Raw genomic sequence first — 49,893 nt, 5'->3', positions numbered from 1 at the left:
CTCGGCGCCAGGTCGGCAGAGCCGCCCAGGAACTCCGGCAGCACCTTGCCGAACGCTTCCAGCGCGTTCTGCGACGCCTTGCGGCTGGCGATGTTGGCCGGGTTGGCCTGCAGTTTTTCAATGAACGCCTTGGCGTCGGCTTTCCAGTCGGCCGGCAGCTCGCCGTTCATGCGGCGCTTGAACTCGGCAGCCAGCTCCGGGAAGGCCCTGGCGTAGGCGGCGAACTTGTCGTTCCAGGCCGCTTCTTTGGCCTGACCGGCTTCCTTGGCGTCCCACTGGGCGTAGATGTCCTGCGGGATTTCAAAGGCGGCGTATTTCCAGCCAAGCCGCTCGCGGGTGGCGGCCACTTCGGCGGCGCCCAGCGCGGCGCCGTGCACGTCATGGGTGCCGGCCTTGTTCGGCGAACCGAAGCCGATAACGGTCTTGCACATCAGCAGCGACGGCTTGTCGGTCACCTTGCGGGCTTCTTCAATCGCGGCCTTGATGGCGTCCGGGTTGTGGCCGTCAACGTTGCGCACCACGTGCCAGCCGTAGGCTTCGAAGCGCAGGGCGGTGTCGTCGGTGAACCAGCCGTCGACGTGGCCGTCGATGGAGATGCCGTTGTCATCGTAGAAAGCGGTCAGCTTGCCGAGCTTGAGGGTACCGGCCAGAGAGCAGACTTCGTGCGAGATGCCTTCCATCATGCAGCCATCGCCCATGAAGGCGTAGGTGTGGTGGTCAACGATGTCGTGGCCCGGGCGGTTGAACTGCGCCGCCAGGGTGCGTTCGGCGATGGCGAAGCCGACGGCGTTGGCGATGCCCTGGCCCAGCGGGCCGGTGGTGGTCTCAACGCCCGGGGTGTAGCCGTACTCCGGGTGCCCTGGGGTTTTGGAATGCAGCTGACGGAAGTTTTCCAGCTCGCGCATCGGCAGGTCGTAGCCGGTGAGGTGCAGGAGGCTGTAAATCAACATGGAGCCGTGGCCGTTGGAGAGCACGAAACGGTCGCGGTCAGCCCAGTGCGGGTTAGTCGGGTTGTGGTTGAGGTAGTCACGCCACAGGACTTCGGCGATGTCCGCCATGCCCATAGGGGCACCGGGGTGGCCGGAATTGGCTTTTTGTACGGCGTCCATGCTGAGTGCGCGGATGGCGTTGGCAAGCTCTTTACGAGAGGACATAACGAAACTCCAGTACGGTTACAGTTGAGCGGCCAACATGTCTTCCAGCTTCTGCTGGTCGACGGCGAACAGGCGAATGCCTTCGGCGAGTTTCTCCACCGCCATGGCGTCCTGATTGTGCAGCCAGCGGAACTCCGCTTCGGCCAGCGGGGCCGGTTGGTGGAAGCCCTCGGTGGACGGGGTCAGCTTGCGCTCGACCGGCCGGTCACTGTTTTTCAGCTGTTCCAAAAGGTTCGGCGCGATGGTCAGGCGATCGCAGCCGGCCAGCGCCAGGATCTGCTCAACCTTGCGGAAGCTGGCGCCCATGATCACCGTCTGGTAACGATGACGCTTGTAGTATTCATAGATGGTGCGCACCGATTTCACGCCCGGATCCTGCTCGGCATCGTAGTCGGCGGCAGGCTGTTTGGCCTGATACCAGTCATAGATGCGGCCGACGAACGGCGAGATCAGATACACGCCGGCTTCGGCGCAGGCGCGGGCCTGGGCGAAGGAGAACAGCAGCGTCAGGTTGGTGTTGATGCCTTCTTTTTCCAGCTCCTCGGCGGCTTTGATGCCTTCCCAGGTGGAAGCCAGTTTGATCAGGATGCGCGATTTGTCGATGCCCTGTTCTTGATACATGGCGATCAGCTTGCGCGCTTTGGCGACGCACATGCCGCGATCGAACGACAGGCGGGCGTCCACTTCGGTGGAGATGCGGCCCGGCACGCTTTTGAGGATCTCGACGCCGATATTGACCGCCAGCTTATCGCTGGCGTTGATCAGCTGGGTTTCCTTGCTGCCGCCCTGGCGGCGGGCATAGTCCAGCGCTTCGACGATCAGCGCCTTGTACTGCGGCAGCGCGGCGGCTTTCAGGATCAGCGAAGGGTTGGTGGTAGCGTCCTGGGGTTCGAACTGGCGGATGGATTCGATATCGCCGCTGTCGGCGACCACCGTGGTCAGCTGCTTGAGTGCGTCTAATTGATTCATTGATAAGCTCCTTGACCAAGCTCAACGTAGGGAAATGAGAACCTTTTTCATCATAGGGGGAACACACTGCATCATCGGGTCGGGAATGAAAATGCGCTTTTTCTGATTGTTGCGATGGATAATAACAATGAATGCCGAGTAAACCCAGGCGGGGCGCGGTTTACGGCGGGGGAGGCGAGGGGAGCGGTGGCGCGAGAGCCAAAAAAAGAAGGGTTCAGCGCCAGGCTGAACCCTCAAAGATGGCCTCATTTGGCCGATTATTTGCTCAGGTTGACGTCGATCGCCTGATAGAAGGCGTTGGCGGTGTCGGCTACATCCCACACGGCAAGGATCACGTGCGAACCGCTGCGATCTGCCGGTATATTGCACTGGTGGGTAACCTGTGCGGCAGGGATGGCGCCGCCGTCGTTGAACTGGCAGAACGGCGTCAGATCAAAGGAGGCGCGGGTCAGCGGCTGCGAAGCGTCCCAGTTCGGCTTGGTGATGAAATAGCGCCAGCTGGTGGTGCTGTGACGCGCGGTCAGCTTCCAGGTAAAGGAGTTCGGGCCGGTTTTCAGGTTGAGCTTGTTCCAGCGCGTTGGCGTTTGCTGATCCAGTTCGAAGAAGGTGGACTTGTCGGCGCTGGCGATGTGGCCGTCAGCCGGGCCGGCCTGCGGGAAACCTTTCAGGCCTTCGACGCTCTGCGGTTCATACTGCACGCTGCCGCACTGGGTGTTGAGCTGCAGTTTGCACTGATAGGCGCGGCTGGCCGGCGATTCGACATAACCGTGAGCATTCGCCTGTTGCGAAACGCCGAACATGGCTGCGCTCAGCAGGCCCAGAGAGAATAGGGTACGGGAAGTTTTGTTCATAAGTCACTCCTGACTGAAATTATGTTGTAAGTTGAGCGTATTTCACCGACAAAATGAGAGGCTAATAACGTAATTGGAAATAACCCTTCTTGTCGGCTTGTTTTATTTTTATCATTCTGGTCGTGCGGCAGAGCGGAATGTTTTAACGGCTATTAACGAAAATTATTATGATGACGATCTTTGATCGTTAGGCTGAATTTATTTAACTGTCACAATGCAAAAATAGAACGCTATGATGAATTTTATATCAGGTCGTGATGAATAGTATTTAAGATAGCGCTCTCATTTATGAAGTATATTGCTTGTTGCCTTGAGTATCCTTGTTCGATTTGATCGATTTTTGTGCGCCACCACCTTGGGAATTTAGTGTCATTTTTCTTGTTTTATTTTAAAGAGGAATTTGTATGACTAGATTATCCCTGGACGCGATTAAAATAATCAGCACCATTAAGAGCACCGGCTCTTTCTCTATGGCGGCGGAGGCGCTGCATAAAACGCCTTCGGCAATCTCTTATCGGGTTTCCAATATTGAAAGCAAACTCTGCGTGAAACTTTTTCATCGCAATGGCCCCATGATTACCCTGACGGATGAAGGGGAATTTCTCCTGCAGGAGGGCAGCTGGATATTAAATGCGGTGCAGGATCTGGAAAGCCGGGTAAGAAACATCCCCAAGCTGGACAATAATATCCGCCTGGCGGTGGATACCTTCTTCCCGTTGGAGACCCTGACGCAGGATATCCGCGACTATATTCAGCATTGCCCGAACGCCAATATCTCGGTGCAGCGGGAAGCGCTGAACGGCACCTGGGATGCGCTGAAGAACAACCGGGCGGATCTGATCATCGCCATCGGCCAAATCCCCGACAGCGTACAGGCCAAAACCCTGATGCTTGGCAAGCTCAACTTTGTGCTGTGCGTGTCGCCCTCGCATCCGTTCGCGGCGCAGAAAAAGCCGGTGTGCAAGAAGCAGCGCTTGAACGACATCGTGGTTGCGATCGCCGACAGCAGCCATGAACTGCCCAAACGCAATCACGGCACGTTGCCATTGCAGCGCCAACTGGTGGTGTGCGACGTGGAAAGCAACCTGGCGTTGCTCAAACGCGGCATCGGCCACGCTTTTCTGCCGCCGTCGCTGATCGAAAAGGAACTGGCCAGCGGCGAACTGGTGACGGTGCCGGTGGAGATGCAAAAGGGCGACGAAATGATTTGGCTGGCCTGGCATCCGGCCAGCAAGGGCGCCGGGTTTAACTGGTGGCATGAGCGGCTGACGCGCAAAAGCGATGTTTACAGCCTGATGGGCCGCGAAGTGGTGCGGGATGGCGGCTATCCTTGGTGCCACAACTGAAGGAATAGAGACGAAGGGACGCGAAAATCAAACGGTTAACTCAATGAAAACCCCGCAGCGCTCGGCTACGGGGTTTTTTTATGGTTTACGCTACGCGGCCCACCTTCAGCCAGGCGCTGTCGGAGCCGGGCGCCGAGGTGATGTAACCCCATTTGGTCTGCCAGACGTAACCCTGATAGGACACCAGCGCGCCCTGCGCGTAAGTGGTGCCCGGCACGTAGGCCGGCGCGGTCATGATCGGCAGGTTGCCGGGGCCGACGCCGGTGTAACGCAGGCCGGTGCCCATATCCAGCTGGCTGTCGTCGTAGTCCGCGGCGTTGAAATAGCGATCCAGCGCGGCAAGCAGATCGCCGTTGCGGTTGTCTTGCCCCAGATGCCAGAACATCACGCCGCCCAGCTGCTGCTGCTTGATGTACTTCGCTTTGTATTTGAAGCTTTCGGCATCGTCATAGGTGACGAACAGCCCGTTCTGCGCATGATACAGGTAAGGGGTTTTGGTCTTGTCGTTCCACAACCGCTGATAGCCGTAGTTGCCCTGCAGCATCTGCTCCAGCTGGCGATAGGAGGCGATGCGCGGATCCTTGTCGCGCACGCACTCTTCGCAGCCCACCAGCCAGTAATCGGTGCTCGGATACGGATCTTCGCCCGGCGTGCTGTGGCTGCTGTACTGGCCGCCGTTGCTGCCGCTGACGCCCCTGAAGGCGCGGCCGTAGAAGGGGACGCCCATCACGATCTTGGCGCTCGGCACGCCTTCCATCATCAGGTGCTGCTGCACCGCGGCGTCGACCGTCAGGCTGAACGGGCTGGGGAAGGCGCGGGTCAGCTCTTCCCAGCTCCAGCCCAGATTGGCTTCGCGCAGCGCGTTGTAGAAGGTCGGCCCGGCCGCGTCGCCGAACAGCGCCGCCTGGTGGTTGGTGATCTTCTCCCAGGGGCCGGCCAGATCGTAGGTCATCAGGTTGATGTAATCGAGCGGCGCGACGATCTGCGCCAGCTTGCTGTAATAGCGCGACAGGAAGAAGGCGCCGCCGGCGCCGGCGATAGTCAACTGATACGGCAGCGCCTGGCGGCCGTCGGCGACGGTTTGTTGATTCAGCAGGGTGCGGATCTCTTGCAGCGCGGCGATGAAACCGTCCACTTCTGATGCTTGCGGGTACTCCCAGTCGATGTCCACGCCGTCGAAGCCGTAATCCTTCATGATGCGCACGCAGGATTGGGCAAACTTGGTGCGCGAGGCCGGGGTTTTCACCGCGTTGACGTAGTTGGCGTGCGACACGCCCAGATCGTTGGAGTAGTACCAACCGCCGATGGAGAACATGATGCGCAGGCTGGGATTGTGCGCCTTGAGCGCGGTCAGGCGGTTGACCACATCGCGCGCCTTGGCATCGTTGGTGGCCGGATCCCAGGCGCATTCCAGGTTGCTGTTGATATCCAGGAACGAGAAGTTGATGTGCGTCAGCTGTTTGGCTTTGGCCGGCGTGATGTTGGAAACCGGGAACGGTACGACGGACGTATCGGACTCGGTGTAATTATTGATTTGGTTGGTCGGAATAAAATAATACCCAATAACGGCTTTGCGTGTGGACATGGTATTTCTCCAGAGTGGATGTTTTTAAGATGGGACATATTTCCCGCAGCCATTAATGTTTATTTTTCGTGAAAACGAAAGTCGAAATAAATCACGATAACAATGAAATTTTATTCATTGCCGTCAACATTGGCGCTTATGCGTTGTGCCAGCGCTCAGCATAAATGAATTCGACCATAGGGCCTGTATTTATTCATTTGCTTTGTAATAGCATCCTTAACTAGATTCTGATTATCCGATGTCCCACCGGCCGTGATTGGCATTTAATTAAAAATAAAAAAGGAGATGAGCTATGTCCAGCATAGAGCCTGACGCTGTTGGCTTAATAGTCCAGCGAGTATGTGAATATCTTCAGCCGGTATTAAACGCCATTTTGGCCGGCGTAATGGCGCTATTACACGGCGCCTATCGCAACGTGGGCATTCGGCGCCGTTTATTGAATGCGGCGATGTGCGCGTTATTGGCCTGGACGGTGCGCGATGCGCTGGCGCTGATGGGCCTGGAATTAAAGTGGGCGAATTTGGCCAGCGTACTGATTGGCTTTATGGGGGCAGATTACATCAACGCCTTAATTAAAAAGTTCATCGGCAAAAAGACGGGGTTTAAAAATGTTAAATGACATCGAAGAGATTCGTTTTACCGCCCGCAGCGAAGAGAACCTGCGCGGCGTGCACCCGGATCTGGTGCGCGTTATTCGTCTGGCGCTGCGTTATTCGCTGGTGCCGTTTTCCGTCAGCGAGGGGCTGCGCAGCATGGCGCGCCAACGGGAAATGGTGCGCGCCGGCAGCAGCCAAACGCTGCGCAGCCGCCATCTGACCGGTCACGCGGTGGACGTGGTGGCGATGCCGGCGGGTGTGGTCTCCTGGGAGTGGGATTACTACGCGCAGATTGCGGTGGCGGTGCGGCGCGCGGCGCGTGAATGCGGGGTCAACGTCGAATGGGGCGGCGAGTGGAAAACCCTCAAGGATGGCCCGCACTTCCAGCTGGCGTTCCGGGACTATCCGGCATGAGCGGCTGGCTGCAAAAACTGATGCAGGGCGGGTTGCTGCTGCTGTTGCTGGCGGCCATCTGCCTCGGCGGCTACAGCTCGCTGCTGTCGCACCAGTTGGCGTCCGCGCGCCAACAGGCGGCGGAGCTGCAGAAAAGCCTGGCGCAGCAGGCCGGGCTGATCGCCACCCTGCAGACCCAGGATGCGCAAAACCGTGCGCTGATGGCGGCGCAGCAGCGGCAGGAACGGCAGCTGCGCCAACAACACGAGGCTTATCAGAGGAAATACCGTGAAGCGATTAAAAACGATCCCTGCGCCGCTCAGCCTCTGCCTGGCGCTGTGCTTGAGCTCCTGCGCCCGGCCGCCGGCGCCGCAGGCCGTGCCGCTGTTGCCCCCTGAATCGGTGTTCGCGCCCTGTGAGCAACCGCGGCTGCAAGGGGAGACCTGGGGCGATGCGGTAAGCTATACCCTGGCGTTACAAACCTCGTTACACATTTGCGCCGGCCAGGTGGAGACGCTCAACGCCTGGCGCGCCACGCTGCCGCCACGCTGACGGCGGCGCTTCTTCGACTCGTCTCGCGATCCTTTTTTTACTTTTAAAACGGTCTTTCGGCCAAGGTTATGGCGCGCTTCAAAGTTTGTGATGTTTCTCTCACTATACTTCAAGGCTGCGCCCTGTCATTGTACTTGGGCGCCACGGCCCACGGCAGGGCGCAGCCTCAAAGCCTTACCTCAACATAAAAGCAAAAAACAAAGGAATCCATAATGGACGAACAGCTCAAACAGAGTGCCCTTGATTTCCATCAGTTTCCTGTCCCAGGGAAGATCCAGGTTTCCCCCACCAAACCGTTGGCGACCCAGCGCGATCTGGCGTTGGCCTATTCGCCGGGCGTCGCCGCGCCTTGCCTCGAGATCGCCGAAGATCCGCTGGCGGCCTACAAATACACCGCGCGCGGCAACCTGGTGGCGGTGATTTCCAACGGCACGGCGGTACTGGGTCTGGGCAATATCGGCGCGTTGGCCGGTAAGCCGGTGATGGAAGGCAAGGGCGTTTTGTTCAAGAAGTTTTCCGGTATCGATGTGTTTGATATCGAAGTGGATGAGCATAACCCTGACAAATTGATCGACATTATCGCCGCGCTGGAACCGACCTTCGGCGGCATCAACCTGGAAGACATCAAGGCGCCGGAGTGTTTCTACATCGAACAGAAACTGCGCGAGCGCATGAAGATCCCGGTGTTCCACGACGACCAGCACGGCACGGCGATCATCACCACTGCGGCGGTGCTCAACGGCCTGCGCGTGGTGAAGAAGAATATCTCCGACGTACGCCTGGTGGTGTCCGGCGCCGGCGCGGCCTCCATCGCCTGCCTGAACCTGCTGGTGGCGCTGGGGCTGCGGCAACAGAACATCACCGTTTGCGACTCCAAGGGCGTCATCTATAAAGGCCGCGACGCCAATATGGAGCAGACCAAAGCCGCCTACGCCATCGAGGATAACGGCCAGCGCACGCTGGGCGACGCCATCCCGAACGCCGACATCTTCCTCGGCTGCTCCGGCCCGGGCGTCTTGACGCAGGATATGGTGAAAACCATGGCGCGCGATCCGCTGATCATGGCGCTGGCCAACCCGGAACCGGAAATTCTGCCGCCGCTGGCCAAAGCGGTGCGCCCGGACGCCATCATCTGTACCGGCCGTTCCGATTACCCGAACCAGGTGAACAACGTCCTGTGCTTCCCGTTCATCTTCCGCGGCGCGCTGGACGTAGGCGCGACCACCATCAACGAAGAGATGAAGCTGGCCTGCGTGCACGCCATCGCCGATCTGGCGCTGGCGGAGCAGAGCGACGTGGTGGCTTCCGCCTATGACGACCAGGATCTCTCCTTCGGGCCGGAATACATCATCCCGAAACCGTTCGATCCGCGCCTGATCGTCAAGATCGCGCCGGCGGTAGCCAAGGCGGCGATGGACTCCGGCGTGGCGACGCGCCCGATCGAAGACTTCGACGCTTACGTCGAGAAGCTGGCGGAGTTCGTCTACAAAACCAACCTGTTCATGAAGCCGATCTTCTCGCAGGCGCGCAAAGAGGTGAAGCGGGTGGTGCTGGCGGAAGGCGAGGAAGAGCGCGTGCTGCACGCCACGCAGGAACTGGTGTCACAGGGGCTGGCCTTCCCGATCCTGGTCGGCCGCCCGAGCGTGATCGAGATGCGCCTGAAAAAGCTGGGTCTGCAGCTGACGCCGGGCAAGGATTTCGAAGTGGTGAACAACGAGTCGGATCCGCGCTTTAACGAATACTGGGGCGAGTACTACCAGATCATGAAGCGTCGCGGCGTCTCGCAAGAGCAGGCGCGCCGTGCGGTGATCGGCAACCCGACGCTGATCGCCGCCATCATGCTGCACCGCGGCGAAGCGGACGCGATGATCTGCGGCACCATCGGCAGCTACCACGAGCATTACGACGTGGTGAAGAACGTGTTCGGCTTCCGTGAAGGCGCGCACGTCGCCGGCGCGATGAACGCGCTGCTGCTGCCGAGCGGCAACACCTTTATCGCCGACACCTACGTCAACGACGATCCGACCCCGGAACAGCTGGCGGAGATCACCCTGATGGCGGCGGAAACCGTGCGCCGCTTCGGCATCGAGCCGAAGGTGGCGCTGCTGTCTCACTCCAGCTTCGGCTCTTCCGACTGCCCGGCGGCGCGCAAGATGCGCAAAACGCTGGAGCTGGTGAACGAGCTGGCGCCCGAGCTGGAGATCGACGGCGAAATGCACGGCGACGCCGCATTGGTGGAAAGCATCCGTCACGATCTGATGCCGGACAGCCCGCTGAAAGGCTCGGCCAACCTGCTGATCATGCCGAACATGGAAGCGGCGCGCATCAGCTACAACCTGCTGCGCGTCTCCTGCTCGGAAGGGGTGACCGTCGGGCCGGTGCTGATGGGGGTCGCCAAGCCGGTGCACATCCTGACGCCGATCGCCTCGGTGCGCCGCATCGTCAACATGGTGGCGCTGGCGGTGGTGGAAGCCCAGACCCAGCCGCTGTAAGCCCGGGTTGAGTGACTGGCCCCCTGCGCCGCTGGCGCCGGGGGCTTTTTTTATGCCTTGCAGCGTGCAGCGATGGCGCGGATATCCTGCGGGGTGGTGCGGCAACAGCCGCCGATCAATTGTGCGCCGAGCGCGCGCCACTCCACCGCCTGATCGGCCAGGCTGCCGTGCTCGCCGCCGCAGGCGTGCCAGGTTTTGCTCACCGCATCGTAGTGCTCGCCGGAGTTGGGGTAGACCAGCAGCGGTTTGTCGGCCAGCGCGCCCAGTTGGCGCAGCGCCGGGGCGACCTTGTCCAGCGCGATGCAGTTGATGCCGATGGCCAACACCTGCGGGTTGCCGCGCAGCGCGGACAGGACCTCCGTCAGCGGCGTGCCGTCGCTGAGGTGTTGGCTGTCGCGCAGGGTGAAGGCGAACCAGGCGCCGAGCGTCGGAAATTCCTGCAGCAGCGTCAGCAGCGCCTGCAGTTCGGCGAACGACGGTAGCGTTTCGCAGGCCAGCAGATCGACGCCGGCGGCCGCCAGTGCGGCGAGGCGCGGGCGGTGGAAAGCAATCATCTCATCCTGCGCCAGCCGGTAGTCGCCGCGGTATTCCGAGCCGTCGGCCAGATAGGCGCCGTACGGGCCTACCGAGCCGGCGATCAGCAGCGGCGCGGCCTGCGGGTGCGCGGCCAGATAATCGCGGCGCGCGCGTTGCGCCAGCTGCACGCTTTTGGCGATCAACGCCAGCGATTGCTCCTGATCCAGGCCGCGGCGCAAGAAGCCCTGCGGCGTGGCCTGATAGCTGGCGGTGATGGCGCAGTGGGCGCCGGCGTTGAAATAATCGAGATGCACCTGATAGATAAGCTCGGGATTTTCAATCAGCACCTTGGCCGACCACAGCGGATCGGTCAGATCGCAGCCGCGCGCTTCCAGCTCGGTGGCCAGCGCGCCGTCCAGGATCAGCGTGGGGTGTTCGGCCAGCAGGCGGGCGACGGGGTTGTTAACCGACATGTTGTTCTCCCAAAGCGGTTTTTTGCCCGGCGCGCCGGGTCAGGAAATAGGTGAGATAGCACAGGGCGACGAACGGCAGCCCGCAGTAGAGCGCAATGCGCTGCTCCGGATCGAACGCCAGCCCGATGCAGGCCAGCAGGCACAGCGCAAAGCCGAAGATCGGCGTCAGCGGGTAGCCGGGCGCGCGGTATTTCAGGCCGCTTATCGGCTGGCCGCTGCGCAAGTAGGCGCGGCGGAAAGCAAAGTGGGCTGCGCAGATGCTCAGCCACACCGCCACCACCGCAAAACCGGAGATTGCCGACAGGGCGACGAACACCGTGTCCGGCGCGATCACGCTGGTCAGCAGCGCCAGCACGCCGCCGAGCATGCTGAAGGTCAGGGCGTTGATTGGAATGCCGCGCGCATTGACGCGCGCAAAGTAGGCCGGCAGGGTGCGCTGATGGGCCAGCGACCACAGCATGCGCCCCGAGGCGTACAGGCCGGAGTTGGCCGCCGACAGGATGGCGGTCAGGATCACGAAGTTGAAGATATCGGCGGCGTAAGGCACGCCGATGCGTTCAAACACCAGCACAAACGGGCTTTTGACGATCCCCGCCTGATCCATCGGGATCAACGCTGCCAGCACGAAGACCGTGCCGATAAAGAACAGCATCAGGCGGATCACCGTAGTGCGGATCGCCAGCGGCACGACTTTTTCCGGGTTCTCGGTTTCGCCGGCGGCGATGCCGATCAGTTCCGTGCCGGAGAAGGCGAAGTTCACCGCCACCATGGTCATCAGGATCGGCAGCGTGCCGTGCGGCAGCCAGCCGGAAGCGGTCAGGTTATGCAGGAACGGCGCCGGGGTACCGTCTTTCATCGGCAGCAGGCCGAACATGGCGGCGCCGCCCAGAATGATAAACGCCAGAATGGTCACCACTTTGATCAGCGAAAACCAGAATTCGCTTTCGGCGAAAAAGCGGGTGGTCACCACGTTGAGCAGGAAAATGGCCACGCAGAAGATCAAACACCACAGCCACACCGGCGACTGCGGGAACCAGTACTGCATGCAGAATCCGGCGGCGGTCAGGCTGGAGCCGAGCGCCACCGTCCAGGTGAGCCAATACAGCCAGGCGACGGTATAGCCGGTGGCCGGCCCCAGATAGCGCGAAGCATAGACGTGAAAAGCGCCGGTTTCCGGCATCGCCACCGACAGCTCGCCCAGGCACAGCATCACCAGATACACCACCAGCGCGCCGATCAGGTAGGCCAGCAGCGTGCCGAGCGCCCCGGTGGTGGAGATGATGTAGCCAGTGTTGAAAAACAGCCCGGTGCCGATCACGCCGCCCAGCGACAGCATCACCAGGTGCCGAGCCTTCATGCTGCGTTTGAACTGTCCTGCGGCGGGTGCCGATGGTTGCATAATAATCTATCCGTATAGACGTCTAAGTATCTGAATGGCTATTGGTTATACCCGCAATGCTTTTTCAACGCAATGCACAGCCGGCGATCGCCGCGTAAAAAAATCGTTAAGCCGGATCTATATGCAAATGATAATTATTATCTATAATGTCGCCATTTTCGATAAGGGGGCAACATGATGAGATACCTGATTTTATTGGCGGCGTTGGCGCTCGGCGCCTGCAGCCAGGCGCCGGTGAAGGCGCCGGCCAACGACGTCGCGAGTTTGGGGAGCATCACCGATCTGCACAGCGGCGCGACCCTGACGCCGGAGCAGCTGTTGACGCGACTGGCGCAGCAGCCGCGGGTGATCCTGGGTGAGAAACATGACAATCCTTACCACCATCAGATTGAGCAATGGCTGGTGCAGCAGCTGCCGCAGCGGCGGCCGCAGGGCAGCGTGCTGATGGAGATGATCAACCCGAACCAACAGGCGCAGGTCGACAAGGTCAAGCAGTGGTTGCAGAGCGATCCGACGGTGCGCGACGGCCGCGTAGCGGAGCTGATCGCCTGGCAGCCGGGCTGGAAGTGGGAGCTGTATGGTGGGGTGACGATGGCGGCGATGCGCGCGCCTTACCCGCTGTGGTCGGCCAACCTGGATCGCAGCGAGATTACGGCGTTCTATCAGCAGCCGCAATTCCCGGCGGGGCAGCTATCGGCGCAGCCGGCGGTGCGCAAGGCGCTGGAAGAGACCATTCGCACTTCGCACGGCGGCAAGATTGAGGCCGACCAGTTGCGTGCGATGCTGGCGATCCAGCAGCAGCGCGACCGGCGCATGGCTGAGCGCCTGCTGGCGGCGCCCACGCCCGCGCTGTTGATCGCCGGTGGCTATCACGCCGCCAAATCGGTGGGGGTGCCGCTGCACGTGCGGGATCTGCAACCGGCGGCGGCGCTGACGGTGCTGATGCTGGCGGAGCCGGGCGTACAGGTCGATGCGAACACCGCAGACTACCTGTGGATCACACCATCAGTGAAATGAATACGTTAAGAGAGTGAAAAGGGGTGTTAATTATAGTTGCAAATGATTATCATTAGTAAATGTGATCTGCAATCATTCGCAATTAAGCAAGCTAATGCCCCTATGTTAAGTCAGTCTTACTCCCTCCCGGCCTTTGAACTGCCGCAGCCGCGCTGGGCGCGCGGCCTGCTGCTCGCTCTGGCGGCGCACGCGGCGTTGGTGCTGTTGTTTTACTGGCCGCAGACGGCGCTGGAGCCGGTGGTGTTGCCACCGCCGGCGGTGATGATGAGCTGGGCGGCGCAGATTGAAGCGCCGGAAAGCAAGCCGCTGCCGCTGGGCGTGCAGCAGGCGGAATCCGCTGCGGCGCAGCCGGCGGAGCAGCAGCAACAGCCGGATCTGCCCAAGCTGGCGCGCGCCGAGAAAGCGAAAATCGTGACGGCGCAGAAGAAGCGCGCCGAACGCCGCCCCCCGCAAAAAACGCAGCCGCAGCCTAAGCCGCAGGAACAGGCCAAAGAGACGCGCAACGCCGCCGCGTCCAGCGCCGCCGCGCCGCAGGCGCAGACGCTCTCTCACCAGACCGCCGCACCGATCAACAGCGACGCCAACAGCAACGCGCAGGCCAAACTGTCGTGGGAGAGCCTGGTGAAAGGCAAACTGAACCGCATCAAGGATTACCCTTTGGATGCCCGCAGCCGCCGGCGCAGCGGCATGCCGCAGGTCAGTTTCAGCGTCGACGCGCAGGGGCGGGTCTCGAACGTTACGCTGCTGGTGCGCTCCGGCACTGCGTCGCTGGATCGGGAAGCGGTAGCGGTGGTGTCGCGCGCTCAGCCGTTGCCGCCTCCGCCGCCGGAGATGCTGCAGCAGGGGGCCGTCAGGGTGACGATGCCGATCGATTTCAATCTGGCGGAGCTGAATGCCCGCCGTTAATGCCCGCAGGCGCCGTATCGCCGTCGTGCGCCTTTTCAAACTTCGTGAGGGATTATGAATCCGCTGTTATCCACCCCGCGCCGTCGCATCGCGGCCGCGCTCTGGCTTTCTTTAGGCGTCGCCGGCGCCGCGCTGGCGCAACCGCAGCCGCCGTTGGCGGAACGCGCGCCGAAAGCGCTGACCGCCCACGGCGAGACGCGCACCGACGATTACTACTGGCTGCGCGACGACAGCCGAAAAGAGCAGAAGGTGCTGGACTATCTGAAGGCGGAGAACCGCTACACCGAGCAGATGATGGCGCCGTACCAGAAGCTGCGCGCCACGCTGTATCAGGAGATGCTGGGCCGCATGAACCCTGACGATCGTTCGGTGCCGTATCAGCTCAACGGCTATCGCTATCAGGAAAGCTACGCCGCCGGTAAAGATTTCGCGCGGTATCAGCGCCAGGCGCTGACCGCCGACGCGCCGTGGCAAACCTTGCTGGACGCCAATCAGCGCGCGGCCGGCCACGCCTACTATCGCCTGGGGGCGATGGACGTCAGCCAGGACAACCGCCGCCTGGCGGTGGCCGAAGATCTGCAGGGCCGCCGCCAATACCGCATCTCCCTGCGCGAGATAGGCAGCGAACGCTGGTCGCCGGAAACGCTGGAAAACACCTCCGGCAACATGGTGTGGGCCAACGACAACCAAACCCTGTTCTACGTGCGCAACCACCCGCAAACGCTGTTGCCATACCAGGTCTATCGCCATCAGTACGGTACGCCGACGGCGGAAGATAAGCTGGTGTACCAGGAAAACGATCCGGCGTTCTACCTCAGCCTCGGCCGCTCGTCCTCGCGCGATTACCTGATTCTGACCATCAGCGGTAACACCACCTCCGAGGTGCGCCTGATCGACGCCAACCAGCCGCAGCGCGAGCCGCAGCTGTTCGCCGCCCGGCAGAACGGCCGCGAGTATTATCTCGATCACTACCGCGGCGAGTTCTATCTGCGTTCCAACCATCAGGATCCGAACTTTGGCCTGTACCGCACGGCGGCGGCGGGCAAACCCTGGCAGACGCTGATCGCGCCGCAGGCGCAGCACGAGGTGGAGAGCTTCAGCCTGTTCCGCGACTGGCTGGTGGTGCAGGAGCGCGCCAACGGGCTGGTGCAGCTGCGGCAAATCAGCTGGGACGGCAAAACCGAGCGCGCCATCCCGTTCGACGACGCCAGCTACATGGCCTGGCTGGGCTATAACCCCGAGCCGGACAGCGATCGGTTGCGCTACGGCTATTCGGCGATGACCACGCCAACCCGCACCTATGAGTGGGATCTGAACAAGGGCGAGCGCACCCTGCTGAAGCAGCAGGAGGTGAAAGGCGTCGATCCGAGCCTGTATCACAGCGAGCGCATCTGGGTAACGGCGCGCGACGGCGTGAAGGTGCCGGTCTCGCTGGTGTACCGCACATCGCTGTTCAAAAACGGGCATAACCCGCTGCTGGTGTACGGCTACGGTGCTTACGGCATGAGCATGGATCCGGCGTTCAGCGCCAACCGCATCAGCCTGCTGGATCGCGGCTTCGTCTATGCGCTGATCCACGTGCGCGGCGGCGGGGAGCTGGGGCAGAGCTGGTACAAGCAGGGCAAGCTGACGCACAAACCGAACAGCTTCAACGACTTCATCGATGCTACCCAGGCGCTGATCAAAGACGGCTACGGCCAACCGGGGCGCATCTACGCCATGGGCGGCAGCGCCGGCGGCTTGCTGATGGGGGCGGTGATCAATCAGGCGCCGCAGCTGTACAACGCGGTGGTGGCGCAGGTGCCGTTCGTCGACGTGGTGACCACCATGCTGGACGACAGCATTCCGCTCACCACCGGGGAATACGAGGAGTGGGGCAACCCGCACCAGCCGGCCGCTTATGCGCTGATGAAGTCCTACAGCCCGTACGACAACGTGCGCAAGCAGCGTTACCCGAACCTGCTGGTTACCAGCGGCTTGTACGACTCCCAGGTGCAGTATTGGGAGCCGGCCAAATGGGTGGCGAAGCTGCGGCGCTTCAAGCAGGGCGATTCGCTGCTGCTGCTCTCCACCGACATGACCGCCGGCCACGGCGGCAAGTCGGGCCGCCTGGCGCGGCTGGAAAACGGCGCGCTGGAGTACGCCTTTATTTTGGCGGCGGACCGGCAGGCGCAGAAATAACCTTTAGCGCCGCAGCACGCTGCGGCGCAATAAAACAATAAAAACCTTTAGCCGCGCTTTCGGCGGGCTTTTTGCTGGGCATTGTCGGCCATCAAACCTTATTGGCTATTTCTGGGGATATATGAAAATCAAAATGATAGCGAGCCTGATCGGCGCGGGACTGGCGCTGTACGGGCAGGCTGCGGCCGCGCAGGAACAGGCGGAAAATAATAAAGGCAGCGTGGCGTTCAGCCCGCTGAACGTCTCGGCCGCCGACAGCGGCAAAAGCAGCGAAAAAGACGCGCTGGCCCGGCCGGGCGCGTTCAGCTCGCGCGACGAAAACAAGAATCTGGAGTCGGTGGACAGCATTCTGCGCAGCATGCCGGGCACCTATACCCAGATCGATCCCAGTCAGGGGGCCGTCAGCGTCAATATCCGCGGTCTGAGCGGTTTTGGCCGGGTCAATACCATGGTCGATGGCATTACCCAGAACTATTACGGTACTTCCACGTCTGGTGTGATGTCACACGGTTCGACCAATAACCAGGCGGGGGTCTTGATAGATCCCAATTTTATCGTCGGAGTGGACGTGGCGCGCGGTGAGAACAGTGGCGGCAGCGGCGTAAATGCGTTGGCAGGCAGTGCTAACTTCCGCACAATCGGTGTCGATGATGTGATCTTTTCTGGCAATCCTTTCGGGGTGAGAACCAAATTCTCTGTCGGCAGCAACGGCATTGGCCGCAGTGGCATGATCGCCGTCGCCGGTAAGGGGCAGGCGTTTACCGATACCGGCAGCATTGGCGCGATGGCCGCGATCAGTGGGAGCTCCATTTACTCGAACTTCAACAATGGCGACGGTATCAGCAGCGAAGATTTTGGGTACGATGAATTTATGAAGCAAAATCCCAAGTCACAGCTGTTCAAACTGGATATCAAACCGAACGAGTTCAATAGCATTGAGTTTTCCGCCAGGAACTACCAAAACCGCTTTTCTCGGCGCGATATCGATAGCCATGACCTCTACCTCAAATATCACTATGCGCCGTTTTCGGAGTTGGTGGATTTAAACCTCACCGTCAGCACCAGTAAAGGCAATCAGAAATACGACGGCGGTTCGCTGTTCACCTTCTTTAACACCAACGCGGAAAACCGCTCCGATGCGCTGGATATCAATAACACCAGCCGATTCAGCCTGCTGGATACCGATGTAGCCTTCAGCTATGGCGGCAAACTGATGCGCAACCAATACCGTAAGCATGTAGAATCGGCTATAGAGAATTCGCAGACGGCGCAGGAAGCAATAGAAAATAATACCTTCGCGCCATCCGGCGAGCAGCGAATCGGCAGTTTATATACCGGCCTGCAGCTTAACCGGGATATCTATCAGCTCGATCTCAACCTGAACTACACCAGCAACAAGCTGACCGGTTACAAGCCTGAATGCGATTATCGCGTGGAGTGCTTCCCGCAAGGGGCCGCTAGCATCAATTTGAAAGAGCAAGGGTTCAATCCTTCGGTAATGCTATCGGCACAGGTGACGCCGTGGTTGCAGCCATTCGTCAGCTACAGCAAGTCGATGCGTGCGCCGAACATTCAAGAAGTGTTCTATTCCAACTCGGGTGGCGCATCGATGAACCCGTTCCTCAAAGGTGAACGAGCGGAAACCTGGCAGGCCGGCTTCAACGCCAACGGGCACGATTTGCTGGTGAAGGAAGACTCTTTACGCCTCAAGGTCGTGGGCTATACCAGTAAAGTGCGCAATTACATCTTCAGTGAATCTTACATGGTGTGCCGCAATGGACGGAAATGCAGCTATCGCGAAAATCTGGAAAACGATTGGGCCGATGCGAGCGAAGATTACTCGGACAATATGTATATCTACGTCAACTCTCTGACGCCGGTGCGTATGCATGGTGTTGAGGTTGAAGCCAACTATGATGCCGGACGAGCCTTCGCGCGCGTCTCTTTCAGCAAGCAGCACACCGAGCAGCCGACCTCCATCGCCAGCACTTATTTCGGCGCCGGGGATATCAATGAACTGCCGGACATGTACTTTACGTTGGATACCGGGGTGCGTTTTCTTGATGAATCGCTAACCGTCGGCAGCATCGTGAAATATACGGGCAAGACGCGTCGCCTGTCGCCGGATTACGAGCAGAGTGAATCGACCGGTGAAATCCTCAAGCAGGAAATGCCGAATATTCCTACCGTTATCGACCTGTACAGCACTTATCAGATCAACCGCAACGTCATGCTGAAATTCAGCGTGCAAAACGTGATGAACAAGAGCTATTCCGAGGCGTTGAACAAACTGAATATGTTGCCGATCCAGGGGGATGACGCGACGGCCGCCAACACCGCCCGTGGGCGCACCTATATCTTCGGCGGGGAGGTGCGCTTCTAAACCGCAGCAGAGCAGGGTGCAGTCACTGCGCCCGCTTTGCCTGCAGCAGCCATTTGTCCAGCTCGTTGGCGAACTGCTGGCGGTCGCGCTGGTTCAGGGCGTTCGGGCCGCCGGTCTGGATGCCGCTGGCGCGCAGGGTATCCATAAAATCGCGCATGTTGAGGCGCTCGCGGATAGTGTCTGGCGTGTAGCGTTCGCCGCGCGGGTTCAGCGCTACCGCGCCTTTCTCTATCACCTCCGCCGCCAGCGGAATGTCGGCGGTGATCACCAGATCGCCCGCTGCGCAGCGGCGCACGATCTCGTTGTCGGCCACGTCGAAGCCGGCCGCCACCTGCAGCGAACGGATGTACTTCGACGGCGGCGTGCGCAGCGGCTGGTTCGCCACCAGCGTCACTGTGATGGCGGTACGATCGGCGGCGCGGAACAGCACCTCTTTGATCACGTTCGGACAGGCGTCTGCATCGACCCAAATCTGCATCATTTCGGCTCCTGCAGCCAGTCGCGCACCGGCAGAAAATCGCGCGCCAGCGCCGCTTCCGGGCTATCGGCGTCCGGCTGGTAGTTATATTCCCAACGCACCAACGGCGGCATCGACATCAGAATGGACTCGGTGCGCCCGCCGGTTTGCAGCCCGAACAGCGTGCCGCGATCCCACACCAGGTTGAACTCCACATAGCGGCCGCGGCGATACAGCTGGAACTGACGCTCGCGCTCGCCCCAGGTCAAGGCCTTGCGTTTTTCGACGATCGGCAGATAGGCGTCGAGGAAGCCCTGGCCCACCGCGTGGGTGAAGGCGAAGCAGTGGTCGAAGTCCGGGGTGTTCAGATCGTCATAGAACAGGCCGCCGATGCCGCGTGCTTCGTTGCGGTGCTTGATGAAGAAGTAATCGTCGCACCACTGTTTGTATTTGGGGTAGACCTCGTCGCCGAACGGCGCGCACAGCTCGGCCGCGGTGCGGTGCCAATGCACGGCATCCTCTGCGAAACCGTAGAACGGCGTCAGATCAAAGCCGCCGCCGAACCACCACACCGGCGCCTCGCCCGGCTTTTCGGCGATGAAGAAGCGCACGTTGGCGTGGCTGGTGGGCACGTAGGGGCTGAGCGGATGGATAACCAATGAGACGCCCATCGCCTGGAAGCTGCGCCCGGCCAGCTCAGGACGGTGCGCGGTCGCCGAGGCCGGCAGGGTGGCGCCGGAGACGTGCGAGAAGTTGACCCCTGCCTGTTCGAACACCGCGCCGTTGGTCAACACGCGGCTGCGGCCACCGCCGCCTTCTTCACGCGTCCATTGGTCTTCGGTGAACGCGGCGCCGCCGTCGGCCTGGGCGAGCTGCGCGCAGATGTGATCCTGCAGCGCCAGCAGGAAGGATTTTACTTCAGCGATGTTAGGTAAACTCATGCGGGGTCTTTATAGCGTCTGGCTGAACAAGGCGCTGAGTATACTCTTATTCGCCGCCCGCGGCATCAGCGGGGTTTGCGTTGGTGGGCGTCGAAATAGTCGAAGAAGTTAACGATGCCGTCCGCGATGGCGCGGGCAATCTTCTCGCGAAACGCGGTGGTGCCCAGCAGCCGCTCTTCGTTCGGGTTGGTGATGAACGAGGTTTCCACCAGCACCGAGGGAATGGACGGCGATTTCAACACCGCAAACGCCGCCTGTTCAGTGCTGTCGCTGTGCAGATGGTGTACTGGGCGAATTTGGCCGAGCACGTGGCGGCCGAGCGTCAGGCTGTTGTTGATGGTGTCGGTTTGCACCAGATCGAACAGCACCTGCTGCAGGTAGTTGTCCTGATCCTTGTATTTACCGCCCGCCACGTCGTCGGCGGCGTTTTCACGGTTGGACAGGTAGCGCGCCATGGCGCTGCTGGCGCCGCGGTTGGACAGGGCGAACACCGAAGCGCCGGAGGCCGACGGGCTGGTGAAGCCGTCGGCGTGAATCGAAATGAACAGGTCGGCCTGGTGCTGGTGGGCGATCTCCACCCGCTGGAACAGCGGAATGAACTCGTCTTCTTCGCGCGTCAGGCGCGCCTCGACGTGATCGTGCTCATGCAGGAAACGGCGCACGTGGTTGGCGATTTCCAGCACGATGTGTTTTTCCTGCGAGCCTTCGTGGCCGACCGCGCCGGAGTCGATGCCGCCGTGGCCGGGATCGATCATCACCAGCTTCTTGGCTCCGGCCGGTTTCGCCGCCGGCTTGCTGTGCTGATTGCGCAGCAGGCCTTCCGCCCTGGCGCGTTGGCTTTTCACGCCGAGCAGCGCCACCGCCAGGCCGGAAAGCAAAAGTTGGCGTCGCGTCGGGGAAACGGCAAGCGGTTTAAAATTGAGGAAGGGTTTACCCTGCTTTTTCATTACGCAACGCTCCGTCGACGTTTCTATTTTGCGACGTTATATCGTATTGATAATCATTAATCGACCCGATAACTATTTCCATTTATTACGCCTGTTACCGGCGATTTCTGGGCAAATAGCGCGGTAAATCGCAGTTTGATATTGCGTAAGTGAATAATCACGCGATAATCAGATAAACACCTTAATTAACAGCGGCCAACATCGATGGAAATTCGCGTATTTCGACAAGACGACTTTGAAGAAGTCATTACCCTGTGGGAGCGCTGCGATCTGCTGCGGCCCTGGAACGATCCGGAAATGGACATCGAGCGCAAGCTGAACCACGATCCGGAGCTGTTCCTGGTGGCGGAAGTCGGCGGCGAAGTGGTCGGTTCGGTGATGGGCGGCTATGACGGCCACCGCGGCTCGGCGTATTACCTCGGGGTGCATCCCGACTATCGCGGGCGCGGCATCGCCAATGCGTTGATCAACCGTCTGGAGAAGAAGTTGATCGCCCGTGGCTGCCCGAAAATCCAGATTATGGTGCGCGAAGACAACGACACGGTGGTCGAGATGTACGAGAAGCTCGGCTACGAGATCCAGGGCATCACCAGCCTGGGCAAGCGGCTGATCGAAGATCAGGAATATTGAGCGGGCGGCGGGCGGCGGCGTTGCACCGCCCGCCGCAGTGCATTACGGCAGCTTTTTGACGGTTTTCACGTCCACTTCGACGCTGCTCCAGTCTTTATCCACTTTGCCTTCCAACTGCACCTTGTCTTTCGGCGTAACGGTTTGGCCGTTCCAGCGCTTGCGATCGATTTCGACCGTCAGCGTGCCGGTGGCATCGCGGAAGGTATAGGTGTCGTCGCCGATGCGCTGCTCGATATTGCCCTGCAGCATCACCCAGGTGTCGTCGCTCAGCGATTTCACCTTGTCCACGGTGGTCAGCGCTGCGCTGGGGCCGGAGAAACCGCCTTGTGCGGTGGTTTGCGTTTGAGCCTGCGGCGCGGCCGGATCGAGGAACCCGCCTTGCTGCGCCAGTACCGGTGCGCTGCACAGCGCGATCAGAGCGGCCAGAGTCAGTTTTTTCATGTTGCGCTTCCTTATCATCGTTATCGAAAATCACATCCCGCTGATATCGGGCTGCTTGTTAAGTGCTAACGATTAAAACACACCGATCTTAAGAGCTTCTTAAGCCGACGCATTGAAATTCCCGCCGCCGGCGCCCATCTGTAGCCATAGTCTTTATTCTGTTGGCAAGGAACGATCGTTGAAGCCATTCTCACCCCGGTTTTCCCCGGACGATTACGACCAGCACGGCGCGCTGCGGCTGCCGCTGGGATTTTGGGCCGTGTTGATTTTGCAGGCGCGCACCTGGCTGCTGTTCGTGATGGCCGGCGCTTCGCGCGAGCAGGGCGAAAGCTTGCTGGCGCTATTTTATCCGGATACCCAACGTTTTTGGTACGGCATGCTGCTCGGCCTGCCGGCGGCGCTGGCGTTTTTGCTGAGCGGCCGCCGCCACCAATGGCCGCGGCTGTGGCGCGGCTGGCGCTGGGGGCTGGCTGTCTCCCTGCTGGCGTCGCTCGGCGGCTCGCTGTTCAGCCTGTGGCGCCAGGACGGCGATGCGCCGGGGCTGGAACTGGCGTTGGCGCTGCTCGACGCGCTGGCGCTAAGCTATCTGTTGCTGAATGCGCGCCTGAAAGCCTGCTTTGCGCCGGCGGAGCACGCCGACTAATTGCCGAGAAGTGCGGCACTTTTCGCATTTTCCGCACTCCAAGCTGGCAACCGTTGGCGTAGTGCGGGCCGTTGTGAGAGGCTGGCACGCAGCAAAATGCCGAGTGCGGCGGGGGCGGGTTACCGCCCCGTGCCATTGATGTTTAAGGAGCTAGAGATGAATATTCGCCCCCTGCTGTTAGGGCTTCCGCTGTTACTGACCGGCTGTTCGAGCATGTCCAATTTCTCCTGGTCCAGCCTGTCGCCGTTCAACTGGTTCGGCAGCAGCCTGGAGGTCGGCGCCAAGGGCGTCGGCAAGCTCAACGCCGGCACGCCGATGTCGGAAAGCGCCATCAACGACGGGCTGGACGGCAACTACCGCCTGCGCGGCGGCATGGCGACCAGCAACGGCCAGATCGTCTCTTATTACCAGGCGCTGTCCGGCGACGAGGTGAAGCTGGTGATCACCGGCGAACCGAAAGGGCGCCTGCAGCGGGTAGACGTGCTGGATCCGCAAGTGGCGACGGAGTGGGGCAACAAGCTCGGCACGCCGTTCGGCGACATGTACAGCAAGGCGTTCGGTTCCTGTAAACCGGGCAGCGGCGAAGACGCCGGTAAAGTGGAGTGCGTGGCGGAGCAGAGCAAGTACGTCACCTACATCTTCAGCGGCAAGTGGGCCGGGGCGCAGGATATCATCCCGCCGGACGACACCCTGAAAAGCTGGACGGTCAGCAAAATCATCTGGCACGCCAAGCCGCAGCAGTAACGCGTTCAACGGGCGTCGGTTCGCGGCGCCTGTCTTTTCAAGCCATTACCCCTATTTTCTTTGCGCTGCTGCAAGGCAATCGCCCGTGCTTGCGGTATGATAGCGCGCGTTTGTAACAGGGAACCCGCGCGTCAACCGCCATACCTTACCTGTTGCCGGATTCTGGTATTGAGGATAACAACATGACACAGGTTCAGAGCGGCATTCTGCTGGAGCACTGCCGTTTCGCCATTTTTATGGAAGCCAGCGTACAGGGCGAGTTCGCCGACTTGCGCCAGGGCTGCAAGCAGTTTTGTCAGACGCTGAGCGAGCTGCAGCAGCAGTTCCCCGATGCGCGCCTCGGCGCGGTGATCGCTTTCGGCTACGACGTTTGGCACGATCTCTCCAGCGGCCAGGGCGCGCAAGAGCTGAAGCCGTTCACGCCGCTCGGCAAAGGGCTGGCGCCGGCCACCCAGCGCGATATGCTGATCCACATCCAGTCGCTGCGCCATGACGTCAACTTCACGCTGGCGCAGGCCGCGCTGGCGGCGTTCGGCAACGCCATCAAGATTGAAGAAGAAACTCACGGCTTCCGCTGGGTGGAAGAGCGCGATCTGAGCGGTTTCATCGACGGTACCGAAAACCCGCAGGGCGAGCAGCGCCCGGCAGTGGCGACGATTGCCGAAGGCGAAGAGGACGCAGGCGGCAGCTACGTGCTGGTGCAACGTTACGAGCACAACCTGCGCCAGTGGCAGCGCTTTACCACCGAACAGCAGGAGCAGATTATCGGCCGCACCAAGCACGACAGCGAAGAGCTGCCGGCCGACCAGCGCCCGGATACCTCGCACGTCAGCCGCGTCGATCTGAAAGAGGATGGCAAAGGCCTGAAAATTTTGCGCCAGAGCCTGCCTTACGGCACCGCCAGCGGCAAGCACGGCCTGTTCTTCATCGCGTATTGCGCGCGCCTGCACAATATCGAGCAGCAGCTGCTGAGCATGTTCGGCGATCTGGACGGCAAACGCGACGCGATGCTGCGTTTCAGCCGTGCGGTGACCGGCAGCTACTACTTCGCGCCATCGCTGACTCGCCTGCTGTCACTTTGACGCCGTAGCCGAAGCCGGCTCGCCCGGCTTCGGTCCGTTTCCCCGCCCCAAAACGCCTCGCATTCCCTGCCTTATAGCGTTTGATGCTTGTAAATCACTAAACGGTATATAAAAGCGTTACAGCTCCGCACCGAGTTATAAATACACTGGTCGTCAATAAGGCGAAAGCCTGAAGGAATGACTCAGTGATAAGGTGCAGAATGAAACAAAACCGGGTTAAAAATCTCGTGCTGAAAGGTTGGCTGGCGGCTGCGCTGTTGGCGAGCGGCGCCGCGTCGGCGGCGGAATTGCTGAACAGCTCTTATGACGTTTCCCGTGAATTGTTCGTCGCGCTGAATCCCGGCTTTGAACAGCAGTGGAATCAACAGCATCCGAACGATAAGCTGACCATCAAACAATCGCATGCCGGTTCCTCCAAGCAGGCGCTGGCGATCCTGCAGGGCCTGCGCGCCGACGTGGTGACGTACAACCAGGTCACCGACGTGCAAATCCTGCACGATCGCGGGCAGCTGATCCCGGCGGACTGGCAGGCGCGTCTGCCGAACAACAGTTCGCCGTTCTATTCCACCATGGCGTTTCTGGTGCGCAAGGACAACCCGAAGGGCATCCATACCTGGAACGATCTGGTGCGCGACGACGTGAAGCTGGTGTTCCCGAACCCGAAAACCTCCGGCAACGGCCGTTACACCTATCTGGCCGCCTGGGGCGCCGCCAGCCAGGCCGACGGCAACGACGCGGCCAAGACCCGCGCCTTCATGGCCCGCTTCCTGAAAAACGTGCTGGTGTTCGATACCGGCGGCCGCGGCGCGACCACCACCTTCGTTGAGCGCGGCTTGGGCGACGTGCTGATCAGCTTCGAGTCCGAAGTGAACAACATCCGCAAGCAATACGGTGAAGACAAGTACGAAGTGATCGTGCCGCCGGTCGATATTCTGGCGGAGTTCCCGGTGGCCTGGATCGACAAAAACGTCGAGCGCAACGGCACCGAACAGGCGGCCAAAGCCTATCTGAACTATCTCTACAGCCCGGCGGCGCAGCAGGTGATCACCAGCTTCTACTACCGCGTGTACGACCAGAAAGCGATGGCGGCGGCGAAGGGGCAATTCCCGGATACCCAACTGTTCCGCGTGGAAGATCAATTCGGCGGCTGGCCGCAGGTGATGAAAACCCACTTCGCCACCGGCGGCGAGCTGGATCAGCTGTTAGCGGCAGGGCGCAAGTAGATGTTGGCGTTGTCGTCCAGTAAGCGGGTGCTGCCCGGATTTGGCCTCAGCCTCGGCAGCAGCCTGTTTTATACCTGTTTGATCCTGCTGCTGCCGCTCACCGCGCTGGTGATGCAGCTGGCGCAGATGAGTCTGGCGCAATACTGGGAAGTGATTTCCAACCCGCAGGTGGTGGCGGCGTATAAAGTGACGCTGCTGGCGGCCGGCGTCGCCAGCCTGTTCAACGCGGTGTTCGGCATGCTGATGGCCTGGATCCTGACGCGCTACCGTTTTCCCGGCCGCTCGCTGCTGGATGGCCTGATCGATCTGCCGTTCGCGCTGCCGACCGCGGTGGCCGGCCTGACGCTGGCGGGGCTGTTTTCCACCACCGGCTGGTACGGTCAGTGGCTGGCGCACTTCGACATCAAGGTCACCTTTACCTGGCTTGGGATCGCGGTAGCGATGGCGTTCACCAGCCTGCCGTTTGTGGTGCGCACCGTGCAACCGGTTCTGGAAGAGCTGGGGCCGGAATACGAAGAGGCGGCCGAGACGCTGGGCGCCACGCGCTGGCAGAGCTTCCGCCGCGTGGTGCTGCCCGAGGTGGCGCCGGCATTGTTGGCCGGCACCGCCATCTCCTTTACCCGCAGCCTGGGCGAGTTCGGCGCGGTGATTTTCATCGCCGGCAACATCGCCTGGAAGACGGAAGTGACCTCGCTGATGATTTTTGTGCGTTTGCAGGAGTTCGATTACCCGGCGGCCAGCGCCATCGCCTCGGTGATCCTGGCGGCGTCGCTGCTGCTGCTGTTCAGCATTAACGTCTTGCAAAGCCGCTTCGGCAGACGTTTGGGAGGAGGGCACTGATGGCTGATGTTTCCGCCTTCAACGGCGCTGAGCGCCCGCGCGTCAACTGGGGCAAGTGGACGTTGATCGCCATCGGCGCGCTGTTCTCGGTGCTGCTGCTGGTGGTGCCGATGATATCGATTTTCGCCGAGGCCTTTTCCAAAGGATTCGGCGCGATGTGGAGCAACTTGCTCGATCCGGACATGCTGCACGCCATTTGGCTGACGGTGTTGATCGCGCTGATCACCGTGCCGTTCAACCTGGTGTTCGGCACGTTGCTGGCGTGGCTGGTGACGCGCTTCACTTTCCCCGGCCGCCAGCTGCTGCTGACGCTGATCGATATCCCGTTCGCCGTTTCACCGGTGGTGGCGGGGCTAATTTACCTGCTGTTTTACGGCAGCAACGGCCTGCTGGGCGGCTGGCTGGATGCGCATAACATCCAGATCATGTTCTCCTGGCCGGGCATGGTGCTGGTGACCATTTTCGTCACCTGCCCTTTCGTGGTGCGCGAGCTGGTGCCGATGATGCTCAGCCAGGGCAGCCAGGAAGACGAGGCCGCCATTCTGCTGGGGGCGTCCGGCTGGCAAATGTTCCGCCGCGTGACGCTGCCAAACATTCGCTGGGCGCTGCTGTATGGCGTGGTGCTGACCAACGCGCGCGCCATCGGCGAGTTCGGCGCGGTGTCGGTGGTGTCCGGTTCGATTCGCGGCGAAACCTACAGCCTGCCGCTGCAGGTCGAGCTGTTGCAGCAGGATTACAACACCGTCGGCTCCTTTACCGCCGCCGCGCTGTTGACCCTGATGGCGATCGTTACCCTATTTTTGAAGAGCGCGCTGCAGTGGCGTCTGGAACGTCAAAACGCGCGTCTCGAGCGGGAGGAAAATCATGAGCATTGAGATTAACGGCATCAACAAGTACTTCGGTCGCACCAAGGTATTGAACGATATCTCGCTCGATATTGCTTCCGGTGAGATGGTGGCTCTGCTCGGGCCGTCCGGTTCAGGCAAGACCACGCTGCTGCGCATTATCGCCGGGCTGGAAAGCCAGAGCGGCGGCAAGCTGGGCTTCCACGGCACTGACGTCAGCCACATGCACGCGCGCGACAGGCGCGTGGGCTTCGTATTTCAGCACTATGCGCTGTTCCGCCATATGACGGTGTTCGACAACATCGCCTTCGGCCTGACCGTGCTGCCGCGTCGCGAGCGGCCGAACGCCGCGGCGATCAAACAGAAAGTCACCCAGCTGCTGGAAATGGTGCAGCTGGCCCACCTGGCCAACCGCTATCCGTCGCAGCTGTCCGGCGGCCAGAAACAGCGCGTGGCGTTGGCGCGCGCCCTGGCGGTGGAACCGCAAATTCTGCTGCTGGACGAACCGTTCGGCGCGTTGGATGCGCAGGTGCGCAAAGAGCTGCGCCGCTGGCTGCGTCAGCTGCACGAAGAGCTGAAGTTCACCAGCGTGTTCGTCACCCACGATCAGGAAGAGGCGATGGAAGTGGCCGACCGCATCGTGGTGATGAGCCAGGGCAATATCGAACAGGTAGGCTCGCCGGAAGAGATCATGCGCGAACCGGCCAGCCGCTTCGTGCTGGAGTTCATGGGGGAAGTGAACCGCCTGAACGGCGAGATCCGCGGCTCCCAGCTGTTCGTCGGCGCGCACCAGTGGCCGCTGTCGTTCCAGCCGATGCACCAGGGCAGCGTCGATCTGTTCCTGCGCCCGTGGGAAATGGAAGTGGCGACCGAAAGCAGCGAGCGCTGCCCGCTGCCGGTGCAGGTGCTGGAAGTCAGCCCGCGTGGCCACTTCTGGCAGTTGACGGTGCAGCCAATCGGCTGGCATCAGGAGCCGATCGGCGTGGTGTTGCCGGAAGGCAACCCAACCCCGGTGCGCGGCGGCCGTTATTACGTCGGCAGCCTCAATGCGCGGCTGTATGCCGGCGATCAACTGCTGCAACCTGTTGCGTTAGCCAAAAGCGCCTGATAGGTTTTAGCTGCCCTTTTATTCAAGGCAACCCCCGGGTTGCCTTTTTACTTTACGCACACCAACACACAGGCAAAGATCGTGACAACGCTCGAACAATGCATCGGGAATACCCCGCTGGTACAACTGCAACGGCTGGCCGCCCAGGCGGGCAGCGAGGTATGGGTCAAACTGGAAGGCAATAACCCGGCGGGCTCGGTGAAGGATCGCGCTGCGTTGGCGATGATCCAGCAGGCGGAGCTGCGCGGCGAGATCAAGCCCGGTGACGTGCTGATCGAGGCCACCAGCGGCAACACCGGCATTGCGCTGGCGATGATCGCCGCGCTCAAAGGCTATACGCTGAAGCTGCTGATGCCGGAGAACATGAGCCTGGAGCGGCAGGCGGCGATGCGTGCCTACGGCGCCGAGCTGATCCTGGTCAGCCGTGAGCAGGGAATGGAAGGGGCGCGCGATCTGGCGCTGGAGATGCAGCGCCAGGGGCAGGGCAAGGTGCTGGACCAGTTCAACAACCTCGACAACCCCTACGCCCACTTCACCACCACTGGCCCGGAGATCTGGCGCCAGACCGAAGGGCGCATCACCCACTTTGTTTCCAGCATGGGCACCACCGGCACCATTACCGGCGTAGGCGGTTACCTGAAGAGCCAGAATCCGCAGGTGCAGATCATCGGCCTGCAGCCGGCGGAAGGCAGCAGCATCCCCGGCATTCGCCGTTGGGCGCCCGCTTACCTGCCGGGCATTTTCCGTCCGGAGCTGGTGGATCAGGTGCTGGATATCGAGCAGCGCGATGCCGAGCAGACCATGCGCCAGCTGGCACAGCGTGAAGGCATCTTCTGCGGCGTCAGCTCCGGCGGCGCGGTGGCCGGCGCCCTGCGCGTCGCGGCGGCCCACCCCGGCAGCGTCGTGGTGGCGATCGTCTGCGATCGCGGTGACCGTTACCTCTCCACCGGCGTGTTCGACTGAATGTGCCCTCCCGGCGGCGCGTTCCGCCGGGAAACCCCTTCGCACTTCCCTTTTGACCGACGGCATATCCGCCCCGCCAGCATGGCGGCTGGCGCCTGCCTGCATGCCAATGCCCTGACAGAAGTAGAGAAATCGCGCGACAGCAGCCACACTAACGGTGGCGAGACGCGAACGGCGATGTGTAAGGATTGAGTAAAACCGGCTGCGGGCCGGCGGAATTGGCGGGAAAATAACGAAAATCGGTGAAGGAGCAAGGCATGAAAATTTTACTGGTCGACGATGACCTGGAGCTTGGCACCATGCTGAGCGAATACCTGACGGGCGAAGGCTTCGACGCCACGCTGGTGCTGACCGGCAAGGCGGGAGTAGAGGGCGCGCTGTCGGGCGACTATACCGCGATGATCCTCGATATCATGCTGCCGGACATGAGCGGCATCGACGTGCTGCGCGACGTGCGTAAAAAGAGCCGGTTGCCGATCATCATGCTGACCGCCAAAGGCGACAACATCGATCGGGTGATTGGCCTGGAGATGGGCGCCGACGATTACATGCCCAAGCCGTGCTACCCGCGCGAACTGGTGGCGCGTCTGCGCGCGGTGCTGCGCCGTTTCGAAGAGCGGCCGCAAGAGGCGGACGACGAGGCCGCCATCAGCTTCGGCGAGCTGACGCTGAACCCTTCAACCCGCAGCAGCGAATGGCGCGGCAAGGCGTTTGATTTGACCGCTTCGGAATTCAATCTGCTGGAGCTGTTGCTGCGCGCGCCGGATCGCGTGGTGTCGAAGGACGAACTGTCCGAGAAGGGGCTGGGGCGCCCGCGCGAGGCCTATGACCGCAGCGTGGACGTGCACATCAGCAATATCCGCCAGAAGCTGAGCGCGTTGGCTGGCAGTAAGCTCATTATCGAGACGGTGCGCAGCATCGGCTATCGCATTCGGTAATCTGACATGCGCGGAAGACTGTTCTGGAAAATTTTACTCGGCTTTTGGCTGACCTTCATCATCATGACACAGGCGCTGTGGGTGGCGTTTTCTCTCTATGGCGATCGCTATGTGCCGCCGGAGAACGCCATGGCGCGGCGGGTGATCGGCCTGCAGCTGGCCTCGGCCGCCACCCAGTTGCGCAGCGGTGGCATGCCGGCGCTGGAAGCCCTGATGCGCGACTGGCCCGAGGACGACAGGCGTTTGCTGTCCGTGACGCCGATGACCCAACCGCCGCCGCCCGCGCCGGAAGAGCCGGCGTTTGAAGGGCGGCGGATGCCGAAAGAGATCTCTGCCTGGGTGCAGACCGGGGAAGGGCAGGGATACTGGCTGAGTTATAACGTGCGCGCGTTGCGGGAAGAGTATCGGCCGGAGCGGCGTTCCCACTTCTTCAACATTCCTGCGCCGATGCTGTGGGTCGGCGGGCTGGGCGGTTTGCTGTTCAGCGCCGTGCTGGCCTGGAACCTGACCCGGCCGATGCGTCAGCTGCGCGGCGGCCTGGATCGGGTGGCGCAGGGCGATCTCTCGGTGCGGCTGTTCCCGAAGATGCGGCGCCGCCATGACGAGCTGTCCGACGTGGCGCGCGATTTCGACACCATGGCCGAGCGGCTGGAGCTGCTGGTTAGCGCCCGCGAGCAGCTGTTGCACGACGTTTCGCATGAGCTGCGTTCGCCGTTGGCGCGCCTGCAGCTGGCGATCGGTCTGGCGCGGCAGAATGCCGGCAATGTCGAAACCTCGCTCAAGCGCATCGAACACGAGTCGGGGCGGCTGGACAAAATGATCGGCGAGCTGCTGGCGTTGTCGCGTACCGAACACAGCAGCCTGCCGGACGAAGAGTATTTCGATCTCTATGGGTTAGTGGACGCGGTGGTGAGCGATGCGCGCTACGAGGCGCAGGTGCCCGGCGTGGATATCGTGCTGCAGGCCGAATCGGACGTGGAGTACACCGTCAAGGGCAATGCGGAGCTGATGCGGCGTGCGGTGGACAACATCGTGCGCAATGCGCTGCGCTTTTCCAGCCACGGCCAGCGGGTGACGGTAGCGCTGACGCGCGTCGATAACCAGTTCCAGATCGCCGTCAGCGATCAGGGGCCGGGGGTCGAGGAGGCGAAGCTGTCGAGCATCTTCGATCCGTTCGTGCGCGTGAAGTCGGCGCTGTCGGGCAAGGGCTACGGCCTGGGGCTGGCGATTACCCGCAAGGTGGTGCTGGCGCACGGCGGCCAGGTTGAGGCGCGCAACGGCGATAAAGAAGGCCTGGTCATTACCCTGCGCATCCCGCGCTGGCCGTCATAACGTAGCGAAATCGGGATACGACGAAGGGGATAAAAAAACGGCGCCGAGGGCGCCGTTTTTCTTGCTCATTCGCGATTACTTCTTGATGCGGATGATCGGGGTTTCGCCAACGGTCACGCTGCCGGACAGTTTGATCAGCTCTTTGATCTCGTCCATGTTGGAGATAACGACCGGCGTCAGGGTAGACTTGGCTTTCTCTTCCAGCAGAGGCAGGTTGAACTCGATAACCACGTCACCTTTCTTGACGCGCTGGCCTTCTTCGGCGATGCGTTTGAAGCCTTCGCCTTTCAGTTCTACGGTATCGATGCCGAAGTGGACGAACAGCTCAATGCCGCTGTCGGATTCGATAGAGAATGCATGGTTGGTTTCGAAAATCTTGCCGATGGTGCCGTCAACCGGAGCAACCATTTTGTTGCCGGCCGGTTTGATGGCGATACCGTCGCCAACGATTTTTTCAGCGAACACTACGTCCGGCACATCTTCGATATTGACGATTTCGCCAGAAAGGGGAGCGACGATCTCGATAGTGCCCGTGTCTTTCTTGTCATCAGAAACCAGAGATTTCAGTTTATCGAACAAACCCATGATCTTCTCCTAAGCATTAAATTGGGCGGCGTTCCAGTGTCGTGGAAGTTTAGCAGAGCGTTTTTTCTTCGATGAATTTATTGACGCAATTCATCAGGTCTTGTGCCGTTGGCTGTGCCAAGGCCTGCGCTGCCAACGCCTTCACATCTTCGAAATTCGTGTTACGAATAATTTTCTTGATGCGCGGGATTGAAATCGCACTCATGCTGAACTCATCCAGCCCCATGCCCAATAACAACAGTGTAGCACGCTCATCGCCAGCCAGTTCGCCGCACATGCCGGTCCACTTGCCTTCCGCGTGAGATGCATCAATAACCTGTTTGATCAGGCCTAGCACTGATGGGGACATCGGGTTATAGAGATGAGAAATCAGCTCGTTGCCGCGATCTACCGCCAGAGTATACTGGGTTAGATCGTTTGTCCCAATACTAAAGAAGTCGACTTCTTTCGCCAGGTGGTGAGCGATGACCGCCGCAGCCGGTGTTTCCACCATCACGCCCACTTCGATGCTTTCGTCAAACGCCTTGCCTTCTTCGCGCAGCTGCGCCTTCAGCGTCTCGATTTCGCCTTTCAGATCGCGCACTTCCTCCACGGAGATGATCATCGGGAACATGATGCGCAGTTTGCCGAACGCCGAGGCGCGCAGGATGGCGCGCAGCTGGGCGTACAGGATTTCACGGCGGTCCATCGCGATGCGGATGGCGCGCCAGCCGAGGAACGGGTTCTCTTCCTTCGGCAGGTTCATGTACGGCAGGTCTTTGTCGCCGCCGATGTCCATGGTGCGGACGATCACGGCCTGCGAGCCCATGGCTTCCGCCACGGCTTTATAAGCCTGGAACTGCTCGTCTTCGGTCGGCAGCGAGTCGCGGTCCATGAACAGGAATTCGGTACGATACAGGCCGACGCCTTCCGCGCCGTTGCGCTCTGCACCCGCGACGTCGCGCACGGTGCCGATGTTGGCGCAGACTTCAACCTGATGGCCGTCCAGCGTAATCGCCGGCAGGTCCTTCAGCTTGGCCAGATCGTTTTTCTCGGTGATGTATTGGTTCTGGGCGGCTTTCAGCTGATCGATAACGTCAGCGGTCGGGTTAACGTAAATCTGGTTGTTAACCGCATCCAGAATCAGGTAGTCGTCGTTCTTCACCTGCTTGGTCACGTCGCTGGTGCCGACGATCGCCGGCAGCTCCAGGGAGCGCGCCATGATAGAGGTGTGGGAAGTCCGGCCGCCGAGATCGGTAATGAAGCCCAGCACTTTGTCCAGGTTCAACTGCGCGGTCTCGGACGGGGTCAGATCGGTGGCCACCAGGATCACTTCGTCCTGAATGGAGCCCAGATCGACGATCGGCATGCCCAGAATGTTCTGCAGCAGGCGCTTGCCGATGTCGCGCACGTCGGCGGCGCGTTCTTTCAGGTACTCGTCGTCCAGCTCTTCCAGCGCTTTCGCCTGACCTTCGATCACGGTGTAGGCGGCGGCGTCTGCGGAGGCCAGATCGTCTTTGATTAGGGCTATGATTTCCTGCTCAAGCTCTTCGTCTTCCAGCAACATGATGTGGCCTTCGAAGATAGCTTCCTTCTCTTCGCCGAAGGTTTCGCCAGCTTTGGTCTTGATCGCTTCCAGCTGTTCGGACGCTTTCGCGCGGCCGGCCAGAAAACGCGAGACTTCCTGCTCTACTTGATCAGCAGAGATTTTCTTCCGGTTGATGACGATGTCGTCTTCTTTCAGCAAGAGAGCCTTACCAAAAGCGATGCCCGGTGATACTAAAATGCCTGAAATCATAACCCTACCTTACTCTTGACTGGTGTTAACTAAAAAGACGGGCCGATTACTCAAGCTCTGCCATCAGTTTTACCAAGTGCTCAACGGCTTTCTGCTCGTCTTCACCTTCAGCGGAGATTGTCACTACGGTCCCTTGAGTCAGCCCCAGAGTTTGCAGTTTGAACAGGCTTTTAGCGCTGGCGCTTTTGCCGTTGGAGGTCACGGTGATGTCAGACGCGAAGCCTTTGGCTTCTTTAACGAACTGAGCGGCAGGGCGAGTATGCAGACCATTCGGAGCGGTAATAGTAACTTCTTGCTGGAACATTGATGTTTCCCCAACTTATTGGATTAATGTTGTGGAGCTAAAGTTTAGCCCAGGGGCCTGACTTTAGCTTGTCTGGTTATAGCGCCTGACTATGGACAGGGGCGAACGTTGATGCAACAGAAAACGACGCGTTAGGCACTTCAGATCAAAAAACTCGGCTTTAGACGTCGTTCCAATCCGCTCCCCATTATGCCCGATTCGCCGCGTCGGCGACAGATGAGTAAATCGATTCAGCCTTGACCGGGCTCAGGGGGGATTAATTTTGCGCATCGAAATAATGCACCGTTAAATACTAAAGCCGGCGGGCAAAAGCAATCTTGGACTGCTATAAAGTTTGATCCAGTCCACAAAAAAGCACCCCGCAGGGTGCTTTTTTAGCGATTTGTGCAGTGGCGGAATTACTGCTGCAATTCCTGCTCGGTGAACAGATCGGCGAACAGCGCGGTGCTCAGGTAACGTTCGCCGGAAGAGGGCAGGATCACCACGATGGTCTTGTCGGCGAACGCCGGTTCTTCGGCCAGTTTCACCGCCGCCGCGACCGCTGCGCCGGAGGAAATGCCCGCCAGGATGCCTTCTTCGTCCATCAGGCGGCGCGCCATGCTGATGGCCTCGTCGTTGGAGACTTTCTCGACGCGATCCACCAGGTCCAGATCGAGGTTGCCCGGAATGAAGCCGGCGCCGATGCCCTGGATCTTGTGCGGGCCCGGTTTCAGCTCTTCACCGGCCAGCGCCTGGCTGATGACCGGCGAGTCGGTCGGCTCGACCGCCACGGTGGTGATGGCCTTGCCTTTGGTGTTCTTGATGTAGCGGCTGACGCCGGTCAGCGTGCCGCCGGTGCCGACGCCGGAGATGAATACGTCGACGTCGCCGTCGGTGTCTTCCCAGATTTCCGGGCCGGTGGTTTTTTCATGGATCGCCGGGTTGGCCGGGTTGCTGAACTGTTGCAGGATCAGGTAACGATTCGGATCGGTGGCGACGATCTCTTCCGCTTTGGCGATGGCGCCTTTCATGCCTTTCGCCCCTTCGGTCAGCACCAGATTGGCGCCCAGCGCCTTGAGCAGCTTGCGGCGCTCGATGCTCATGGTTTCCGGCATGGTCAGCGTCAGCTTGTAACCGCGTGCGGCGGCAACGAAGGCCAGCGCGATGCCGGTGTTGCCGCTGGTCGGCTCCACCAGCTCTTTGCCGGCGGTCAACACGCCGCGTTGTTCCGCATCCCAAATCATATTGGCACCGATGCGGCATTTGACGCTGAAGCTCGGGTTGCGTGATTCAACCTTGGCCAGAATGCGTCCGTTGCCGATACGGTTCAGACGAACCAGCGGCGTATGGCCGATTGTTAATGAGTTGTCTTCATATATCTTGCTCATAGCCCGTCCTTTAACTCTATGAAAATGTGGGGAACATCGAAAGCATACGCTAACAGTACCGGCAGGGAAGTAAAGAATTGGTATATCTATATGTTATTAGGAAATAAGTTTTAAGCACAATGATAAGGGCGCGAAATGCGCGCCCTGTCGAAAATTCCCGCGCTATCGGCGGTAAAAAGCGGCGGTTATCGGACGAACTGTGAGCGGTAGCGATCGACCCACATGGCGGTGGCGCCACAGACGGCGACCGGCAGGATCACCAGGTTGAGGATCGGGATCATGGTGAACAGGCTGACCAGCGCGCCGAACTGCAGGTTAGCGGGTTTGTGCTGGCGCAAGGCGCGGCGCATGTCGGCAAAGCTCACCTTGTGGTTGTCGAACGGGTAGTCGCAATACTGGATCGCCAGCATCCAGGCGCTGAACAGGAACCACAGCACCGGCGCCACCGTCTGGCCGATGCCGGGCACGAAGTACAGCGCCAGCAGCAGCAGCGCGCGCGGCAGGTAATACATCAACTTGCGCCATTCGCGCGCCATGATGCGCGGCAAATCTTTGGCGATGCCGAGCAGGCCGGTGTCCGGCAGCGGTTTGCCGGTCAGGCTGCCTTCGAGCTGCTCGGCCAGCAGGCCGCAGAACGGTGCGGCGATCAGGTTGGTGATGGTGCTGAACAGATAGCTGAACACCAACAGTACCGAAATGACCGCCAGCGGCCACAGCAGGTAGCTCAACCATTGCAGCCAGTCGGGAACGTGGCTCATCATCGCCGGGATCCAGTCGCCGAGTTGGCTGAACAGCCACCAGAAAGCGGAACCCATCAGCAGCACGTTGACCAGCAACGGCAGGACCACATAGCGTTTAATCCCCGGGCGCGAAATCAGGCGCCAACCCTCGGCGAAATAGTGAATGCCGCTGGTCGAACGGGAAGGGGGCTGCGTATAGGACATATCTTAAGTTATCTCGTTGTCTGAACAGGCATCATTATCATATAGGGATGATTTTCCACTGGCTAGGGTAGGGTTGGCTGAAAAACCAGCAGAAAAAGGCAGTATAATCATCTTTATTGGCATAAAGTTCAGCACGGACTTGCACTTGTGTGCGCGGGCAAATAGAGTTAAAGAGTGAATGTTTGCCGCGGTGGCAATGTATTGGAACAACAGAGATAGCAATGATGCAGGATTTGCGTCTGATATTAATCGTTGTTGGCGCGATCGCCATAATAGCGCTGTTATTGCACGGTCTGTGGACCAGTCGCAAAGAACGGTCAGCGCTCTTCCGCGATCGCCCAGCCAAACGTTCCCAAAAGGAACGTGAACAAACTCCGATCGACGATCTCGAAGAAGGCGTCGGTGAGGTGCGCGTACGCGCCGCTCACCCGCAAGACGAGCCGTCATTCGGCCATTTCGATGCCGCACGCGAAGAACCCGTGGCCGCGCCGAAGCCCGCTCCGGCGGCTGCGCCAGCGCCCCGCGCCGTTCAGCCGGCTGCCCATCAGACGCCGCCTCCGCTGTCTCAGCGGCCGGAGTATGATGACATCCTGCTGAACAACTACGCGCCGGACGAAGAACCGGCCGAACCGCAGCAACCGCAACCGGCCGCGCGCCGTGAGCCGCGCGTCGACGATCTGCCGCATGAACATGAGGTGCCGCAGGTGGCGGAACCGGCATTCCACGCCGAGCCGGCCTCTGTGCAGCCAGCGCCGGAAGTGAAGCCTGCGCCGGAACCTGCACCGCAGCCGGCGGCTGCGCCAATTCAGGCTAAACTGAAAGAGACCGTGCTGGTGCTGCACGTCGCGGCCCACCAGGGCGGCGTGATCGGCGGCGAAGTGCTGCTGCAGAGCGTGTTGCAGGCCGGCTTCCAGTTTGGCGAGATGGGCATCTTCCACCGCCATATCAGCCCGGCCGGCAGCGGCCCGGTGCTGTTCAGCCTGGCGAACATGGTCAAGCCGGGATCGTTCGATCCTGACATGATGTCCGACTTCTCCACGCCGGGCGTGTCGATGTTCATGATGGTGCCGTCTTACGGCGACGCCAATCAGAACTTCAAGCTGATGCTGCAGTCGGCACAGCGCATCGCCGACGACGTGGGCGGCGTGGTGCTGGACGACGAGCGCCGCATGATGACGCCGCAGAAGCTGGAAACCTACAAAGCGCGCATCCGTGAAGTGTTGGAAAACAACGCCTGACCCGGTTGCCGCGCGCACTGAACATCCGTAACAACAAAGCCCCCGCTAGCCGGGGGTTTTTTATCTTTGATGGTGAGCCATGGAATCGATAATCCAACAAATCAATCAACTACGAGCCACACTGCGCCATCATGAATACCAGTATCATGTGCTGGATGCGCCGGAAGTGCCGGATGCGGAATATGACCGCCTGATGCGCGAACTGCGGGAACTGGAGAGCGCGCATCCTGAGTTGGTCACCGCCGATTCACCGACCCAGCGCGTGGGCGCTGCACCGCTGGCGGCGTTTGACCAGGTGCGCCACGAAGTGCCGATGCTGTCGCTGGACAACGTGTTCGACGAAGAAAGCTTCCTGGCGTTTTACAAGCGCGTGCAGGACAGGCTCAAAAGCAGCGATCCGCTGACCTTCTGCTGCGAGCTGAAGCTGGACGGCCTGGCGGTCAGCCTGCTGTACGAAGACGGTGAGCTGGTGCGCGCGGCGACGCGCGGCGACGGCACCACCGGCGAGAACATCACCACTAACGTGCGCACCATCCGTGCCATCCCGCTGCGCCTGACCGGCGACAACATCCCGCGCCGGCTGGAAGTGCGCGGCGAAGTGTTCATGCCGCAGGCCGGTTTTGAACAGATGAACGAAGAAGCCCGGCGCAAAGACGGCAAGGTGTTCGCCAACCCGCGCAACGCCGCCGCCGGCTCGCTGCGCCAGCTCGATCCGCGCATTACCGCCAAACGCCCGCTGACCTTCTTCTGCTACGGCGTCGGCCTGCTGGAAGGCGGCGAACTGCCGCGCAGCCACTTTGAGCGCCTGATGCAGTTCAAGGCCTGGGGCCTGCCGGTCAGCGATCGCGCCCAGCGCCGCACCGGCAGCGAGGAAGTGCTGGCGTTTTATCGCCAGGTCGAGCAGGACCGCGCGCAGCTCGGTTTCGACATCGACGGCGTGGTGATCAAGATTGACGACATCGATCTACAGGAAACGCTGGGCTTCGTGGCGCGTGCGCCGCGCTGGGCGACGGCGTTCAAATTCCCGGCGCAGGAGCAGATCACCGTAGTGCGCGAAGTGGAGTTTCAGGTTGGCCGCACCGGCGCGATTACGCCGGTGGCGCGCCTTGAGCCGGTGCTGGTGGCCGGGGTGACCGTCAGCAATGCCACCTTGCACAACGCCGATGAAATTGAGCGTCTGGGGCTGCGCATCGGCGATACGGTGATCGTGCGCCGCGCCGGCGACGTGATCCCGCAGGTGGTGGGGGTGCTGGAAGACCGCCGGCCACAGGATGCGCGCGAAGTGGTGTTCCCGCTGCACTGCCCGGTGTGCGGCTCAGACGTTGAGCGCGTGGAAGGCGAGGCGGTAGCGCGCTGCACCGGCGGTCTTATCTGCGGCGCGCAGCGCAAAGAGGCGTTGAAGCACTTCGTTTCCCGCCGCGCGCTGGACGTTGAAGGCATGGGCGACAAGATCATCGAGCAGCTGGTGGACAAAGAGTACGTGAAGAATCCGGCCGATCTGTTCCGCTTGTCCGCCGGCATTCTGACCGGCCTGGATCGCATGGGGCCGAAATCGGCGCAGAATCTGGTCAATGCGCTGGAGAAATCCAAGCAGACCACCTTCGCCCGTTTCCTGTATGCGCTGGGCATTCGCGAGGTTGGCGAGGCGACCGCCGCCAACCTGGCGGCGCATTTCGGATCGCTCGAGAAGCTGTTCGCCGCCGATATCGAGGCGCTGAAAGAGGTGCCGGACGTCGGCGAAGTGGTGGCCAAACACACCCGCAATTTCCTTGATGAAGCGCTCAATCAGCAGGTGATCAACGAGCTGGTGGGCGCCGAGATCGGCATTCACTGGCCGGCACCGGTGGTGGTGGTCGCCGAAGAGATAGACAGCCCGTTCGCCGGCAAAACCGTGGTGCTGACCGGCTCGCTGAGCCAGCTGTCGCGCGACGAGGCCAAAGATCGCCTGACGGCGCTGGGCGCCAAGGTCAGCGGCAGCGTGTCGAAGAAAACCGATTTGGTGATCGCCGGCGAAGCGGCCGGCTCCAAGCTGGCGAAGGCGCAGGAGCTGGGTATCGCCGTGATCGACGAAGCGGAGATGATCCGCCTGCTGGGTGACTGATGGAAAAGGAAAACCTGCTGGAGATCGCCAATACAGTGATGCCGTTCGGCAAGTACCAGGGACGGGTGCTGATCGATCTGCCTGAAGAGTACCTGCTGTGGTTCGCCCGCAAGGGTGAATTTCCCAAAGGCAAGCTCGGCATGCTGATGGAGATGACGCTGGCGATTAAAATCGAAGGGCTTGACCACCTGGTCAAGCCGCTGAAGAAAAGTTGAACTGACGGGCCCCGGCCCGTCTTTTTTTACCCGCGCGACACCTGCGCGTTGGCGTTGGGCACCGCCTGTTGCGCCTGCTGCTTGCGCTGATACCTTTTCGCCAGCACCGCACAGGTCATCAGCTGCACCTGATGGAACACCATCAGCGGCAGCACCATGAGCCCCACCGTCGCCGCCGGGAACAGGATATTGGCCATCGGAATGCCGTTCGCCAGGCTCTTCTTCGAGCCGCAGAACACGATGGTGATCTCGTCCGCCTTGCTGAACCCCAGCCAGCGCGCCATGTAGGTGTTCACCACCAGCACGATCGTCAGCAGCACGATGCTGCCGCCGACGATAAACGCCAGCGAACCGATCCCCACCTGATGCCAGATGCCGTGCGTCACCGCCTCGCTGAAGGCGGCGTACACCACCAGCAGGATCGAGGTCTGGTCGGTTTTGCCGATCAGCGGGCGATGGCGCTCGATCCAGCCGCCGATCAGCGGTCGCAGCAGGTGGCCGGCGACGAACGGCACCAGCAGTTGCAGCACGATCGAGCCCACCTGCCGCAGGCTGCCGGTATCGCCGTGCACGTTCATCAGCAGGCCGACCAACAGCGGCGACACGAAGATCCCCAGCAGGCTGGAGGCGGAGGCGCTGCACACCGCCGCCGCCACGTTGCCGCCCGCCAGCGAAGTGAAGGCGATGGCCGACTGCACGGTGGCGGGCAGGATGCACAGGTAGATGAAACCGGCGTACAGCTCGGGGCTGACGTCGATCGGCGCCCACCAGGCGAACAGCATCCCCAGCGCCGGAAAAATGATGAAGGTGCTGAACATCACCCACAGATGCAGCCGCCAGTTATTGCTGCCGGCCAGGATGGCCTCGCGCGACAGCTTGGCGCCGTGCATGAAGAACAGCAGGGCGATGGCGGCGATGGTCAGGACGTTGAGCCAGCCGACGAACTCGCCGCGCGCCGGCAGGAAAGAAGCCAGCAGCACGGTGGCGATCAGCGTCAGGGTAAAACGATCGGGCAGGAATCTCATGGCGATGCGCTCGGGTAGAAAATCGATGGGGCTATTCTCCCGCGTGGGCATATAATAATTAAATTGATTTATTTAATTTATATATGAATAAAACACATGAATTACTCACTCAAACAGCTGCGGGTGTTCGTCGCTGTCGCCCGCCACGGCAGCTTCAGCCGCGCCGGCGAGGCGATCGGCCTGACGCAATCGGCGGTCAGCCACAGCGTGAAAGAGCTGGAGGTGGAGGTCGGCGTTCGCCTGCTGGATCGCACCACGCGTGAAGTGGTGTTGACCGACGCCGGCCTGCGGCTGGCCAACCGGGTCGAACGGCTGCTGGACGAACTGCAGGCCGCGTTGCTGGATGCGCGCAGCTTTGGCGTACAGCGCAGCGGCACGGTGCGGGTGGCGACCAGCCAGACCATTTCCGCCCATCTGATGCCGCAGTGCATCGCCGCCGGCGAACGCGAATACCCGGAGATCCGCATCATGCTGCGCGATCAGGCGCAGCAGCAGGTGCTGCACAGCGTGCGCAACGCCGAGGTGGATTTCGGCATCGTGGTCGATCCGGTGCAGGCGGTGGATCTGGAGTGCGAAGCGGTGCTGCATGAACCGTTCCTGCTGCTGTGCCGCGACGACCACCCGTTTGCTGCGCAGCAAGAGGTGCGTTGGTCGGCGTTAAACGGCTGCCGCCTGGTGTTGCAGGATTACGCGTCGGGCAGCCGGCCGTTGATCGACAGCGCGCTGAGGCAGCAGGGCGTCGAGGCGCAGGTGGTGCAGGAAATCGGCCATCCGGCCACGCTGTTCCCGATGGTGGCGGAGGGGATCGGCATCAGCATCTTCCCGGCGTTGGCGCTGCCGCTGCCGGAAGGGGGGCGGCTCCGGGTGCGGCGGCTGGTGCCGGAGATCAACCGCGCGCTGATGCTGGTGCGGCGTAAAAATCGCTCGCTGACGCCGGCGGCGGAGGCCATCTGGCAGGTCGCGCGTCAGCAGGCGGCGCTGCTGCACCAGCGCCGGCAGGAAAACGCGGAATATTGACTCAGATATAGACGTCCACTGCGTTGAGCGGCGTCGGGCGGTTTACGCCGTCGCCGGCTTGCGCCGCGGCTTTTTCCATTTGCTCCTGCTGCTGCTTTTCCATTTCTTCTTTCTGGATGCGCGCGATCTCGGCCTGCAGCATCTTGATCTGCGCTTCGATCAGCTGTTTCTGCTTCTCGATCTCTTTGGGATCGGCGCTGGAGTCCTTCAGCTCCACCAGCTTTTGCTGCAGAGCCTGAATCTGCCGGTTCAGCGCCTTGATGCGCGCCGAAGCGCGGCTTTCGTTGAGATTTGCCGGTTCGTCATTGCCGTTGGCGCCTTCGCTTTTCTTCGCCTTGCCGCCTTCCGGCTGGTTGTTGACCGGTTTGGCCATCAGCAATTCGCCCTGATGGCCCGGCGCGCTGAAGACGTTGCTGACGCCGGGAACGGTATTTTTGATCGGTACGATCATGGTGATGCTGGTCGACATGGATGCTCTCCCTGAGTCGGTATATCGCTGTTCAAGGTATCGGCAGCGGCGGCTAAATCTTTACCTGCCGCAGGCGCGGCCAATGCTGCAGCCAGCCTTTGTCGAGCACCCGCTGGGCATAGGCAGCGCGATCGCCGTTTTTCACGTTGAAGGTGATGGTGTCGCCGAACAGCGCCGCGAGCCCGAAGGGAGCCACCAGCGTGAGGCTGTCGTCGGCGTTCAGGCGCGCGCCGATCGCCGTTTCCACTTCGGTCCAGAAGCTGATGGCCTCTTCGCTGTTGCGGTAAGGCGCCCGGCCGCCGCGCAGATGCATGCGCGCCTGATTCTTGACCGACCACGGCTGCGGCAGCCATTGCTGCAGCCGCGCCTCCAGCATGCGATCGCGCTCGGCGTCCGCACGCTCTGCATCGAAGTGGATCACGTCGATATCGTTGAGCGGCGTGGGCTCCACATAGCCGTGGCGCCGATCCCACACCAGATTGCGTACGAAGCCGGCGCCGAGGCACCAGTCATTCAGGCCGAGCCGGCGCACGGTGCGCAGGGCGGCCATGCGCGCGTCATCTTGTTGCAGCCAGTCGATAATTTGCCGTTGCGGATCCATCACCCCTCCTGTTTTCGCGGCTACTGTAACCCGAAGCGGCGGCGGGTGAAATGGCAGGAAGCACGATGATGGCGATCGCAGGCAAATTAATTTTCTTCTCTCACTGACTACACTTGGTGCAGGGCTTTTATCTCGTCACTCGGGGCAAGGGAGGGGGCTATGTATCAGGCAACGGTGGGCCAACGCGGCTATCGCTTCGGCGATCTGCGTCAGCTGATGGCGAAGGCTTCGCCGGCGCGTTCCGGCGATTATCTGGCGGAGGTGGCGGCGCACAGCGCCGAAGAGCGCATGGCGGCGCGCATCGCGCTGGCGGACTTGCCGCTCAAGGCATTCCTGCAGCAGGCGCTGGTGCCCTACGAACAGGACGAGGTGACGCGCCTGATTATCGACGGCCACGATGCCGCCGCCTTCGAGCCCATCTCGCACCTCACGGTCGGCGATTTTCGCGACTGGCTGTTGAGCGAGCAGGCGGACAGCGCCATGCTGGCGCAGGTGGCGGCCGGCATCACGCCGGAGATGGCGGCGGCGGTGAGCAAGATCATGCGCAATCAGGATCTGATTTTGGTGGCCAAGAAGTGCCGGGTGGTGACGCGCTTTCGCAATACGATTGGCCTGCCGGGCCACCTCAGCGTGCGGCTGCAGCCCAATCACCCGACCGACAGCCTGCAGGGCATCGCCGCCAGCATGCTGGACGGCCTGTTGTACGGCAGCGGCGACGCGGTGGTCGGCATCAATCCGGCCAGCGACAGCCTGCCGCTGCTGGAAAAGCTCAACTACATGCTGGACGACGTGATCCAGCGCTTTGCCATTCCCACCCAATCCTGCGTGTTGACCCACGTGACCAACACGCTGCGGCTGATAGAGCGCGGCGCGCCGGTGGATCTGGTGTTTCAGTCGATCGCCGGTACCGAAGCGGCCAATCGCGGCTTCGGCATTAATCTGGCGCTGCTGGCGGAAGCGCAGCAGGCGGCGCTGAGCCTCAGGCGCGGCACGCTGGGCGACAACGTGATGTATTTCGAAACCGGGCAGGGCAGTTGCCTGTCGGCCAATGCCCATCACGGCGTCGATCAGCAAACCTGCGAGGCGCGCGCCTATGCGGTGGCGCGCCATTTCTCGCCGCTGCTGATCAACACCGTGGTAGGGTTTATCGGCCCCGAATACCTGTATGACGGCAAGCAAATTATCCGCGCCGGGCTGGAGGACCACTTCTGCGGCAAGCTGCTCGGGCTGCCGCTGGGCTGCGACGTCTGCTACACCAACCATGCCGAAGCCGATCAGGACGACATGGACACGCTGCTGACGCTGTTGGCTGCCGCCGGGTTGACGTTCCTGATCGGCGTGCCGGGCGCGGACGACATCATGCTCAACTACCAAAGCACGTCGTTCCATGACGCGCTCTATATCCGCGAGCTGCTGGGGCTGAAGCACGCACCGGAGTTCGCCGCCTGGCTGGCGGCGATGAACATCACCGACGAACGCGGGCGGCTGCGCGATGCCGCCGCCAATCATCCGCTGTTGCTGGCGCTGCAGGGAGAACGCACATGAGCAAACCGGTTCACGTCAACAGCTGGGACGCGCTGCGCGCCTTTACCGATGCGCGCATCGCGCTGGGGCGCACCGGCGCCAGCCTGCCGACCGACGAACTGCTGCGCTTCGGCCTCGCTCATGCCCAGGCGCGCGACGCGGTGCATCAGCCTTTCGACAGCGAGCGGCTGGCGGCGGATCTGCACGATGCCGGTTGGCCCACGCTGGCGGTGCACAGCCAGGCCGCCGACCGCGCCGCCTATCTGCGCCGGCCGGATCTGGGGCGGCGGTTGGCGTCGGATAGCCGCAGCCTGCTGCTCGGTTCGCCATCGCGCCGCGTCGATCTGCTGCTGATAGTGGCGGACGGCCTCTCCTCCAAGGCGGTGCACCGCCAGGCGCTGCCGCTGCTGCAGGCGCTGCGGCCCTATCTCGATACGCTGGGGCTGACCGTTGCGCCGGTGGTGCTGGCGCATCAGGCGCGGGTGGCGCTGGGGGATGAGATCGGCGAATGCCTGCAAGCCCGGGCGGTGGCGGTGCTGATCGGCGAACGGCCGGGGCTGTCGTCGCCGGACAGCCTGGGTGTCTATATGACCTGGGGGCCGAACGCGCGCAGAACGGACGCCGAGCGCAATTGCATCTCCAACGTGCGCCCCGAGGGGCTGGATTACCCGCAGGCGGCGTTCAAATTGGCCTGGCTGCTGGAGCAGGCGTTCCAGCGCCGGCTGACCGGCGTCGAACTGAAAGACGAGAGTGACAACCCGGCGCTGCGCGGCCGGGTAACGCCGCTTTACCCCCAGTTGGGCGGCTGACCGAGGGTTTGCTGCAGCAGGGCGGTGAAGGCCGCCAGCCGGGCGGACACCTTCGCCATCGGGCGCAGCAGATAGATGCCTTGCTGCTCATGGCGCGGATCTTCGAGCATCTGCACCAGTTGCCCGTGCTGCACGTCCGGCCCCACCACCCAGTTGGGCAGAAAGGCGATGCCGAGCCCGAGCAGCGCCGCCTGACGCTGCGCGGTGAAGTCGTCGCAGCGCAGCGCCATGGTGCAGCGGCTCATCAGCGCCGCGTCGAGGATCTGCGCCCAGCAGGCCGGCTGCTGCTTGTGGTAGCGGGCGATCAGCCGATGCTGCGGCAGCGCTTCCAGATCGGCCGGCAGGCCATAGCGAGCGACATAGGCGGGGCTGGCGCACATCACCCAGCGTTGGGTGGCGATGCGGCTGGCATATAGCGCGCTGTCCTTCTGTTCGCCGATGCGGAGGGCGGCGTCGAGCCGCTCCTGCGTCGGATCGGTCTGGCGTTCGGTCAGATCGAGGTCGACCGACAGCTGCGGGTAGCGTTCCGCCAGCGTCGGCAGCAGCGGCAGCACATAGGTTTTGCCGAAAGTTGGCAGGCAGCTGATGCGCAGCGTGCCCTGCGGCGTTTCGTTCAGCGCGCTCAGCTCGGCGCGAAGGCCGGTGATGTCCGTCATCAGCGCGGCGGCGCGCGTCAGCAGCAGTTCGCCGGCGTCGGTCAGCAGCAGGCCACGGGTGGAGCGCACGAACAGCGCGGCGCCGAGCGCGCTTTCCAGAGCGTCGATGTGGCGCACCAGCGAGGAGGGCACCATGCCCAGCCGGCGCGCGGCGGCGGAAAAGCTGCCCAGGCGGGCGACGTCGAGAAAAATTGGCAGATGTTCTACATAGCGGGCGTCATTCATTTTTGCATTATATGCAAAAGCGTTTCTTATGAATACCCGCTTCTCTGCCGGCGGCGCGGCGGCTACTCTGGCTGCGGGTTGACGACGGGCTTCGGCGCCGTCCCATCCCGGCCGCATAGAGAGAAAACGCATAAACCTCGCGGCGCTTAGTACCAAATAGCAGATGTTTTTCCCAGGCCGCGTGAGCCGCCTGCGGAGTTGATTGCCGCTCCAACACCAGATTAACCGTTCAATTTGATAACCGGTTCAGTCTCAATGATTAGTAAGCCTTTACTTTATCTCATTCTGATCTGATGCCTGGTTATCGGCCGGCCAGCCGTGCCGGTTTTTTTTGTCGCCTCAGGCTGAATCGTTCCAACTGATGAACGCGCCTTGGGGGCATCTTGGCTCACCGTCGGTGGGTCTTTTGAACGCGCGGAACCGCGGTTTCGCGCTGGTGGAGGAGTCAGTCATGAACGAAAAACACGGGTGTGCCTGTGCGCGCCATTTGGCGCAGGGTTTTGCTAGGCAGTCGATCAACGCCGGGGAGGGCGAAATCTATCAAATCTCGCTGATGAGCGCGCTCATCGACGGGGTCTACGAGGGTGAAACCACCATTGCCGAGCTGCTCAAGCACGGCGATTTCGGCCTCGGCACCTTCAATCACTTGGACGGCGAACTGATCGCTTTCGACCAGGAAATACACCAGCTGCGCGCCGACGGCAGCGCCCGGCCGGCCGGCCTGCAACAGCAAACCCCCTTCGCCGTCGTCACCTTTTTCCAGCCCAGCGTCAGCCAGCAATTCGACCGGCCGATCACCAAGGCGCAGCTGCACCAGTGCATCGACGAGCAGGTCGCCTCGCCGAACCTGTTTTGCGCGGTGCGGGTCGACGGCGAGTTCAGCCACGTGGAAACCCGCACCGTGCCGCGCCAGGAGCGGCCTTACCGCCCGATGCTGGAGGCGATAGAAGAGCAGCCGACCTTCTCGTTCCATCAGCGGCGCGGCACGCTGGTTGGTTTCCGCTCGCCGGATTACATGCAGGGCATCGGCGTGGCCGGCTATCACGAACACTTCGTTACCGACGACCGCAGCGGCGGCGGCCACGTGCTGGACTATCAGCTCGATCATGGCCGTCTGCAGTTCGGCGTCATCACGCGTCTCAATCTTCAGTTACCGCATGATGCGGATTTCTTGCGCGCCAACCTCTGCCCAGAGGATTTGGATCGCGCGATTCGTTCCGCCGAGGGCTAACCCCGGCGATCGTTTTCTTAGGAGGTGGAACCATGGCACAGGAAAAAACAGGCAATGACTGGCAATGCGGCGCCGATTTGGTGGTGAAAAACCTGGAAGCGCAGGGCGTCAAACACGTTTTCGGCATTCCGGGCGCCAAGATCGACCGGGTGTTCGACTCGCTGGAGGACGCGCCATCGATTGAAACGGTGGTGGTGCGGCATGAGGCCAACGCGGCCTTTATGGCGGCGGCGGTCGGGCGCCTGACCGGCAAGGCCGGGGTGGCGCTGGTCACCTCCGGGCCGGGCAGCTCCAACCTGATCACCGGGCTGGCCACCGCCACTTCGGAAGGGGATGCGGTGGTGGCCTTCGGCGGGGCGGTGAAGCGCGCCGACAGCCTGAAACAGACGCACCAGAGCATGGATACCGTCAGCATGTTCCGGCCGGTGACCAAGTATTGCGCCGAAGTGCATGCCGGTTCGGCAATTTCCGAGGTGATCGCCAACGCCTTTCGCCGCGCCGAGTTCGGCCGGCCGGGGGCGTCGTTCGTCAGCCTGCCGATGGATATCGTCAATGAACCGGTCAGCGCGCCGGTGCTGGCCGGCTGCCGCTTGCCGCGCATGGGGGCCGCGGCGGCGGACGACATTCAGGCGGCGGTGAAACTGATCCGGCAGGCCAAATGCCCGGTATTGCTGCTCGGCCTGCAGGCCAGCCGGCCGGAGAACAGCGAGGCGGTGCGCCATCTGCTGTACCGCACCCATATGCCGGTGGTCGGCACCTATCAGGCGGCGGGGGTGATCGACGTCAACCACTTCGCCCGTTTCGCCGGCCGCGTCGGCCTGTTCAACAACCAGCCGGCCGATCAGCTGTTGCAGAAGGCCGATCTGGTGGTCAGCGTCGGCTATGATCCGATCGAATACGATCCATGCATGTGGAACAGCCACGGGCGGCTGAAACTAGTGCACATCGACGTGCTGCCGGCGGATATCGACACCTGCTATCGGCCGGACGTCGAGCTGGTGGGCAACATCAGCGCCACGCTGAACATGATGACCGAAACGTTCACTGAGGCGGTCTGCGTGCCGCCGGAGGTGGAGCTGATCCTCACCGATCTCGGCCGCCAACGCACGGAACTGGCGGAGCGCGCCGCGCGCCGCGGCGGCATGCCGATCCACCCGCTGCGCATCGTCAAGGAGCTGCAGGACATCGTCAGCGACGACGTAACCCTGTGCGTGGACATGGGCAGTTTCCATATCTGGATCGCCCGCTACCTGTACAGTTTCCGCGCCCGTCAGCTGTTGATCTCCAACGGCCAGCAAACCATGGGGGTGGCGTTGCCGTGGGCCATCGGCGCGGCGCTGGTGCGCCCTGGCGATAAAGTGGTGTCTATCTCCGGCGACGGCGGGTTCATGCAGTCGAGCATGGAGCTGGAGACCGCGGTGCGGCTGAAAAACAACATCGTGCACGTCATCTGGGTCGATAACGCCTACAACATGGTGGAGATGCAGGAAGTGAACAAATACCAGCGCAAATCCGGCGTGGAGTTTGGGCCGATCGACTTCAAAGCCTACGCGGAATCCTGCGGCGCGGTCGGTTTCGCCGTGCAGTCGGTGGACGATCTGCGGCCGATGCTGCGCAAGGCGATGGCGATCCAGGGGCCGGTGGTGGTGGCCATTCCGGTCGACTACGCCGACAACTATAAGCTGATGGCGCAGATGAACTTCAGCCAGATGATTTAATTTCATCATCCTCGCGCCGTTTCACCGGGCAGGCCGCATGCGCGCCTGCCCGTTTTTATGCGCGGAATTTGTCCTTTACATCGCTAACCGCATGATTTATTGCTAACCGTTGGGCTGTTTTTTCACCACTGGGGATAGCG

Annotated in this window: 48 protein-coding genes; 29 read left to right on the top strand and 19 right to left on the bottom strand. The window is 61.3% G+C overall.

Annotation, left to right across the window (positions count from 1 at the left end; translation table 11 throughout):
• The 3 genes from ACJ8PI_RS13565 to ACJ8PI_RS13555 form a co-directional block, all read right to left on the bottom strand.
• On the bottom strand, positions 1–1,154 hold a 1,154-nt coding region (locus ACJ8PI_RS13565; RefSeq protein ID WP_442528116.1), incomplete at its 3' end, for a transketolase family protein.
• An 18-nt stretch (positions 1,155–1,172) separates the two neighbouring features.
• A complete protein-coding gene (gene tal / locus ACJ8PI_RS13560) occupies positions 1,173–2,123 on the bottom strand; it encodes a transaldolase (RefSeq protein WP_033655004.1) in 951 nt (316 codons plus the stop codon).
• A gap of 257 nt (positions 2,124–2,380) precedes the next feature.
• Complete coding sequence (locus ACJ8PI_RS13555; protein WP_033655003.1) at positions 2,381–2,974, bottom strand: lytic polysaccharide monooxygenase; 594 nt, start codon at positions 2,972–2,974, stop codon at positions 2,381–2,383.
• 404 nt (positions 2,975–3,378) lie between these two features.
• On the opposite strand from ACJ8PI_RS13555, the gene ACJ8PI_RS13550 reads away from it, so the two are divergent.
• Positions 3,379–4,320 (top strand): LysR family transcriptional regulator, encoded by a 942-nt coding sequence (locus tag ACJ8PI_RS13550; protein WP_033635481.1) that lies wholly within the window; start codon positions 3,379–3,381, stop codon positions 4,318–4,320.
• Between the two features lie 85 nt (positions 4,321–4,405).
• Here ACJ8PI_RS13550 and ACJ8PI_RS13545 read toward each other — a convergent pair whose 3' ends face one another.
• Positions 4,406–5,905, bottom strand: coding sequence for a glycosyl hydrolase family 18 protein (locus ACJ8PI_RS13545; protein ID WP_060422079.1), 1,500 nt, complete (start codon positions 5,903–5,905; stop codon positions 4,406–4,408).
• Positions 5,906–6,197: 292 nt separating this feature from the next.
• Between ACJ8PI_RS13545 and ACJ8PI_RS13540 the strand changes: the two genes are divergently transcribed.
• From ACJ8PI_RS13540 to maeB, 5 genes are all read left to right on the top strand, one after another.
• A complete protein-coding gene (locus ACJ8PI_RS13540; RefSeq protein WP_004936551.1) occupies positions 6,198–6,524 on the top strand; it encodes a phage holin, lambda family in 327 nt (108 codons plus the stop codon).
• Positions 6,514–6,915: a M15 family metallopeptidase gene (locus tag ACJ8PI_RS13535; protein WP_033635478.1), complete on the top strand. Its 402-nt coding sequence runs from the start codon at positions 6,514–6,516 to the stop codon at positions 6,913–6,915. The genes ACJ8PI_RS13540 and ACJ8PI_RS13535 overlap by 11 nt, the downstream gene beginning before the upstream one ends.
• The gene (locus ACJ8PI_RS13530) at positions 6,912–7,292 is read left to right on the top strand and encodes a DUF2570 family protein (protein WP_033635477.1); all 381 of its coding nucleotides are present in this window, start codon (positions 6,912–6,914) and stop codon (positions 7,290–7,292) included. The genes ACJ8PI_RS13535 and ACJ8PI_RS13530 overlap by 4 nt, the downstream gene beginning before the upstream one ends.
• On the top strand, positions 7,273–7,446 hold the full coding sequence (gene lysC / locus ACJ8PI_RS13525) for an Rz1-like lysis system protein LysC (protein ID WP_039564819.1): 174 nt from the start codon (positions 7,273–7,275) through the stop codon (positions 7,444–7,446). The genes ACJ8PI_RS13530 and lysC overlap by 20 nt, the downstream gene beginning before the upstream one ends.
• 212 nt (positions 7,447–7,658) lie before the next feature.
• A complete protein-coding gene (maeB, locus tag ACJ8PI_RS13520) occupies positions 7,659–9,938 on the top strand; it encodes an NADP-dependent oxaloacetate-decarboxylating malate dehydrogenase (RefSeq protein WP_033635475.1) in 2,280 nt (759 codons plus the stop codon).
• A 50-nt stretch (positions 9,939–9,988) separates the two neighbouring features.
• Here maeB and mmuM read toward each other — a convergent pair whose 3' ends face one another.
• Both mmuM and mmuP read right to left on the bottom strand, forming a co-directional pair.
• A complete protein-coding gene (gene mmuM / locus ACJ8PI_RS13515; protein WP_041036199.1) occupies positions 9,989–10,927 on the bottom strand; it encodes a homocysteine S-methyltransferase in 939 nt (312 codons plus the stop codon).
• Complete coding sequence (gene mmuP, locus ACJ8PI_RS13510) at positions 10,917–12,326, bottom strand: S-methylmethionine permease (RefSeq protein ID WP_041036197.1); 1,410 nt, start codon at positions 12,324–12,326, stop codon at positions 10,917–10,919. Before mmuP ends, mmuM begins: the two co-directional genes overlap by 11 nt.
• Before the next feature lie 177 nt (positions 12,327–12,503).
• Between mmuP and ACJ8PI_RS13505 the strand changes: the two genes are divergently transcribed.
• The 4 genes from ACJ8PI_RS13505 (at position 12,504) to ACJ8PI_RS13490 (ending at position 18,813) form a co-directional block, all read left to right on the top strand.
• A complete protein-coding gene (locus tag ACJ8PI_RS13505; protein WP_041038076.1) occupies positions 12,504–13,343 on the top strand; it encodes a ChaN family lipoprotein in 840 nt (279 codons plus the stop codon).
• A gap of 102 nt (positions 13,344–13,445) precedes the next feature.
• Positions 13,446–14,249 (top strand): TonB family protein, encoded by an 804-nt coding sequence (locus ACJ8PI_RS13500; RefSeq protein WP_033649853.1) that lies wholly within the window; start codon positions 13,446–13,448, stop codon positions 14,247–14,249.
• 54 nt (positions 14,250–14,303) lie between these two features.
• On the top strand, positions 14,304–16,430 hold the full coding sequence (locus tag ACJ8PI_RS13495; protein ID WP_077791428.1) for a S9 family peptidase: 2,127 nt from the start codon (positions 14,304–14,306) through the stop codon (positions 16,428–16,430).
• 121 nt (positions 16,431–16,551) lie between these two features.
• On the top strand, positions 16,552–18,813 hold the full coding sequence (locus ACJ8PI_RS13490; RefSeq protein WP_033649852.1) for a TonB-dependent receptor domain-containing protein: 2,262 nt from the start codon (positions 16,552–16,554) through the stop codon (positions 18,811–18,813).
• Between the two features lie 22 nt (positions 18,814–18,835).
• Here ACJ8PI_RS13490 and ACJ8PI_RS13485 read toward each other — a convergent pair whose 3' ends face one another.
• The 3 genes from ACJ8PI_RS13485 to amiA all read right to left on the bottom strand — a co-directional run bounded on the left by ACJ8PI_RS13485 (position 18,836) and on the right by amiA (position 21,158).
• Positions 18,836–19,291 carry a YaiI/YqxD family protein gene (locus ACJ8PI_RS13485; RefSeq protein WP_041038074.1) on the bottom strand — a complete coding sequence of 152 codons (456 nt, stop codon included), beginning with the start codon at positions 19,289–19,291 and terminating at the stop codon, positions 18,836–18,838.
• On the bottom strand, positions 19,291–20,211 hold the full coding sequence (gene hemF / locus ACJ8PI_RS13480; RefSeq protein WP_041036192.1) for an oxygen-dependent coproporphyrinogen oxidase: 921 nt from the start codon (positions 20,209–20,211) through the stop codon (positions 19,291–19,293). Before hemF ends, ACJ8PI_RS13485 begins: the two co-directional genes overlap by 1 nt.
• A gap of 65 nt (positions 20,212–20,276) precedes the next feature.
• On the bottom strand, positions 20,277–21,158 hold the full coding sequence (gene amiA, locus ACJ8PI_RS13475; protein WP_033649849.1) for an N-acetylmuramoyl-L-alanine amidase AmiA: 882 nt from the start codon (positions 21,156–21,158) through the stop codon (positions 20,277–20,279).
• Positions 21,159–21,362: 204 nt separating this feature from the next.
• On the opposite strand from amiA, the gene ACJ8PI_RS13470 reads away from it, so the two are divergent.
• The gene (locus ACJ8PI_RS13470) at positions 21,363–21,788 is read left to right on the top strand and encodes a GNAT family acetyltransferase (protein ID WP_004936504.1); all 426 of its coding nucleotides are present in this window, start codon (positions 21,363–21,365) and stop codon (positions 21,786–21,788) included.
• Positions 21,789–21,830: 42 nt separating this feature from the next.
• Here the strand turns inward: ACJ8PI_RS13470 and ACJ8PI_RS13465 are convergent, their stop codons facing one another.
• Positions 21,831–22,229 carry a YgiW/YdeI family stress tolerance OB fold protein gene (locus tag ACJ8PI_RS13465; protein WP_016926776.1) on the bottom strand — a complete coding sequence of 133 codons (399 nt, stop codon included), beginning with the start codon at positions 22,227–22,229 and terminating at the stop codon, positions 21,831–21,833.
• Positions 22,230–22,407: 178 nt separating this feature from the next.
• On the opposite strand from ACJ8PI_RS13465, the gene ACJ8PI_RS13460 reads away from it, so the two are divergent.
• The 10 genes from ACJ8PI_RS13460 to ACJ8PI_RS13415 all read left to right on the top strand — a co-directional run bounded on the left by ACJ8PI_RS13460 (position 22,408) and on the right by ACJ8PI_RS13415 (position 31,947).
• The gene (locus tag ACJ8PI_RS13460; RefSeq protein ID WP_041036188.1) at positions 22,408–22,872 is read left to right on the top strand and encodes a DUF2919 domain-containing protein; all 465 of its coding nucleotides are present in this window, start codon (positions 22,408–22,410) and stop codon (positions 22,870–22,872) included.
• 156 nt (positions 22,873–23,028) lie between these two features.
• Positions 23,029–23,616, top strand: coding sequence for an RpoE-regulated lipoprotein (locus ACJ8PI_RS13455; RefSeq protein ID WP_033635465.1), 588 nt, complete (start codon positions 23,029–23,031; stop codon positions 23,614–23,616).
• 182 nt (positions 23,617–23,798) lie between these two features.
• Entirely contained in the window at positions 23,799–24,698 is a 900-nt protein-coding gene (locus ACJ8PI_RS13450) for a Dyp-type peroxidase (protein WP_033635464.1), read from the top strand.
• Between the two features lie 200 nt (positions 24,699–24,898).
• Positions 24,899–25,921: a sulfate ABC transporter substrate-binding protein gene (locus ACJ8PI_RS13445; RefSeq protein ID WP_041036186.1), complete on the top strand. Its 1,023-nt coding sequence runs from the start codon at positions 24,899–24,901 to the stop codon at positions 25,919–25,921.
• Positions 25,922–26,761, top strand: a complete 840-nt coding sequence (cysT, locus tag ACJ8PI_RS13440; RefSeq protein WP_019453852.1) for a sulfate/thiosulfate ABC transporter permease CysT — start codon at positions 25,922–25,924, stop codon at positions 26,759–26,761. It abuts the gene before it with no gap.
• The gene (gene cysW / locus ACJ8PI_RS13435) at positions 26,761–27,636 is read left to right on the top strand and encodes a sulfate/thiosulfate ABC transporter permease CysW (protein WP_033635461.1); all 876 of its coding nucleotides are present in this window, start codon (positions 26,761–26,763) and stop codon (positions 27,634–27,636) included. The genes cysT and cysW overlap by 1 nt, the downstream gene beginning before the upstream one ends.
• Positions 27,626–28,714, top strand: coding sequence for a sulfate/thiosulfate ABC transporter ATP-binding protein CysA (gene cysA / locus ACJ8PI_RS13430; protein WP_033635460.1), 1,089 nt, complete (start codon positions 27,626–27,628; stop codon positions 28,712–28,714). Before cysW ends, cysA begins: the two co-directional genes overlap by 11 nt.
• Positions 28,715–28,795: 81 nt before the next feature.
• A complete protein-coding gene (cysM, locus tag ACJ8PI_RS13425; RefSeq protein ID WP_033638551.1) occupies positions 28,796–29,677 on the top strand; it encodes a cysteine synthase CysM in 882 nt (293 codons plus the stop codon).
• 257 nt (positions 29,678–29,934) lie between these two features.
• Positions 29,935–30,615, top strand: coding sequence for a response regulator transcription factor (locus tag ACJ8PI_RS13420; RefSeq protein WP_033635459.1), 681 nt, complete (start codon positions 29,935–29,937; stop codon positions 30,613–30,615).
• Positions 30,616–30,621: 6 nt separating this feature from the next.
• Positions 30,622–31,947 carry an ATP-binding protein gene (locus ACJ8PI_RS13415; RefSeq protein ID WP_041036181.1) on the top strand — a complete coding sequence of 442 codons (1,326 nt, stop codon included), beginning with the start codon at positions 30,622–30,624 and terminating at the stop codon, positions 31,945–31,947.
• 75 nt (positions 31,948–32,022) lie between these two features.
• Here the strand turns inward: ACJ8PI_RS13415 and crr are convergent, their stop codons facing one another.
• From crr to cysZ, 5 genes are all read right to left on the bottom strand, one after another.
• On the bottom strand, positions 32,023–32,532 hold the full coding sequence (gene crr, locus ACJ8PI_RS13410; RefSeq protein ID WP_004936467.1) for a PTS glucose transporter subunit IIA: 510 nt from the start codon (positions 32,530–32,532) through the stop codon (positions 32,023–32,025).
• 49 nt (positions 32,533–32,581) lie between these two features.
• Complete coding sequence (ptsI, locus tag ACJ8PI_RS13405) at positions 32,582–34,309, bottom strand: phosphoenolpyruvate-protein phosphotransferase PtsI (RefSeq protein WP_164134898.1); 1,728 nt, start codon at positions 34,307–34,309, stop codon at positions 32,582–32,584.
• A 46-nt stretch (positions 34,310–34,355) separates the two neighbouring features.
• On the bottom strand, positions 34,356–34,613 hold the full coding sequence (gene ptsH / locus ACJ8PI_RS13400) for a phosphocarrier protein Hpr (protein WP_033635455.1): 258 nt from the start codon (positions 34,611–34,613) through the stop codon (positions 34,356–34,358).
• 398 nt (positions 34,614–35,011) lie between these two features.
• Positions 35,012–35,980 (bottom strand): cysteine synthase A, encoded by a 969-nt coding sequence (gene cysK, locus ACJ8PI_RS13395; RefSeq protein ID WP_033635454.1) that lies wholly within the window; start codon positions 35,978–35,980, stop codon positions 35,012–35,014.
• 185 nt (positions 35,981–36,165) lie between these two features.
• The gene (gene cysZ, locus ACJ8PI_RS13390) at positions 36,166–36,924 is read right to left on the bottom strand and encodes a sulfate transporter CysZ (RefSeq protein WP_033635453.1); all 759 of its coding nucleotides are present in this window, start codon (positions 36,922–36,924) and stop codon (positions 36,166–36,168) included.
• Positions 36,925–37,145: 221 nt separating this feature from the next.
• On the opposite strand from cysZ, the gene zipA reads away from it, so the two are divergent.
• The 3 genes from zipA to ACJ8PI_RS13375 all read left to right on the top strand — a co-directional run bounded on the left by zipA (position 37,146) and on the right by ACJ8PI_RS13375 (position 40,478).
• Positions 37,146–38,162, top strand: coding sequence for a cell division protein ZipA (gene zipA, locus ACJ8PI_RS13385; RefSeq protein ID WP_060427682.1), 1,017 nt, complete (start codon positions 37,146–37,148; stop codon positions 38,160–38,162).
• 79 nt (positions 38,163–38,241) lie between these two features.
• Positions 38,242–40,263 (top strand): NAD-dependent DNA ligase LigA, encoded by a 2,022-nt coding sequence (gene ligA / locus ACJ8PI_RS13380; RefSeq protein ID WP_038881314.1) that lies wholly within the window; start codon positions 38,242–38,244, stop codon positions 40,261–40,263.
• A complete protein-coding gene (locus tag ACJ8PI_RS13375; protein ID WP_004936441.1) occupies positions 40,263–40,478 on the top strand; it encodes a DUF3820 family protein in 216 nt (71 codons plus the stop codon). The genes ligA and ACJ8PI_RS13375 overlap by 1 nt, the downstream gene beginning before the upstream one ends.
• Positions 40,479–40,504: 26 nt before the next feature.
• Here the strand turns inward: ACJ8PI_RS13375 and ACJ8PI_RS13370 are convergent, their stop codons facing one another.
• Positions 40,505–41,503 (bottom strand): bile acid:sodium symporter family protein, encoded by a 999-nt coding sequence (locus ACJ8PI_RS13370; protein ID WP_164134899.1) that lies wholly within the window; start codon positions 41,501–41,503, stop codon positions 40,505–40,507.
• 96 nt (positions 41,504–41,599) lie between these two features.
• Between ACJ8PI_RS13370 and ACJ8PI_RS13365 the strand changes: the two genes are divergently transcribed.
• Positions 41,600–42,520, top strand: a complete 921-nt coding sequence (locus tag ACJ8PI_RS13365; protein WP_164134900.1) for a LysR family transcriptional regulator — start codon at positions 41,600–41,602, stop codon at positions 42,518–42,520.
• 1 nt (position 42,521) lies between these two features.
• Here the strand turns inward: ACJ8PI_RS13365 and ACJ8PI_RS13360 are convergent, their stop codons facing one another.
• Together ACJ8PI_RS13360 and ACJ8PI_RS13355 are read right to left on the bottom strand one after the other, a co-directional pair.
• A complete protein-coding gene (locus tag ACJ8PI_RS13360; RefSeq protein WP_033649835.1) occupies positions 42,522–42,989 on the bottom strand; it encodes a FlxA-like family protein in 468 nt (155 codons plus the stop codon).
• A 52-nt stretch (positions 42,990–43,041) separates the two neighbouring features.
• Positions 43,042–43,590, bottom strand: a complete 549-nt coding sequence (locus ACJ8PI_RS13355) for a nucleotidyltransferase family protein (protein WP_033654985.1) — start codon at positions 43,588–43,590, stop codon at positions 43,042–43,044.
• Positions 43,591–43,749: 159 nt separating this feature from the next.
• On the opposite strand from ACJ8PI_RS13355, the gene ACJ8PI_RS13350 reads away from it, so the two are divergent.
• The gene (locus ACJ8PI_RS13350; RefSeq protein ID WP_094859994.1) at positions 43,750–45,135 is read left to right on the top strand and encodes an ethanolamine ammonia-lyase subunit EutB; all 1,386 of its coding nucleotides are present in this window, start codon (positions 43,750–43,752) and stop codon (positions 45,133–45,135) included.
• On the top strand, positions 45,132–45,923 hold the full coding sequence (gene eutC / locus ACJ8PI_RS13345) for an ethanolamine ammonia-lyase subunit EutC (RefSeq protein WP_033654983.1): 792 nt from the start codon (positions 45,132–45,134) through the stop codon (positions 45,921–45,923). The genes ACJ8PI_RS13350 and eutC overlap by 4 nt, the downstream gene beginning before the upstream one ends.
• Here eutC and ACJ8PI_RS13340 read toward each other — a convergent pair.
• A complete protein-coding gene (locus ACJ8PI_RS13340) occupies positions 45,902–46,804 on the bottom strand; it encodes a LysR family transcriptional regulator (RefSeq protein ID WP_033654982.1) in 903 nt (300 codons plus the stop codon). The two genes, eutC and ACJ8PI_RS13340, sit on opposite strands and share 22 nt — an antisense overlap.
• A 451-nt stretch (positions 46,805–47,255) precedes the next feature.
• On the opposite strand from ACJ8PI_RS13340, the gene budA reads away from it, so the two are divergent.
• Both budA and alsS read left to right on the top strand, forming a co-directional pair.
• The gene (budA, locus tag ACJ8PI_RS13335) at positions 47,256–48,035 is read left to right on the top strand and encodes an acetolactate decarboxylase (RefSeq protein WP_033635443.1); all 780 of its coding nucleotides are present in this window, start codon (positions 47,256–47,258) and stop codon (positions 48,033–48,035) included.
• Between the two features lie 32 nt (positions 48,036–48,067).
• A complete protein-coding gene (alsS, locus tag ACJ8PI_RS13330) occupies positions 48,068–49,753 on the top strand; it encodes an acetolactate synthase AlsS (RefSeq protein ID WP_033635442.1) in 1,686 nt (561 codons plus the stop codon).
• Positions 49,754–49,893: the final 140 nt, after the last annotated feature.

The sequence above is a fragment of the Serratia sp. CY82433 genome (assembly GCF_052166535.1).
GTDB classification, from domain to species: domain Bacteria; phylum Pseudomonadota; class Gammaproteobacteria; order Enterobacterales; family Enterobacteriaceae; genus Serratia; species Serratia sarumanii.
The sequence above is the reverse complement of the archived record's forward strand: the minus strand, read 5'-3'. Positions and strand labels throughout refer to the sequence as shown.

Coding starts and splice junctions, on each gene's coding strand:
- tal (WP_033655004.1), bottom strand. CDS start 2,123: ATGAATCAATTAGACGCACTCAAGCAGCTGACCACGGTGGTCGCCGAC.
- ACJ8PI_RS13555 (WP_033655003.1), bottom strand. CDS start 2,974: ATGAACAAAACTTCCCGTACCCTATTCTCTCTGGGCCTGCTGAGCGCA.
- ACJ8PI_RS13550 (WP_033635481.1), top strand. CDS start 3,379: ATGACTAGATTATCCCTGGACGCGATTAAAATAATCAGCACCATTAAG.
- ACJ8PI_RS13545 (WP_060422079.1), bottom strand. CDS start 5,905: ATGTCCACACGCAAAGCCGTTATTGGGTATTATTTTATTCCGACCAAC.
- ACJ8PI_RS13540 (WP_004936551.1), top strand. CDS start 6,198: ATGTCCAGCATAGAGCCTGACGCTGTTGGCTTAATAGTCCAGCGAGTA.
- ACJ8PI_RS13535 (WP_033635478.1), top strand. CDS start 6,514: ATGTTAAATGACATCGAAGAGATTCGTTTTACCGCCCGCAGCGAAGAG.
- ACJ8PI_RS13530 (WP_033635477.1), top strand. CDS start 6,912: ATGAGCGGCTGGCTGCAAAAACTGATGCAGGGCGGGTTGCTGCTGCTG.
- maeB (WP_033635475.1), top strand. CDS start 7,659: ATGGACGAACAGCTCAAACAGAGTGCCCTTGATTTCCATCAGTTTCCT.
- mmuM (WP_041036199.1), bottom strand. CDS start 10,927: ATGTCGGTTAACAACCCCGTCGCCCGCCTGCTGGCCGAACACCCCACG.
- mmuP (WP_041036197.1), bottom strand. CDS start 12,326: ATGCAACCATCGGCACCCGCCGCAGGACAGTTCAAACGCAGCATGAAG.
- ACJ8PI_RS13505 (WP_041038076.1), top strand. CDS start 12,504: ATGAGATACCTGATTTTATTGGCGGCGTTGGCGCTCGGCGCCTGCAGC.
- ACJ8PI_RS13500 (WP_033649853.1), top strand. CDS start 13,446: ATGTTAAGTCAGTCTTACTCCCTCCCGGCCTTTGAACTGCCGCAGCCG.
- ACJ8PI_RS13495 (WP_077791428.1), top strand. CDS start 14,304: ATGAATCCGCTGTTATCCACCCCGCGCCGTCGCATCGCGGCCGCGCTC.
- ACJ8PI_RS13490 (WP_033649852.1), top strand. CDS start 16,552: ATGAAAATCAAAATGATAGCGAGCCTGATCGGCGCGGGACTGGCGCTG.
- ACJ8PI_RS13485 (WP_041038074.1), bottom strand. CDS start 19,291: ATGCAGATTTGGGTCGATGCAGACGCCTGTCCGAACGTGATCAAAGAG.
- hemF (WP_041036192.1), bottom strand. CDS start 20,211: ATGAGTTTACCTAACATCGCTGAAGTAAAATCCTTCCTGCTGGCGCTG.
- amiA (WP_033649849.1), bottom strand. CDS start 21,158: ATGAAAAAGCAGGGTAAACCCTTCCTCAATTTTAAACCGCTTGCCGTT.
- ACJ8PI_RS13470 (WP_004936504.1), top strand. CDS start 21,363: ATGGAAATTCGCGTATTTCGACAAGACGACTTTGAAGAAGTCATTACC.
- ACJ8PI_RS13465 (WP_016926776.1), bottom strand. CDS start 22,229: ATGAAAAAACTGACTCTGGCCGCTCTGATCGCGCTGTGCAGCGCACCG.
- ACJ8PI_RS13455 (WP_033635465.1), top strand. CDS start 23,029: ATGAATATTCGCCCCCTGCTGTTAGGGCTTCCGCTGTTACTGACCGGC.
- ACJ8PI_RS13450 (WP_033635464.1), top strand. CDS start 23,799: ATGACACAGGTTCAGAGCGGCATTCTGCTGGAGCACTGCCGTTTCGCC.
- ACJ8PI_RS13445 (WP_041036186.1), top strand. CDS start 24,899: ATGAAACAAAACCGGGTTAAAAATCTCGTGCTGAAAGGTTGGCTGGCG.
- cysT (WP_019453852.1), top strand. CDS start 25,922: ATGTTGGCGTTGTCGTCCAGTAAGCGGGTGCTGCCCGGATTTGGCCTC.
- cysW (WP_033635461.1), top strand. CDS start 26,761: ATGGCTGATGTTTCCGCCTTCAACGGCGCTGAGCGCCCGCGCGTCAAC.
- cysA (WP_033635460.1), top strand. CDS start 27,626: ATGAGCATTGAGATTAACGGCATCAACAAGTACTTCGGTCGCACCAAG.
- ACJ8PI_RS13420 (WP_033635459.1), top strand. CDS start 29,935: ATGAAAATTTTACTGGTCGACGATGACCTGGAGCTTGGCACCATGCTG.
- ACJ8PI_RS13415 (WP_041036181.1), top strand. CDS start 30,622: ATGCGCGGAAGACTGTTCTGGAAAATTTTACTCGGCTTTTGGCTGACC.
- crr (WP_004936467.1), bottom strand. CDS start 32,532: ATGGGTTTGTTCGATAAACTGAAATCTCTGGTTTCTGATGACAAGAAA.
- ptsI (WP_164134898.1), bottom strand. CDS start 34,309: ATGATTTCAGGCATTTTAGTATCACCGGGCATCGCTTTTGGTAAGGCT.
- ptsH (WP_033635455.1), bottom strand. CDS start 34,613: ATGTTCCAGCAAGAAGTTACTATTACCGCTCCGAATGGTCTGCATACT.
- cysK (WP_033635454.1), bottom strand. CDS start 35,980: ATGAGCAAGATATATGAAGACAACTCATTAACAATCGGCCATACGCCG.
- cysZ (WP_033635453.1), bottom strand. CDS start 36,924: ATGTCCTATACGCAGCCCCCTTCCCGTTCGACCAGCGGCATTCACTAT.
- zipA (WP_060427682.1), top strand. CDS start 37,146: ATGATGCAGGATTTGCGTCTGATATTAATCGTTGTTGGCGCGATCGCC.
- ligA (WP_038881314.1), top strand. CDS start 38,242: ATGGAATCGATAATCCAACAAATCAATCAACTACGAGCCACACTGCGC.
- ACJ8PI_RS13375 (WP_004936441.1), top strand. CDS start 40,263: ATGGAAAAGGAAAACCTGCTGGAGATCGCCAATACAGTGATGCCGTTC.
- ACJ8PI_RS13370 (WP_164134899.1), bottom strand. CDS start 41,503: ATGAGATTCCTGCCCGATCGTTTTACCCTGACGCTGATCGCCACCGTG.
- ACJ8PI_RS13365 (WP_164134900.1), top strand. CDS start 41,600: ATGAATTACTCACTCAAACAGCTGCGGGTGTTCGTCGCTGTCGCCCGC.
- ACJ8PI_RS13360 (WP_033649835.1), bottom strand. CDS start 42,989: ATGTCGACCAGCATCACCATGATCGTACCGATCAAAAATACCGTTCCC.
- ACJ8PI_RS13355 (WP_033654985.1), bottom strand. CDS start 43,590: ATGGATCCGCAACGGCAAATTATCGACTGGCTGCAACAAGATGACGCG.
- ACJ8PI_RS13350 (WP_094859994.1), top strand. CDS start 43,750: ATGTATCAGGCAACGGTGGGCCAACGCGGCTATCGCTTCGGCGATCTG.
- eutC (WP_033654983.1), top strand. CDS start 45,132: ATGAGCAAACCGGTTCACGTCAACAGCTGGGACGCGCTGCGCGCCTTT.
- ACJ8PI_RS13340 (WP_033654982.1), bottom strand. CDS start 46,804: ATGAATGACGCCCGCTATGTAGAACATCTGCCAATTTTTCTCGACGTC.
- budA (WP_033635443.1), top strand. CDS start 47,256: ATGAACGAAAAACACGGGTGTGCCTGTGCGCGCCATTTGGCGCAGGGT.
- alsS (WP_033635442.1), top strand. CDS start 48,068: ATGGCACAGGAAAAAACAGGCAATGACTGGCAATGCGGCGCCGATTTG.